Below are 57,671 nucleotides of genomic sequence, written 5' to 3' on the forward strand. Positions count from 1 at the left end.
AGTTGCTTCCCATTTCTTAATTCCGAAAACTTCTTCTGGAATTGTAATTTCCATATCCTGCTTTACTTTTACCTGACAAGATAAACGTGCTCCATGAGCTAATTCTTTTCTAGTAAAGTGAGGAATCTCAGTAGGAAGTGCTTCTCCACCTCCAGATAAAACGTGACATTCACATTGAATACAAGTTCCACCACCACCACATGCAGATGGTAAGAAGATTTTTTGACTACCTAAAGTACTTAATAATGTACCTCCTGAACCAACTTCTATTTCACGCTCACCATTAATCAAAATCTTTACAGGTCCTGAAGGTGATAATTTCTGTTTTACAAATAATAATAGTGCTACTAACAATAATGTTACCAATAAAAAGGCTACAACTGTTGCGACTATAGTTCCGATTGTACTTGCGGCTAATATTATCATATCAATCAATTACTTGTTTGTATTTTCAGCTATTTCTAAGTCAGACTTAACTTTAGCATCTTCTTTTTTAATATCCTCTTTTATAACTTCTATTGCAGCAGAAGTTTCTTCTGGCTTAGCTTCTTCATCACCTCCAGTTAACATACCACCAAAGCTCATAAACCCAATTGCCATTAAACCAGTTATAATAAATGTAATACCTAAACCTCTTAAAGCTGGTGGTACATTACTATATCTAATTTTTTCTCTAATAGCTGCTATTGCTAAAATCGCTAAGAACCATCCAATACCAGAACCAATACCATAATTTAAGGCTAATCCTAATGTTGCTATTTCTCTAGACTGCATAAATAACGAACCACCTAAAATGGCACAGTTTACAGCAATTAAAGGTAAAAATATACCCAATGAGTTATATAATGATGGTGAAAATTTCTCAACTATAATTTCAACTAATTGTACCATAGTAGCAATCGTTGCAATAAACATAATAAAAGACAAGAAGCTTAAATCGTAGCTAGCATATTCTTCACCTAACCAAGATAATGCTCCGGGTTGTAATAAATACTGATCTAACAACCAGTTTAAAGGTACCGTAATTGCTAATACAAATATTACAGCAGCACCAAGACCAACAGCTGTTGATACTTTTTTAGATACAGCTAAGTAAGAACACATTCCTAAGAATGTTGCAAATACCATGTTATCTATAAATATCGATTTGAAAAATAATTCTATATGTTCCATATTTTTAAGTCTTAAGTTTGCAGTATAAAATCTTCAGATAGACATTTACTACAGACTATTGTTAGTCTTCTATTAATGCTTTGTTTCTACTACGTTGTATCCAAATAATAATACCTACAACTATTAATGCCATTGGAGATAATAACATAAAACCGTTATTTTCATAACCGATTGCATACAATCCTGTTTTTTCAATTGGGTCTCCTAAAACTTTAAATCCTAATAATGTACCAGAACCTAAAAGCTCTCTAAAGAATCCTACAATAATAAGTATTAAACCATAACCAGCAGCATTACCAATACCATCTAAAAATGACCTCCAAGGACCATTTCCTAATGCAAAGGCTTCAAAACGTCCCATGATAATACAGTTAGTAATAATCAATCCAACAAAAACCGAAAGTGTTTTACTTAGTTCATAAGCATAAGCTTTTAAAACTTGATCCACTATAATTACTAAAGCAGCAACAACTACAAGTTGCACAATAATTCTAATTTTTGAAGGAATAATATTTCTCATTAAAGAGATGACTACATTTCCTATTCCTAAAACAAATAATACAGAAACTGCCATTACAATAGAAGCTTTAAGCTCTGCTGTAATTGCTAATGCAGAACAGATACCAAGTACTTGAATAGTAATTGGGTTATTATCTGCTAATGGATCTAATATTAAATTGGCGTCTTTTTTTGATAAAAGTCCCATAAATTATTTTTTTAAAGTTTTAAAATAAGGCCAGTATAGCTTCAAATCTTTTTTGATCATTGCTGTAACACCATCACCAGTAATTGTAGCACCTGCAATCGCATCAACCTCGTTATCTGTTTTATCTAAATTTTTAGGATCAGCATTACCTTTTGCAACTGTAATTCCCTTAAAATTACCTGAAGCATCTAATAAATGTTCGCCTATAAAGTCGTCCATAAAAAAACGTTGCTTAATATTTGCTCCCAAACCAGGTGTTTCTCCTTTGTGGTCAAAATAAGCACCTTGTACAACCATGTTTTCATCCATTGCAACATAAGCCCAAATGGCATCCCAAAGACCTTTACCTCTTATTGGTGCGATATAAAATGTTTTACCATCCTTTTCTCCAACAAATAAAGGCAATCTTCTTGTTTCTCCAGATTTTGCTTTTGTTTGCTCCTTTTTTACATCAATTAAATAAGCTTGATTATTTTCTGAAGCACTTCCATTTTCAATTACTAATTGCTTTTGAATGTATTTTGAAAACTCACCAGCAACTTTATCCGTTGAAATAAAATTAGCACTTCCTTCTTCATTATCATTAACTCCCATTGCATACAGAATATTCTGCTGCTTTTCCATACGTTCGTTTTCCGTAATTGTAGGTTTTAAAGAAGCTGCTGTAAACGCTAATAAAGAACCTACGATTAATACCATTGCTATGGCAAAAATTATAGTATATGAATTTTTATCTGTTCTATTTTCCATCGTTATGCAACTTTAGCTTTTAAACGTTTCATTCTTTTCTTTACATTTCCTTGAACCACATAATGGTCAATTGTTGGTGCAAACACATTCATTAATAGAATAGCTAACATTACACCTTCTGGATATGCTGGGTTGAATACACGAATCATAATAGAAATAAATCCTACTAAGAAACCATATATCCACTTTCCTTTTGTTGTTTGAGATGCCGTTACAGGATCCGTTGCCATAAATACAGTACCAAAAGCAAAACCACCAATAAGTAAATGATGCCAAAATTCTGTACTCATTAACCCGTAGAATTTACTAGACTCTGTAATCCAACCTGAGCTCACAACTCCGTTGAAGATTAAACCCATTACTAAAGCACCTACTACAGATGAAAGCATAATTCTCCAACTTCCGATTTTAGTAAAGATTAAGAATAATGCACCTAATAATATTAATAGTGTAGAGGTTTCACCAACTGAACCAGGTATTAATCCGTAAAACATATCCATTACGTCATAGCCTACAGATTTCCCTTGAGCTAAACTACCTAATATTGTTTCTCCAGAAATAGCGTCTACATTTTGTCCTGCTGCAATTAACTGATCTTGTTCTACTGCTCCTTGTACCCAAACTTTATCACCAGACATCCATGTTGGATATGCAAAGAATAAGAAAGCACGGATTGTTAAAGCAGGATTAAGAATATTCATTCCTGTTCCTCCAAAAACTTCTTTACCAATAACAACACCAAAGGCAACTGCTACAGCTAACATCCATAAAGGTGTATCAATTGGTACAATTAATGGCACTAACATACCAGTAACTAAATACCCTTCTTCAACTTCGTGATTATTTTTCATAGCAAATAAAATCTCTATTGCTAATCCTACCACGTAAGATACGATTACTAATGGAATCACTTTCCAGAAACCAACTAAGAAGTTATCTAAAGTCCAGAACTCTGAACTTAAAAAACCACCTGTTGCTTGTTGAATTTCTCCAAAAGCTAAATAATGCTGATAACCAGCATTAAACATACCAAAGATTAAACAAGGAACCATTGCCATGATAACAGTGTTCATTGTACGCTTTAAATCATCGGCTGCTTTAATATGAGTTCCGTTATGAGTGGTCTCATTAGGCAAGAATAAAAAAGTATGAATTGCAGAAAACGCTGGCAACCACTTTTTATCTTTATTCTTCTCTTTAAAATTATGTAAATTTTGTTTTAAACCCATTATCCTATCTCTTTTAGCATTAAGTCTAATCCTTCTCTTATAATTTTTTGATGTGGTTGTTTAGACACACAAACAAATTCTGTTAATGCAAAATCTTCAGGTGCAACTTCGTACATACCTAAAGCTTCCATTTCATCTAAATCTTGATACATACAAGCTTTTAATATCTGCATTGGATATATATCTAATGGAAACACTTCTTCGTACGTTCCTGTTACAACAAATGCTCTATGCTCACCGTTTGTATTGGTAGTTAAATCGTATTTCTTTTTAGGATTTAACCATGAAAAAGTTAACGCTCTAGATGTAGAAATTTTATTAAATACTGGCTTATTCCATCCAAATAATTCGTAATCATTTCCTTCAGGTATCACAGTAATAACATTACTATAATAATCTAAATTACCATCTGGTCTTACTTGCTTCCCAGTTAATACATTTCCCGAAATTATACGGTCGTTACCATCTCTTTCAACACCATTATCATAAACCATAGTTGCAATTTCGGAACCTATCTTAGTTCTAAAATATCTAGGTTTTTTAACTGAAGAACCAGCTAAAGCTACAATACGTTCTGCATTAAACTTACCAGTTAATAATAGTTCTCCTATTATCACTAAGTCTTGTGCATTTACTGTCCAAACTGTTTCTCCTTTATTAACAGGACTCACCTTATTAATTAAAGTACCTACGTTACCAGAAGGATGTGGCCCTGAAATTTTATGAGTTGTTGCGTTATCTAAATTCGCTAAAGGTGAATTGGAGTTTTTACCAACTGAAACATGTACACTACCTTCTGTTAATTTAGATAATGCCGTAACTGCAGCTTGTAATTCTGCTTCTTTACCAGCCAATGTAAAATCTAAATCAGCAGCTAAGGGCGCACTTGCATAACCAGAAACAAAAATAGCTTTTGGATTGCTGTTTGCATTTGCAACAACATCGTAAGGACGTTGTTTTATAAATGACCAACAACCTGAAGCCAATAAATGTGCTTTGGTTTTTTCAGCGTCAGATGCTAAATCAAACTTACCGAAATCAACGTAGGTTTGCTCTTTATCTGCTACAATTTTAATAGCGTCTATGCGACGTCTTGGTCCACGTTGTACCTCTGTAATCTCACCAGAAACGGGTGAAACAAACTTCATAGCCTCATTATCTTTATTGTAAAATAAAGTTTCACCTGCTTTTACACGAGTGCCTTCTTTGGCTACTAATTTCGGAATAATACTGTGGAAGTCTTCAGGTCTTATAGAATAGGAATTACTTATTATAGCATTTTCCGTTGCTTTCTCGGCTTCGCCGATTAGCTTTATATCTAAACCCTTTTTAATTCTGATGTCTTTTGACATATACTAAAGATTAGTTATCTAAAAATCCGTGCAAATTTACGAATTAATGCTGAAAAATGGCTCAAAATATCGCTTCTTTTTTATTTGTAATCATTATAAATAAGCATCGTGTTTTATGGGCATGAATTTTGATTATCTTTACATCTCGCACAATATCTATGATGAAAAAAAATATTTTTAACCTTATTTTACTCATAATTATACCAACAGCAATGCTTTCTCAAGTTGCTAAAGAAGTGAATCCACCAGATTTTATAAAGACAATTACATTTAATAGTAACACAACTCAAGGGCAACTTCCTATATTAAAACTAGGAGAAACATTAGGCTTAGAGTTTGACGCTTTAACTGCAGACGAAGAAGATTTTTATTATGTGATTGAACATTTTGAATTTGACTGGACACCTTCAAGCCTAGTAAAGGCTGAATATCTTAAAGGTCTAGATAACCAAAGAATATTAACATACGAGAATTCGTTTAATACGTATCAAATATACTCTCATTACAACCTAACCATACCAAATACCCATACCCTTGCTTTACTAAAAAGTGGCAACTACATGATTTCTATTTATGATGATTATGATGAATTAATGTTCAGCAGAAAATTTATGATCTATGAAGATATTGCTAATGTTGGCGTAAGTATAAAACGTTCTAGAGACGTTAAATTAATATCAGAAAAGCAATCAGTAGATATGGTTATTTCTACAGACGGGATGAATTTAAATAACCCTTTAGAAACAATAAAAACATTAATTATCCAGAATAACAACCTCAATACCACAATTTCAAATCTAAAGCCGCAATACACTTTAGGCAACGAACTTATATATCGTTATGACACAGAATCTGCTTTTTGGGGAGGTAATGAATATTGGAATTATGAAAACAAAGACGTAAGAGCTGCAAATGTTGGCGTTCAATTTATTGAACTCAAAGACCTTTACAATAATTATCTTTATACTAATATATCTCGAAAAGACAAACCATACACTTATAATCCTGATATTAATGGAAACTTCTTAGTAACCGCAATAGATAGTGAGAACGTAGATGTTGAAGCCGACTACACTATGGTTCATTTTTCATTATTGCAAGACGAAATTAAAAATAAAGACATTCATATTTATGGTAATTTTAATGCTTTCGCTATTGACCCCTTAACTAAAATGGAATACAATTCTGAAAGACAACATTACGAGAAAGTACTACTTTTAAAACAAGGTTTTTATAATTATAAGTATGTTGTTGTAGACAGAGCATCTGGTGCAATTGACGAAGGAGCCATAAGTGGCAACTTTTGGCAAACCGAAAACAACTACAAAGTACTAGTTTACTACAAAGACCTTGGATCTCGTTATGATCGACTAATTGGTTATGGTGAAGCATCTTCAACAAATATTTCTAATTAATTCTGAAAGCTTTTTTAAATAAGCTAGACTATATCACTTCTATAGTCAATATTCTTTAAACGTTTTTTAAAATGCAAAATGACATTACCCTATTCTCTGAATTATGCGACACGCTTTTTGAAGCAGAAACTAATCAGCCAGTTGCTAATCCAATTCCGACTTCAGAGTTGTATCAACAATTAGATTTATCACTAAATAGTAATGGTGTCATTGATGAAGACTTAAAGACTATTTTAAAAGACATCATAAAAAGCACACCTAAGACAGCTTCAAAATCATTTTTTAATCAACTTTTTGGAGGTAGAATCGGTAAGGCAGCATTAGGCGATTTATTGGCCGTAATGTTTAACAATAGCATGTATACCTATAAAGTAGCAGGACCTCATGTTGGTATAGAAAAGCAAGTGATTCATAATATTTGCGAATTAGCAGGTTATTCAATAGACAGTGATGGAACGTTTGCGCCTGGTGGCTCTATGAGTAACATGATGGCATTAATTATGGCCAGAGACTTTAAAAACGCATCAATTAGAGCTGAAGGACTTTCACAATCAATGACATTGTACACGTCTAGAGAATCACATTATTCCATTTCTAAAAATGCAGCATTAACTGGTATTGGTAGAAATCAAGTTAGATTAGTAAATACTAATAACAAAGGTGAAATGCTTGCCGAACATTTAGACAAACTGATTCAGAAAGATTTAATTGACGGACACATACCTTTCTTTGTGAATTCTACTGCTGGCACAACCGTACTTGGAGCATTTGATAATAACGAAGCAATTAGTAAAATCTGTAAAAAACACAATCTTTGGTTACATGTTGATGGTGCTTATTGTGGTGGTGTTATTTTTAGTAAAAAACACAAACACTTAATTAAAGGATTAGAACATTCAGACTCATTTAGTGTTAACGCACATAAAATGTTAGGTACACCTTTAAGTTGTTCCATTATAGTGACACAACATAAAGAACAGCTACATCATTCGTTTTCTAATGAGGCAGATTACTTATACCAAACTGATGGCGATGATTTCAATTTAGGTAAAACCTCACTACAATGTGGACGTAGAAATGATGCTCTTAAAATATGGACACTTTGGAAATCTGTAGGAACTAGCGGTTTAGAAAAAATAGTAAACAAGCAATTTAAAATGGCGCAAATCGCTAGAGACTATATTAACAATCATAAAGACTATACGCTTTACAGTTTTGAAGATTCTATTTCAGTGTGTTTTAATTACAAAAGCATTTCTGCAAATAAGCTTTGCACCACCTTATATAAGAACTCAGAACTGATGGTAGGCTTTGGAAATTTTAACAATCAAGAGTTTATAAGAATGGTAACCATTAATACTTTGATAGAAAAACAAGATGTTTTTCACTTTTTTGATATTTTAGAAGCGTCCGCCGAAGCGATTTGTTAAAAATTGCGACCACTTAACCGAATTATAATGTTTCATTCATAAATTATGTTACTTTAGCATAGATCAATATATTAAAGCTATGGTACAACAAGTTACAAGCGGAATTAAAATATCTGTAGAAACCAATTTTGAAGGTACGTTTTATAAAAACTATAAAGTGCACTTTGCATTTGGCTACAAAGTAACTATTGAAAATCAAAGTAAAGACTCGGTACAATTAAACACCAGGCATTGGAGAGTTCTAGATGCTTTAAACAATGAAGAAATTATTGAAGGTGAAGGTGTTATTGGTAAGAAACCTGTTTTAAAACCAGGAGAATCTCACACTTACAATTCGGGTTGTCTTTTAACATCTCCTTTTGGTGCTATGCAAGGTCATTATAATATGGTTAACTTATCTAAAACTAATAAGTTTAAAGTTTATATTCCTTCTTTTAAATTAAGTGCGCCTTTTGCGCTTAACTAAAATTAATAGTCTTTTACAAAATTGAATCTAAATTGCTTGGAACCTTGCTCTACACAAAAGAACAAGCAATTAGACGGATGCAAAAATTGATACTCGTCGGTTATATCAAAACCTTCTGAATCTATCTGATAAATCCTATCACAATCTATATTGCCATATGGTGAAACGCGTCTAAATCTAAATTCGATTTCATTAGCTAAATCATGCAATTCAAACCAAGCTCCTGCTCCAATACCATCTAACCATTGAGCATGCTTTGCAATTCCACTTACAACTTTAGGTTTTAAATTGCCTATTAAGTTAGGTTCATACCCTTTTAGGCCATCTAAAAAACAACGTCTGTTTTCAGACTTAGAAGTTGATGTAAATTCCATTATATCTCCTAATTCAGATACTTCATAAACCATAGATTCTGTAGCTGCAATTTCTACATTACCAACTGTACTTGGCGTAAAACGTTTAGATTTAATTAATTTCTTCCTTTTCTTTTTATCGTTTATTGAACTGATTAAGGTATCTGTTACAAAACGAGAGCAGTTACTCCCATTCTTTAAGAATGCACCATAACGGACAAACGTTTTCTGCTGTAATTGCATTATAAATGCTTTTGCTAAGTCATAATTTATTACCGAACAAACTGAGGCAACAAGTTTACCATCTCCATGAGTTAACTCTGGATTTGTAGCAAGAAAGCTTAAAATGGCATCTAAATTAGTTATGCTCCCATCACTAATCTTTGCGGTTAATGGAAAATCTAATTCATTATCAGTTCTTTTACCTCTAACGCGACCATAACCTTTTGGAGACGTGTATCTGCCAAAATCAAAATACTCTAAATTACCAGTCTGTTTATCTATGAGCACTAATGCTGCATGACCTGCACGTACATAATTTTCACAACCAATGTTTATATATTTTAAATATGGCACCAACTTTTCATCCGAAATCCTAACAATCGTATCCGGATAAGCAAGTGAAATAATAAAAGCATCGTTTTTAGACATAGACAAAAAGTCGAATTTAAAAGGCGCAACTTACAAAATTTATTATTTCAACCTTCACACAACAATAACCTTTCAAATAAAAAATCTCTTAAAATATCGTACCTTTGCACTTTCAAAATTCAAACTTAAAAAAACAAATATATTATGGGAAAAGGATTCTTTAATGTACCTGTAGCAGTCAATGAGCCTGTAAAGTCTTATGCTCCTGGTTCACCAGAACGCGAAGCTGTTCAAGAAACATATAAAACCATGTTTAACAGCAAAGTTGAAGTCCCTATGTACATCAACGGAAAAGACGTAAAAACTGGAAATACCAGAACAATGTCTCCTCCACATGACCACAAACATATTGTAGGAGAATATCATATAGCGGAACAAAAACATGTTGAAGAAGCTATTTCTACAGCTTTAGAAGCGCGTAAATCTTGGTCGCAAATGCCATGGGAACAGCGTGCTGGAATTTTCTTAAAAGCTGCGGAATTAATTGCTGGTCCTTACAGAGCAAAAATTAATGCTGCAACTATGATTGCACAATCTAAAACAGTTCACCAAGCAGAAATTGATGCCGCTTGTGAGTTTATTGATTTCTTACGTTTTAATGTTCAGTTTATGACTGACATTTACATGGAGCAACCAGAAAGCACAAGTGATGCCTGGAACCGTGTAGAATATAGACCTCTTGAAGGTTTTACATATGCAGTGACACCTTTTAACTTTACAGCTATTGCAGGAAACTTACCAGCTTGTATGGCATTAATGGGTAATGTTGTAGTTTGGAAGCCTAGTGATAGCCAAATATACTCTGCAAAAGTAATCATGGACATTTTTAAAGAAGCTGGTGTTCCAGATGGTGTTATTAATGTTGTTTTTGGTGATCCTGTAATGATTACAAAAACAGTATTATCTAGTCCTGATTTTTCTGGTTTACATTTCACTGGTTCCACTTTCATCTTTAAAGAACTTTGGAAACAAATAGGAAACAATATCCATAACTATAAAACCTACCCAAAAATTGTTGGAGAAACTGGAGGGAAAGATTTTATCGTTGCTCATAAATCTGCAGTACCAAAACAAGTAGCCACTGCAATTTCTCGTGGAGCTTTTGAATTTCAAGGTCAAAAATGTAGTGCTGCTTCTAGAGCTTATATTCCTAGTAATATTTGGGAAGAAGTAAAAAACTATGTAATTGAAGATGTCAACTCTTTTAAACAAGGATCACCAGAAGACATGAGCAACTTTGTTACTGCTGTTATCCATGAAGGTTCTTTTGATAAACTAGCTAAATATATTGATGCAGCCAAAGCTGCTGATGATGCAGAAATCATTGTTGGTGGAGGTTACGATAAATCTAAAGGTTACTTTATAGAACCTACGGTAATCGTTACTACAAATCCAAAATATGATACTATGTCTACAGAATTATTTGGACCTGTTATGACTATTTACGTTTATAATGAAAACGAATTTTCAGAAACTTTAAAATTAGTGGACGAAACAAGCGAATATGCTTTAACAGGTGCTATTTTATCGACTTGTCGTTACGCTGTTGAAGAGGCGACTAAAGCTTTACAAAATTGTGCAGGTAACTTCTACATTAACGATAAACCAACAGGAGCCGTTGTAGGTCAACAACCGTTTGGTGGTGCAAGAGCATCTGGAACTAATGATAAAGCAGGTAGTGCTCAAAACTTATTACGTTGGGTATCTCCAAGATTAATAAAAGAAACTTTTGTAACTCCTGTAGATTACAGATATCCTTTCTTGGGATAATATTTTCTTATATTTTAAATATTAAATCCTTAGAAGTGAAAATTTCTAAGGATTTTTTTATGTTTAAAAATTGGTGAAAATTTTCAAATTGAAACATAGAAAAGCCTGAACAATATTTATTGACCAGGCTTTTCTATTATTTTATTTACAAATGATTATTCGTATGCCTTATCTTCATCAACATGAGCAAACTGCGAATTTTTAGCAGAATTATTAGAATCTACTACAATAGCAGCAATACTTAAATTATCAACAACATAATTAGAAGGCACTGTGATTGTAAACGATGTAATATATTCGGTTAAAGCACCTGTAACAGGAATTTCATCACCTAATACACTAGACAGCGAATTTCTTAAAACTTCATTATGTTCAAAACTAGAAATTACATCTCCCAAATTATAAAAAGGACTTGTACTGTCTTCATTATAATAATTAACCTGACCGTTAATGATTCCATCTTCTAACAAATACACAACAAGTTTATCGCCTAAAATAGAACCTTCTTCGTATACCACATTAACTTGTACTGTTAATTCGCTTCCATCTAATTCAGAATTAATTGCTAAAGCTAAATTAGTCTCTAAACCAGCCATACTCGTAATATCACTATTAGGATGCGGATTTTGCCAATCTGTATTTCTATCTATTCTAGCCGCAGGAAAACCTTCAACATTAAAAGCATCTTTTAAAATTTGAACCTGATCAAAATGCATTGGGTCATCAAAACTGTTTGCTGTTTCATGTATAGCAATAACTGTAATATCATCTGTTTCTTGATGTAAAGAAGTCAATGCCGCAGAAACTCTTGGACAAAAACCACACCATGTACCAGTATAATCTTCTACAACAATTTTACGCTTAGGTATAATAACACTAAAACTTTCAGTATTTGTAGTTACCTCAACACCATCTTCCATGTAAACGCCATAAACTTCAAAATCTCCAATAGCACTAGATGAAAAAGAAGAACCAACTACAGCCTCTCCATCTACATAAAATGTAGCTAAATCAGTTACATCCACTCCTGCCTCATTTAATATTCTAAATGGAATATCTTGATTAATTAACGAAGCCTTTCTTACCAATTTGTCTACACTTATTTGTGCTGTTGGTGTTGTCAAAGGCACATTCTCTTCTGTTTTACTGCAAGAAGCGATAACGATAAAAATTAATAGTAAAAATAACTTTGGCATTTTTTTTGAAATCATAGCAACTGTATTGTTTTCTGCTAAATTAATTAATTTTTAGAACAACTATACATTTGACAAAAATTTAACTAATATTGTGTAACAAAATCTAAAAATTTAATAATGAAAAAACTAATTTTAATTTTTTGCTTAGGTTTATTTAGCTTTAATGCAACAGCTCAGAATGATCTTCCGAATGTAGATTTAACTTCTATGGAAGGTAAAACTTTAAACCTAAAAGACGCAATCAACAAAGATGGTATTACCATTGTTTCGCTTTGGGCAACTTGGTGCGTTCCTTGTTTAAAAGAATTAGATGCGATTAATGATGTTTATGAAGAATGGCAAGACGAAACTGATGTAGAACTTTTAGCCGTATCTGTTGACGATAGTAGAACTGTAAAACGAGTAAAATCTTTAGTAAATGGTAAAGATTGGGATTACACTGTTTTATTAGATACTAATAGTGAATTAAAACGTGCTTTAAATGCATCTAGCATACCATTAACTATTTTAGTGAAAGATGGCAAAATAGTATACGAGCATTCTGGCTACAGTCCTGGTGCCGAATCAGAATTATTTGAAAAAATAAAAGAGCTTTCTAAAGACTAACTACTTATCCCTTACCGCTAATAACCAATTTATGATGAAAAAATTAATCATTCTAGCTACGCTATTTGCAAATCTGTATATAATAAATGCGCAAGAAACAGGCAATTTTTATGGTGGATTAGAATCTAATTCGCAATGGCTACAAACAGACACAGGCATTAACTTCTTAGCACCAGATGATCAATTTAGGGCAAATAATTATGTGTTATTAAATTATAACCTTGGCAACTTTACGGCAGGTGTTCAATTTGAATCTTATTTACCTTCAGCATTATTAGGTTATGACCCTATTTTTGATAATCAAAACGAAGTTGCTACTTACTATTTTAACTATAAAGACGAAAGCCTTGATGTAACAGGTGGATATTTTTATGATCAGTTTGGAAGCGGATTAATTTTAAGATCTTGGGAAGACAGACAACTAGGCCTAAACAATGCCTTAAAAGGATTAAATATAAAATTCAACGCTACTAAAGATTTAAGCCTAAAAGCTGTTTTTGGAAAACAACGTCATGGTTTTGAAGAGTCTGCAGGAACTATACAAGGTATAGATGCAGATTTAAACTTAAGCGGAGCCTTAAATATTGAAGGTATTGACATACAACTTGGAGGAAGCTACGTTGCAAGAAACCAAGACACTAATGGTAACGAAGCTTTACCATCTACAGTAGGTGCTTACGGTGGACGATTAGATTTTATTTTAGATAATTTCTACGCAGGTGTTGAAGCGATTATAAAAGACCCAGACGCTATTGCAAATGAAGGTGTATTATCATCTAATAAACTTTATGACGGAACGGCGCTACAAGTAAATGCTGGCTATGCTAAAAAAGGATTAGGTATTAATGCTACTTTTAGAAGATTAGAAAATTTTAGTTTTTATTCTGATCGTTTTGCAGAAGGTAACGTCTACAATCAACAAGTACTTAATTATGTACCTGGTCTTACCAAGCAGCAAGATTATTTACTAACTAACATTTATGTTTATAATGCACAGCCAAGATTAATCATTGAATCTTTTGATCAACGCTCTGGTGAAGTTGGTACACAATTCGATTTATACTATTCCTTTAAAAAAGGAACAAAATTGGGCGGAAAATATGGTACAAAACTAGCCGCTAATTTCTCATACTGGGGCGGATTAGATGCTGAATATAATATTGAAAACAAGTGGTATAAAGCGAAGTTTATTGGTAAAGGTCATCAACTTTTTAGAGATTTTAATCTAGAAATAAAAAAGAAATGGTCTAAAAAATGGAGTTCTGTACTTACCTATCAAAATGTATTAGTAGATAAAGGCGTTGTAGAAGGCGGTCCATTAGGAAATAAATCTATCCTTGCTAATATTGGAGTGCTTGAATCTACCAGACGATTTGATAACGGAAAAGCATTACGTTTAGTTGCACAACATTTATGGAGTGAAGATGACCGCAAAAATTGGGCAGCTGGTGTTATAGAATATAATTTCTCTACACGATTAGCCGCTTATGCTGCAGACAATTGGAACTATGGAGGTACCAATGAAACACACTATTATAGTATTGGAGGAAGCTATAGCAAAGGCAACACGAGATTAGGTTTAAACTATGGAAGACAACGTGGTGGCTTAATTTGTATTGGAGGTGTTTGTAGATTTGTACCCGAAAATACAGGTCTTAGCGCAAACCTTACCGTGGCTTTTTAGATATAACCCAAAAAAATGTACTTAAACGATATTTAAAAATAAATATCGTTTTTTTTATGCCATAACTTTGTCTTATTTAAGCATTTGGTTATCTTGAAGGATCAATTTTAACAAACCACTAATTAATTCAACGAACTATGATTAAAAAAATTACCCTCACTTTTTTGCTTTGTTTTACTGCTTCTCAGTTAACAATGGCACAAACTTATTTTTCTGATGATTTCTCTTCAGGTGATTTAACTTCATGGACTTTAACAGATTCTGATGGAGACACATTTAATTGGAACATTGCAAACTTAGAAGCTGTACAAGCTGAACATGCTACTTCAGCCTCTTGGGATGGTACTGCAGGACCTTTAAATCCTGACAACTGGATGGTTTCACCAGCAATTGATTTATCTAGTGCTGTAGGGAACGTCTTTCTTCAATGGAAAGCATATGCGCAAGATCAAGATTGGGCTGCAGAGAACTACACAGTTTATGTAGCTACTGCTTCTGACATTGCAACTTTAGGTGCTTCAACAACTTCATTTAATGAAGTCGTAGGAACATCAGCAGCATATGTAGATAGAAACATAAATGTTACATCATACGTTGGTCAAACAATTTATGTTGCTTTCAGACACCATAATGTTTCTGATCAATTTCGTTTAAATATTGACGATGTAACAGTAAGAAGTGTAAACGATGATGATGCTGAATTAGCAAGTATTAATATTCCTCGTTATGGCTTAGTGAGCACTAGTTATCCTTTCGAAATTACAGTAAATAATACAGGAGGAAATAGCATTACATCTTTAGACATTACATGGACAGATGGTACTGAAACTAATTCTGCTACAATTACAACTAATATTGCTGGAGGAGCAACTACAACTATTACGCATCCAGATGCAATTAATTATAGTACAACAGTAGAAAAAAACATTACAGCTACTATTACTATGGTTAACGGAGTTGCAGATTCAAACCCAACTAATAACATGCAAACTGTAATGTTTAATACAATGACCCAATCTGGAACAAAAGCAGTTCTTATTGAAGAATCTACAGGAACATGGTGTGGTTGGTGCCCTAGAGGAACCGTAGGTCTAGACTATATGACTACAACATATCCAGACAACGTCGTTGGTATAGCTGTTCACAATGGTGACCCAATGACTGTTTCGGAATATGATACTGCTTTAGTAAATGTTATTGGAACAGGATGGCCAAATGCTGGAGCTGACAGAAAACTACTAGGCATAGACCCTGGACAATCGTCTTTACAAGCTGGATATGACACTCAAATAACAGAAGTTGTACCCGTAGATTTAACAGTTGGCGCTACACAAACAGGAGACAACTTATCTATTACTGCTAATGCTAATTTTTACACTGCATTTAGTGCTGCCAGCTTTAGATTAGGCGCTATCATTACTGAAGACAACGTTACTGGTACAACTAGTGGCTACAACCAAACCAATTACTATTCTGGTGGAGGTAGTGGAGCAATGGGTGGATATGAAAACTTACCAGAATCTGTGCCAGCAGCACAAATGGTCTACAACCATGTTGGTAGAGCTTTATTAGGAGGATTTGATGGCCAACCAAACTCTGTGCCTGCCGTAATTAATGGTGGAGATACTGCTTCTTATACTTTTAGCTACACAATTCCTGCCACAAGTAATGCTGCTGATTTACATATTGTAGTGGTTTTAATAGACACTACTGATGGTAGTATTGTTAGTGCTAAACAAAGTACGGTTGCTCAAGCTCTAAGTGTTGAGGAAGTTTCAGGAATCGATTCAATTAAACTATACCCTAATCCTGCAACAGATAAAATCAATATTGCATTCCAAGAAGGAAATGGAGATTATAAAGTAACTGTTACAGATATGCTAGGTAGAACTGTTATAATGAACAATTATGAAGGTTTATTTGGTTCTCAAAATATAGAATTACCAATATCTCAGCTAAAATCTGGACACTATATCATGCAAATAATAAATGGCAGTAAGTCTTACAGCTCTAAATTTGTAGTAAATAAGTAAACTAAATAATTTAATAAAAAAGGGAAGTTCTTATTAAAAGACTTCCTTTTTTATACTAAGTTTTAAAACTCGTATCTTTGAAACTGACCATATATTCAAATTAATAAAAAAACTATGAAGAAAAAACTACTTTTTATGAGCCTATTTTTAATCTCTTTTGTTTCATTCGCTCAATTTGAAGTTAGAGACAAAAGTGATGACAGCTTATTAACGGATGGACAAATTGTTTCATTTTCTGAAGCTGGTTGCGAATATGCTGACCCTTGCAATTTTAAGTTTAAAGTAATTAACACCTCTAGTGAAGATTTCTATATGAAAATTTTTGTCGATAATCTTACAGGTACAGATGGATCAGATTTTCAGTTATGTTTTGCTACTGTTTGCTTAAATAGTGTTGAACTTAATAGTGGATACCCAAGTACGGCTGCATTAATTTCTGCAGGATCAACTAATAGTATAGGTAATAATTTTTGGAATCAAAATGATAGCGCTACAACAACACCTATGAGTTGGACTTTTAGATTTCAACAATTAGATGCAAGTGGAAACAATACAGGAACACCATTAAGTGTTACTTATAATTTTAACCCTTCATTAAGCATTGATAACTCTGAGTTATCATCTTTAGAGGTTTATCCGACAAGCGTTAAGAATGAATTAAATGTTTCTTCTAACGAAGATTTATCCGTTGAAATTTATGACTTATTAGGAAGAAGTGTAAAGCAAACAAATATTATTTCTGGAGGTGACACCATTGACATTTCAGATTTATCTGCTCAACCTTACATCATAAGATTTACTAATGAGTTTGGTGATACTATTACTAAAAAGATTGTAAAAAAATAACTAGATTATTTTTTATAAAAAAACCGTTTGATTAATTTCAAACGGTTTTTTTATGTCCAATTTTTAATATAGAGATTGAGGCGTTAGGTTATTTATATACAGGCCTAATTTTTCTATATACTTACTACTATAATTGCCACCATCCAAATTTTCTTCAGCAAAGAGTATTGTTTCGTCCTTATGTCCTTTTATAGTAACTGATAATTTATCTATTTCTTTATTTAAGATAATGTAAGATACTCGCTGATCATAAGTACTTTTCCCAGAAATAAAAACAACACCAGATTCTAATTTATTATTTTTAAATATTGCTTTATGCTGTTCTTTGCCACTCTCATCATATCTAATAACTTTTCCATTAATATAATAATTATCAACCGTATACTTTAATCGTTTTTTGTCTGAATCTTTATGATATGCAATAGTTTCTATCTTTTTGCCATTTTCAAACGTAGAAACACGTTTTCCTGTTTCATCAAAAGAAACTCTTTGCGTTAAAAGACCATTACTATAAGTTTCTTCAGTTGGCTTACTATTATAACCAGCAGCTATTATTTTTACGCCTTCGAAGGGTAAATCATTTTTGTAAATTAAAGTTGAAGTTTCATTTCCTTCCTTATCAAAATACACAGCTTTTCCGTTCAATACATCGTTTTGATATGTTTGAGAATATTTTAGTTGACCTAAATAATTGTAAGTTTTAAAAACACCCTCTCTTTTATCATTAACGTATTGACCTTCTTCAAAAACTTTATCTTGGTTATAATCAAACTTTTGATAAATTCCATTACGTTTTCCTTCTTTAATAGTATACTTTAGATGTGAATTATAATCATAAACGGTTCCATCCCAAGGATGACCATCTTTATAGATTGCCTTAGCAAAAACTTCTCCATTTCTTAAATAAGATGTTGCACAACAATTAACATCGGTCTCTTCAATTAGAACAGGATTAATTTCGTCATAAGATCTATTTAATCCATAATCATATTTTTTAGACTTAATTAAAGTTCCATTATTTACCTCTTTAACTAACTGCACAATATTAGACTCATAAAAAAACTCATACATTATACCAGTCTTCTTAACATAATCATAGGTACCAATAAGTTCGCTTTTTTCATTAAAGAATTTTCCGAGCTTTTTATCATAGCCATTATATTGAATATCGCTCTGTTTAGAACCATTACTATAGTAAATAATCTCTCTATATTTATTATAACTACCACTTTTAAAATACTCAGTATGTTTAAACTTTATTTTTTCATTTTCCTTTTTCTTTTTAATTCTAAAAACAGTTCTTTCTATAACATAACCATCTTCATAGGTTTCAATACTAGAAATATCTGTATCATAGCCTGAATAAAAACGCATACCATTCATAGGTTTACCATATTGGTTGACAAACTCTAATTCTAAACTCCCTAAGATGTTTCCTTCTTTATCAAAATAGGTTTCTTCTTCTTTTGTCTTTTCACTAAAAACGAGTTTTGTTTTAGGATAATAATTAACCTCTTTTATTAGTTCACCTTCTTTATAAGTTGCCTTTCTATCTCCAACAATTTCAGTTCCAGTTAATGGGTAATAATCATTATAAGTCATACGAGCAATTTCCTTACCAGATTCGTTATAACTTATTTGAATTTCTTTTTTATTATCAATATATGTATTTATCGATTTTACTTTACCATTTTCATAGTAAAGCTCTTCCTTTTGCAATTTTCCGTCTTTGTAGGTTCTTATTGAAGTAATAGTAACCGGAGATCCACTATAATCATAAGAAAAATTATATTCTGAACCATTCTCTGCCTTTAAATAGTTGTTTTGCATAGTATAGGTAACACTTCCTAATTCATCACCTTCAATTGTGTAATATGTATTTTTAATCTCTGGCTCTAACTCAAACTTTGTTCTAATTTGACCATTATCATAGAAAAAAGTTTCTCCAAGCATATAGTCATAAGGATAATATCTAATTTGTTTTACGCGCATTGGGTTATAGTAATAATACACCTCTACACCTTTATTATAACCATTTCCAACTCGTTCTAGCTTGCCTAATAGCTCTCCTTTATCGTTATAGTATTTAGAGAGAAAACGACTGCCATTTATAACACTATAATTTTCGTAACGCACACCATTAATATCGCCATCATATACAATATCTTTTAGTGTATCGTTTTTAATTTCGGTATAATATTTATTTCTACCTTGACCTCTATTCATTGCACCTTCTTTAAAATAGCCGTCTTTATAAATCGCAACTAATTTTTTGTCATTAAGAAAGGAAATAAACTCACCTTCTATTCTATTATTTTTATAATTTCCACTTTGATACAATTTACCATCTTCGTTATACCAACTCACAACACCATGCCAAATCGCCTTATCTGAACTTTTAGACAATCCACTCATTTGTAATTGACCAGAAGCATAATAATCCTCAATGCGAAATAAATCACCTTCTTTTTTAATTGGTGTACGATAAAAAGCAGCACTATCCTTCACTGTTTCCTTCCAATCTATATTATAGTATATTGTGTCTTGTTGTGCACTTAGAGTTAATGACTGTAGAGCAACAACGAAAAGTAACATGAAGGATTGCAAAGTTTTTTTAGAAAATAGAATCATAATAAAATTATTATTTAAATAAAACAAACACTTCAAAAAAACAGTATTAACTAGTATTATATCTTACTATAATGTACTGTTTTTCAAAGTATAAATCTCGTAATAAGTTGCACTATAAACTACCCTGTTTTCAGGGTTTTTGAATATGCCGTAAACGACCTAAACTGAATACATAAATTATTAGGCCTTATGTTTTAGAGGAAGGTGAATCACTTTTTTAGTTTCAAAAAATGGTTCTTCAAAATAATCAGATAACAAAAATGCCTTTACGGTTTTGTATTGCTTTAACTCTTCAGTTAAATCACCTCCTTTTAAGTAAAGTATCCCGTTTTTTAATTCATTTTTCTGAGTTTTGGCCACTTTTCCTTTTACCCAAGTCGTAAACTCTGGCATTGTTGTAACAGCTCTACTTACAATAAAATCGAATGTTTCATCAATAGCTTCGACTCTACTATGTGTCGTTTTTACATTAGTAAGTTCAATGGCCTCAGCAACAGCATTAATTACTTTTAGTTTTTTATTTATACTATCTACCAAATGAAATTTACATTCTGGAAAAAGAATAGCCAATGGCACTCCAGGAAATCCACCACCTGTACCAACGTCTAGAATAGACGAACCGTCTGCGAAATTCATAACTTTAGCTATCCCTAAAGAATGCAAAACATGCCTTAGATAAAGCTCATCTATATCTTTTCTAGAAATCACATTTATTTTGCTATTCCAGTCTTTATACAACGCTTCTAATGCTGTAAATTGTTGAATTTGAGTTTCGGTTAGATTTGGGAAATATTTTAGGATGAACTCCATAACTTTATTTTTTTTCAAAAATACTCAAATTTAAACAGTATTATTTATTGTATTCTCTCATGTTGCGTTTTAATTATTAACTATCTTTGTTACGTTATAATGATTTCAAATCCCTTACGTTATAACTATAATAAACAATAAACTAATGGCACAACAAACAGTAAAATTCTCTAGAACAGATTCAGCAAAGTTCTTTAGAACCCTTAACAAACGCGTTAACAATTACTTCAAAGAAAATAATATAAAAAAAACAGGAAACTGGAAACTTTACTTAAAGGCTGTAATAATGTTTACCTTATTACTTGGCCCTTTGATTGTATTGTTAACCGTAGACAATATACCTGGATGGTTACAAATTATATCTATGATGGTCATAGGTATCGGAATGGCAGGTGTTGGAATGAATGTAATGCATGATGCTAACCATGGCTCATTTTCTAGTAAAAAATGGGTAAACAAACTTATGGGTAGCAGCATACATATTTTGGCTGGTAACGATTACAACTGGAAAGTACAACACAACGTATTACACCATACTTATACTAATATCCAAGGTCATGATGAAGATATTGATGCAGGTAGAATTATTCGTTTTTCTAAACATGCTAAATGGTTAAAAATCCACAAATACCAAAAGTATTATGCCTTTTTGTTATACGGATTACTAACTGTAAACTGGGCTATTACAACAGATTTTAAACAAACGTACCAATACCTTAAGAGAAAATTATCTTATGGTGACTTTCCTAATCCTGCGACGCAATGGACAAAATTAATTATTGGTAAAATAATATACTATTCTATCTGGGTGGTTTTACCTTTAGTTTTAGGTTACACTTGGTGGCAAGTATTAATTGGTTTTCTAATTATGCATTATACAGCCGGAATGATTTTAAGTGTTGTATTTCAATTAGCGCATGTAATGCCAAATACAGAAATGCCGTTACCAGATGAAGATGGAAACATGAAAAACACTTGGGCAATTCACCAACTGTTTACAACCTCAAATTTCTCACCTAAAAGCTGGATTGTAGAGTTTTACACAGGTGGTTTAAACAGACAAGTTGAGCACCATCTATTCTCAAACATAAGCCACGTTCATTATAAAAACATAGCAAAAATAGTAAGAGAAACTGCTCATGAATTTAGTTTACCTTACAACGAATACAACTCTATGTGGACGGCTATTACAGAGCATTACCATCAACTAAAACAATTAGGTAAAAAGCCAAATATGGCTTAATACAATTCGCAGAATAAAACCAACACAATAACATGAACCAACTTTCGGATAGAATTAACAACCTAGCCACATCAGCAACGCTTGCCATGGCAGCAAAAGCTAGAGAATTACGCGCAGAAGGAAAAGATATCATTGGATTAAGTCTAGGTGAGCCAGACTTTAATACCCCTGATTTTATTAAGACTGCAGCAATAGAAGCCATAAACCAAAACTATAACAGTTATACACCTGTTGATGGTTATGTAGATTTAAAACAAGCTATTATTACAAAATTTAAACGTGATAATAACCTCAACTATACCTTACCACAAATCGTAGTTTCTACAGGTGCAAAACAGGCTTTAGCCAATATTGCGTCAGTAATGTTAAATGCTGGAGACGAAGTTATTTTACCTTGTCCTTATTGGGTAAGTTATAGTGATATTATAAAATTATGTGATGGTGTTCCAGTAGAAGTGCAAACTTCTATTGAAAACGATTTTAAAATGACAGCCGAACAATTGGAAGCTGCCATTACACCAAAAACAAAAATGATTTGGTATAGCTCTCCTTGTAACCCAAGTGGTTCTGTTTATAGTAAAGAAGAGTTAAGAGCGTTAGCAGATGTATTACAAAAGTATCCTAATATCTATGTGGTTTCAGATGAAATCTACGAACATATTAATTTTGTAGGAGGTCATTTTAGTATCGCTGAGTTTGATGACATGTACGATAGAACAATTACTGTAAATGGCGTTTCTAAAGCTTTCGCTATGACAGGTTGGAGAATCGGTTATATTGGTGCACCAGACTGGATTGCTAGGGCTTGTAACAAAATGCAAGGACAAATTACTAGTGGAGCAAATTGTATAGCACAGCGTGCTGTAATAACAGCTTTGGAAGCTGATCCATCTAGCATCAAATATATGGTGGATGAATTTAAGGAAAGACGTAAACTTATCTTGAATTTATTAAGCGATATTGAAGGGTTTAAAACTAATGAGCCAGAAGGCGCTTTTTATGTTTTCCCTAATATTTCTGCTTATTTCGGAAAGACAATTAAAGGTAAAACAATTAAAAATGCTTCAGACTTTTCTCTATTTTTATTAGAAGAAGCTTTAGTTGCAACCGTTACAGGTGAAGCTTTTGGAAATCCAGAGTGTATTAGAATCTCTTATGCAGCATCTCAAGAACAAATTACAGAAGCTATTAAACGTATCAAAACTGCTTTGAGTTAAAATCGCGTTTTTAAAAGACCTTTCTATTTAAAGAAAGGTCTTTTTTATTTTATGGTTATCCAAACCAAAAACGATAGAATAAGTAAAGTTAAAACTATGACCTTTAGCCATAATATTTGGTTATTCTTTTTCATCTTTTTTCTTATCTCATTTAATATCTCTGGTGTTGCTTCAGGGAAGTCATATTCTGGTTTTTCTATAGAGATATTTCTACCATATCTCTTCTTAAACTTTTGCCTTTTAGAACGCAAATTGTCATTGTTCCTTAAAGTAGTTATCATAGTCTGTACTACACCAAAACTCATAAGTTTAAATTTTTAACGATTATATAGTAATCAGTTCAATAATTCCATCCGTAGCATAAAAAAAGCCACACAGAATTAATATAAATAAAATAACAGAAAGCAATATCACTTTGAGCATTCTGATTTTACGTTCTTCTTTTAAACGATTTCTTAAATCCTTTAATTGCTTAGTTGTAGCTTTAGGTAAGTTATATTCTGTTTTTCTCTCAGGATTATATCCACCAAGTCTATTCTTTAACTTATCGCGTTTAGAAAGCAAATTCAGATTATTTCTAACGCTAATGTTCATTGCACCTGCTGACATAATTTCTAAGATTTAAAAAGTTAAGAAAATAAACGAAGTATTTACAACAACATATTTTAAACATGCTGCTACAGAAATAAAAGGCACATATAAATGTGCCAGTTGAAAGTTCGAAATAATCTGTTATTTGTTTTTAGAAAATAGCAATTAATACCATGGCAAATACAGATAATTTTAAGATAGCTGCTGTATGGTCTACCATTTTAAATTGAGAAGACTTTAAACGTTGTCTAATCCCAAAGATTGATTTTTTAGTTGACTTTCTAAAATTTTGCTTTACAATAGATTTGTAATTAGAATTTAATAAGCCATGCGATGTAAATGAAGTTACCTCAATGGGTTCTGGCACTGATTCTAATGTTGTGTTTAATACTAATTCCATGATTGATGATTTTAATTGGTTATACAAGTAAGACGTACAATTAACTAAAATGTTACACCATGCATCTCAACTATAGTAAAGAACACAAGCTTATCACACATTAAAACACCACTATTAATATAGGCTAGCTGTAATTTAAAAAAGAATAAAAAAAAATTGAAATTTTATCTATTTCTCCAAAAGAAAGGTGTCAATAATATTAAAACTGTAAACAATTCTAATCGACCAATAAGCATTAAAAAGGAAGCCCACCATTTTCCTAAAGCTGGTAATGCAGAATAATTATTTACAGGTCCAAAATCTCCCAAAGCCGGTCCAACGTTCCCTAAACTTGAAGCTGAAAGTCCTATTGCAGATTCAAAATCCATTTGAAACATAGAAAACACCAATGCACCAACAATAAAAGATAACATATAAAGAATAAAGAAACCTAAAACATTAAATACAATATCTTTAGAAACAGATTTCCCGTTATATCTTACAGGTATAATAGCATTTGGATGAAGAGCTCTTTTAAATTCTAGAAAACTATTCTTAATTAAAATTAACTGACGCATTACTTTAACACCACCAGATGTGCTACCTGCAGAACCTCCTAAAAACATTAAACCAAAAAAGAAAACTGTTAAAAATGGTGTCCACAAGGTATAATCAGCAGAAACAAAACCAGTGGTTGTAATAACAGTTAAAACTTGAAACAATGCATGTCTTATAGCACTTTCTGCTTCACCTAAAACCATTGGATGATCAATTGAAGACAAGGACACATCTGCTCTAAAATATATTAACACAGCTGCAATAGCAGTAAATACAATAATAAAGGTAGAGTATAATTTAAACTCTTCATCCTTCAGTATTTTACCAACTTTACCTTTAAATAAGTAATAACTCAATACAAAGTTAGTACCAGCCAAAAACATAAAGAATATAATAATGTATTGTATTGCCGGATTATCGTTCCAATAGGCAACACTCGCGTTTTTAGTAGAGAATCCTCCTGTAGATAACGTACTCAAAGCATGGTTAATAGCATCAAAGAAAGACATACCTGCTATTTGCAATAAAATGGTTTCTGCCGCTGTATAACCAAAGTATATTAACCATAAACGTTTTGCTGTATCTGTAATCCTTGGATGTAATTTATCAGCACTAGGACCAGGCGCTTCAGCCGCAAACAATTGCATACCTCCAACACCTAACAAAGGCAAAATAGCAATAGCCAAAACTATAATTCCCATCCCACCAATCCAATGAGTTATACTTCTCCAAAATAAAACACCTTTTGGTACAATTTCAATATCATTTAAAATACTTGCACCTGTTGTGGTATAACCAGACATGGTTTCGAAAAAAGCATCTGTAAATGAAGGAATCGCCTCTGTAACTATATAAGGTAATGTACCTGACAAGGACATAACAATCCAACCAAAAGCAACTACTATATAACCCTCGCGCTTATTCATTTCCTTACGATGGTCTCTTGTTCTATACATCGTAACAGCACCAATACCTAATGTTGTAAGACCTGCTGTTAAGAGCTGAAGGGTTACACCATCTTCATAAATAAGACTGATTAATGTTGAAATTAACATAAAACCACCATTAAATAATAATAGTAATCCTAAAAAGTGAAAGATGATTTTATAATTGAGTTTTATACGAGACATAGTGTTATCAATTAAGCGAAAAATGTTTCTACTTTAGAAATAGAACGCGGTAAACAACAAACTACAACACGATCACCTACATCTATTTTGAAATTACCTAATGGAATTACCCCTTTACCGTCTCTAATAACGCCTCCAAAAATGGCGGATTTAGGAAAATTTAAATCCTTAATCAGTTTATTAGTAATTTTAGAATGCGGTTTTACTACAAACTCTAATAATTCAGCATTCATGTTAGTAAGCTTAGTCATCGCAACAACCTCACCTTTTCTAATATATCTAAAAATGTTATTTGCAGCCAGTAACTTTTTATTAATCAATGTATCAATACCTATAGATTGCGATAGTTGATAATAATCCATATTTTCTACCAAAGCAATCGTCTTTTTCACACCTTTAGACTTAGCTAAAAGGCAAGACATAATGTTGGTTTCAGAATTACCTGTTACGGCAATAAAAGCATCCATATCAGAAATATTTTCCTCTTCTAATATTTCAACATTTCTTCCATCTCCACAAATCACTAATGCGTTTGGTAATTCTTCTGCTAAATCTTCCGCAACACTTCTTTTGCTTTCTACAATCTTAACATTAAACTTACTTGCGCAAAGGTCCTTGGCCGTTTTATAACCAATTTGACTTCCGCCAAGAATCATAATATTTTTAATTTCCACCTTTACCTTTCCAGATAGTTCAAATAATTCTTCATCACCACCTTCTGAAGTCATGAAAACAACTTTATCACCTTCTTTAAAAATGGTATCTCCTCTAGGAATAATAGTGTATTGTGTTCCTAAACGTTGAATAGCAATAGGTATAAAGTGTAATTCGGAATATAATTCTGCCGCTTGTTTTACGGTCTTATCTACAAACGTTGCTGTTCTAGAAATACGCAAACCTAACATTGTTAGTGCACCTCCTTCAAATTCATAAGTATCATTAAAACCATATTGATTTAGAAGTAATTCAATTTCTGAGGCTGCTAAAGATTCTGGTGAAATTAACTCATCAATTCCTATTTTAGAAAACCCAACAGTCTCCTTATGTTCTATAAATTCTGTATTAGAGATACGAGCAATAGTACGCCTTGCACCCAATTGTTTGGCTAATACACAAGCTGTAATATTTGTAGTTTCTGAGGATGTTACTGCAATAAACAAACCTGCAGTTTCAATACGAGCATCTCGTAAAACTTCAATGGAAGTTGCATCACCTTTTATAGTTCTAATATCCAGGTGATTCCCTGCATATCCTAAACTATCCTTTTTTGTATCGATTAAAGTGATTTCTTGTGATTCGTAAGAAAGGAGTTTCGCCAAATGAAATCCTACTTCACCTGCACCTGCGATAATTATTTTCATTGTATCTCGTTGAAATAAGCATGCAAATATACTTATAAGTTACAAGTTAATAACTGCCAAGACTATTTAAAGTTATGAGGTCTAACTAAAAGTTCTAAAATATTAAAGGATTTAAATAAATCTCTAATAAGGCTAGAGTTAAATTTGACGAGAACGCTATTCTATTCAATTTTTAATTTAGAAATCGTAATATTTTATTCTAAACTTTAAATACCTACTACTTTAGCTACTTGTAACTAATCCGTATATTTGCCAAAAATTTTTATGGCCGAAAAAATAAATCCATATAAGGACAGTGACCAATCTAAAAAGGTTCAGGTTACTAAAATGTTCGATACTATATCTAAAGAATACGATGGTTTAAATCGTGTAATTTCCTTTGGAATAGATGTAAAATGGAGAAAAAAGGTTGTTGACCTTGTTGCTAAAAATAACCCTAAAAACATCTTAGACATTGCTACCGGAACAGGAGATTTAGCTATTAATCTTGCCTTTACAAATGCTAAAGAAATTGTAGGTTTAGATATTAGCGATGGCATGCTAGAAGTTGGAAGACAAAAAATTAAAGATAAAAACCTAGATAACATTATCTCAATGGTTATTGGTGACTCTGAAGATTTACCTTTTGAAGACAATACCTTTGATGCTATAACAGTTTCTTTTGGTGTACGTAATTTTGAAAATTTAGAAAAAGGTTTAGCTGAAATTTTAAGAGTCCTTAAACCAAATGGCATTTTTGTTATTCTTGAAACTTCTGTACCTACAAACCCTATTTACAAATTTGGCTATAAAGCATATTCCAAACTTATTTTACCAACTATAGGAAAGCTCTTTTCTAAAGACCGTGTTGCTTATAAATATCTTAGCGAATCTGCTTCTGTTTTTCCTTACGGAAAAGCTTTAAACAATATTTTATCTAAAATTGGGTTTATAAATGTGGAGCACAAACCACAAACAATGGGAGTTGCCACAATTTACTCAGCATCTAAAGCATAATATGAAGCGTATTGTATTTTTAATAGCCATTTTATTCGCCTTTCAAAATTTGTCTGCACAAATGTTTTCGAAAGAACGCGTAGCAAATACCGTAGATAATATTGATCAAAAATTTTTAACTTGGGGTTATTTTATTGGTTATAATCAGTACGACTTTAATTTTGATTATAACGAAAACCTAAAAGATATTCAAGTTGAAACAACAGGTGGTTTTCATTTGGGTCTTATAGGTGACATGCGTATTAATGATTATCTAAATTTAAGGTTAGAACCGGGTGTTTTCTTTACCACTAGAAATTTACAATATGACGAAAGTTATTTTGAAGGTATTGATCATAACGATTCTGATTTAATAAGAGAAGTAAAATCTACGTACGTACATATTCCTTTATTATTAAAGGTTTCCACAAAACGAATTAATAATTTTAAACCTTTTATTGTTGGTGGGTTTTCTACTGCTTTAAACTTATCGAGTAATCAAGACAATCCTAACGACAACAGTTCTGGAGAATTTAGAATGACCAAAAACTCCTATTTTTATGAAATTGGTTTTGGTATAGATATGTATTTACTCTATTTTAAATTCACGCCTTCTATACGCGGTATTTTTGCAATTAATGATGAAAACATTAGAGATGCAGACCCAAATAGTCCTTGGACAAGTAATATTGCAAAAATGCAGTCTAGAGGCGTTTTTATAAACTTCACTTTTCAATAGTCCGTCGTTTAAACTCGCTTAGCACTATTGCAGCTGCATTTGCTACGTTTAAACTTTCGGTTGCTTTTAAAACTCCAAATTGAGGAATAGTTAATTTCCTATTTACTTTAGTTTTTATATTTTCAGAAATACCATTGGCTTCATTTCCTAAAACTATAATACCCTTTTGAGGTAAATCTGCTGTGTAGATATTTTCACCTTCTAATAAAGTACCAAATATGGAGACCTTTGTTGATTCTAAATAGGCGTTTAAATCTAAATATTGAATGTTAACTCTAGTTAATGACCCCATTGTAGCTTGCACCACTTTAGCGTTGTAACAATCAACGGTATTAAAACTGCAAACCAAATCTTTAATGCCATACCAATCGCAAAGTCTTATTATAGTGCCTAAGTTCCCAGGATCCCTAACATCATCTAATACCACTGTTAATCCATTTTCTTGAGATGCAATTTGCTCCGGAATTTCAAAAATTGCTAAAGCTGTATTTGGATTTTTAAGTGATGTTATCTTTTTTAATTCTGCTTCTGTGATTTCGTAAATAAGGTCTTCATCAGCTTCAAAAATAGGTTTTGTAGTGAAAAGGTTTTTCAAAACAAAATCAGACTTTAAAAATTCTGAAATTCCTTTAATACCTTCAACTATAAACAAACCATTTTGCTGCCTGTTCTTTTTTAAACTTAAACTTTTAATTAACTTTATTTGATTCTTTGATAACATTAAAATGTCTTTACATTTGTTAGACGAAACATCTAGCTTACAAAGTAAACCTTTTTTTTGAGTTTATGTCGTTTCAAAATTAAAGTGACTATACTGTTTCTAAAAGCGAAATGGTATTATTTTTGTTATTAAATCATCATTACTAAAAAAAGCACACAAAGTTAGAAGTTGTACCAAAGTCATTCCATATTAAATCCTAAATATAAATTACTAGCGCAACTTGTGTTGGTAACGGTATTCTTGCTATTTCTTAGTTCTTGTAATGTTGTAAAACGCGTAAAAGATGGTGACCATCTTATTACAGATAATACGATTGTTGAGGATGGTAATACCGTAATGACAGAGCGTATTAACAATATTGTTATTCAGAAAACTAATTCTGGAATGCGAAAATTCTTTGGTCTACCTCTAAAATTGCATATTTACAATCTGGCCAGACCTAACATCGATTCTATTTTAGAAGCCAATGTTTTAAGTGACTCGCTTAAAGTAAAACGAAGAATTGCGTTATTTTCTGAGAAACAATTTAATAAGCAATTAGAATCGCGACGAAATTTTAATGCATGGCTAAAACGCACTGGTGAAGCACCTGTAATTTACAACGAAGATAAAACAGAAAAAACAGCAAACAACCTCAGAAAATATTATTATAGTAAAGGTTGGTTTAATAACGAAGTTAATTACCAAGTAGAAAAGGATAGTAATAAATTAGCGCAAGTAACTTATAACGTTATAAAACATACACCTTATGTTTTAGATTCTATAAATCCATATATAAGTAGCCCTAAAATAGACTCGCTTTATCCCAAATTTATTTCAAACTCTTTACTTAAGAAAGGAGAACAATACGATGATGACAATTTTATTAATGAGCGCGAACGCATCAATACATTTTTAAGAAATGCTGGTTTTTATCATTTTGGACAAGATTATATTAGGTTTGAGATTGATACAATAAGCACCAACCACAAAGTTCATACTGATTTAAAAATAGCAAATCGAGTTATTAGAGGTGAAGATTCTGTAACTATCGTTCCATTTAAAATCTATAAAATAAAGGAAGTTAATATTTTTACGGACAGTAATTTTGAAAATAGATTTTTACCAATTACTGATACTACAACACATAGAAACTATAATCTTTACAGTAAGAATAAATTAAAGTACAGACCCAAAGCTTTAACGGATGCTATTTTTATTAATAAAGGTGATACTTATAGCGACATCGCTAGATCGAGAACACAGCGTTATCTCAACGATTTACAAATGTTTAGATATCCAGACATAGAGTTTGTTGAAAACGAAGAAGACACCACACTTACCGCAAACATAAGATTAGAACCTAAAAAGAAATATAGCTTAAGTTTTGAACCAGAAATTAATACCAGTAACATTCAAAAAATTGGCTTTTCATTTAGTACAGGTTTAAAAATTAGAAATGTTTTTAGAGGTGCAGAAACTTTAGAAATATCTGGTGTAGCTGCAATTGGAGCTTCTCAGGATCCAGCTGCAGGAGAAAGTAGATTTTTTGATATTAATGAATTTGGTGGTAATATAAGACTTACAATTCCGAGATTATTTAGTCCTTTTAAAACCACTAAGATTATTCCTAAATTTATGTCGCCAAGCACATCGATGTCTCTTTCTGCAACGAGTCAACAAAATATTGGTTTAGATAAACAATCCTTATCTGGTTTATTTAGTTATAATTGGTATCCATCTAAAACGGTTACAAATACCTTAGACTTATTCAATGTCAATTTTATTAAAAACTTAAATACTAGTAATTATTTTGGGGTTTACACTAATTCTTTTAATAGCTTAAATTCTATTGCAGAAGACATAGGTTATATCGCAGAAGATGAAGAATTATATGACGACACGTTGTCAACCCCTTATTCACCTGCCGACGTTTTTATATCAGATGTTTTAACAAACAATACCAGTTTAACATCAGATGATGACGATTATTCAACGGTACAGAATATAGAGGAACGAAAAGAACGACTTACTGAAGATAACCTTATTTTTTCAACCAGTTTTGATTATAAAAAAGATAAGCGAAAAAATATTTTTGACAATGATTTTTCAGTTTTTAAATGGCGAATAGAATCGGCTGGTAATTTATTATCTGCTATTTCTAATCTTACAGGCGCAGCAAAAAATGATGCTGGCAACTATGAGGTTTTTGATGTTGCATTTTCTCAATACATTAAAACCGAAATTGATTATATAAAGTATATTGATTTAGGAAGGCAAAACGTTTTAGCCTTTAGGAGTTATGCAGGTATTGCTATACCTTACGGAAACTCTAATAGTATACCGTTTGCAGAAAGTTTCTTTGCTGGTGGACCAAATGATAACAGAGCTTGGTCTGCTTATAATTTAGGGCCAGGAAGCTCAAATTCTACAAATGAGTTTAATGAAGCTAACTTTAAGCTTCATTTGAGTGCAGAGCAGCGTTTTAATATTTTTGGACAATGGCATGGAGCATTATTTGTTGATGCTGGTAACATTTGGAATGTACTCGATAACGTTACAGATGAAGCCTCTACATTTACAAGTTTCAGCTCTTTAAAAGATATTGCCATTGGTTCTGGTTTTGGTCTACGTTACGACTTTGACTTCTTTGTTGTTCGTCTAGATACAGGCTTTAAAACCTACGACCCTTCTCAAACTACAAGTAACCGTTGGTTTAGAAATTACAACTTTACAAATGCGGTGTATAACATAGGTATTAATTATCCTTTCTAAGATGCCTTCTTTAACAGATTTCTTTTTGTTTCCATATCTATAAAACGATTAAAACTTAAAAATTGTTCAGTATAAACTATAAGATTATAACAGACTAAGTACTACATCGTTTTCGGTATTTTATAACCTCTCAAAGTAGATAAATACTCAAATTTTATGTATTTTTGATTACTAAATTTTCAATACATTAATTATGAGTCATAATATTAAACCTGGCGTTGCTACAGGTAAAGAAGTTCAGAATATTTTCAATTATGCTAAAGAGAAAGGCTTTGCCTTACCAGCAGTAAACGTTATCGGTTCTAACACAATTAACGGTGTTTTAGAAACTGCAAGAGATTTAAATGCTCCAGTAATTATTCAATTTTCAAATGGTGGTGCTCAATTTAATGCAGGTAAAGGATTAAGTAACGAAGGTCAAAAAGCAGCTATCGCAGGATCTATTGCAGGTGCAAAACATGTTCACCAAATGGCTGAAGCTTATGGTGTGCCAGTAATTTTACATACAGACCACTGTGCTAAAAAATTATTACCGTGGATTGATGGTTTATTAGATGCTAGTGAATTACACTTTAAAGAAACAGGGAAACCGCTTTATAGTTCTCACATGATTGATTTATCTGAAGAGCCAATTGAAGAAAATATAGAAATCTGTAAAAAATATCTAGAGCGTATGAGCAAAATGGGTATGACTTTAGAGATTGAATTAGGTATTACTGGTGGTGAAGAAGATGGTGTAGACAACTCAGATGTTGACGATTCTAAATTATACACACAACCAGAAGAAGTTGCTTATGCTTACGAAGAATTAAGTAAAGTAAGTGACCAGTTTACAATTGCTGCAGCTTTTGGTAACGTACACGGTGTTTATAAGCCAGGTAACGTAAAGTTAACTCCAAAAATTTTAAAAAATTCTCAAGATTATATTTCTAAAAAATATAATGTAGAACATAACCATATCGATTTTGTATTCCATGGTGGATCTGGTTCTACCGTAGAAGAAATCAGAGAAGGAATTAGCTATGGTGTAATTAAAATGAACATTGATACAGATATGCAATATGCATTTTTAAGTGGTGTTAGAGATTACGTACTAGATAAAAAAGACTATTTACAAGCACAAATCGGAAATCCAGACGGAGCAGATTTACCTAACAAAAAGTACTATGACCCACGTGTTTGGTTACGTAAAGGTGAAAACTCTTTTGTAGAAAGACTTAAAAAAGCATTCGAAGACCTAAATAACGTTAATACGTTATAAGATTTATTAAGTATTATTTCAAAACCCATTAGAGCTGTATATCAGAGTTTTAGTGGGTTTTTATTTGCTTATAATAATTCATTTTTCGAGATACTTTTCGCAATTTTTGAGTTATATTTAATAAAATAGTAAGTTTGTACCCTTTACAAATGCAAACTATAACTAACTAAACAAACAAGATTATGAATTTTATAGGTCATAATCATAAACCTGTCCTGAGCATAGTCGAAGGATTAAAATCGTAACCTAAATATGGCTTGGTTTAAAAGAAAAGATAAAGGTATACATACCTCAACTGAAGAAAAAAAAGACACTCCTAAAGGTCTTTGGTATAAATCTCCAACAGGAAAAATAATTGATACCAAAGAATTAGAACAAAATTTTTATGTGAGCCCAGAAGATGGTTATCACGTAAGAATTGGAAGTAATGAGTATTTTCAAATTCTATTTGATGATAATAAATACACAGAATTAGATGCTAATTTAACATCTAAGGATCCTCTTAAGTTTGAAGACACTAAAAAATATCCGGATCGTTTAAAAGCAGCCCAAGCAAAAACGAATCTTAAGGATGCTGTGCGTACAGCTGTAGGTAAATCTAATGGTGAAGATTTGGTTATTGCCTGTATGGATTTTAGCTTTATTGGCGGATCTATGGGAAGTGTTGTTGGTGAAAAAATTGCAAGAGCAGCAGATTATGCCTTAAAAAAGAAAACACCATTAATGATTATTAGTAAATCTGGTGGTGCACGTATGATGGAAGCCGCATTATCTTTAATGCAATTAGCTAAAACTTCTGTAAAACTAGCACAATTGGCAGATGCAGGAATTCCATATATTTCACTTTGTACAGATCCGACAACAGGAGGAACAACTGCTTCTTTTGCTATGTTAGGTGATATTAATATTGCAGAACCTGGAGCACTAATTGGTTTTGCTGGTCCAAGAATTGTAAGAGATACCACTGGTAAAGAATTACCTGAAGGCTTTCAAACTTCAGAATTCTTATTAGAACATGGTTTTTTAGATTTTATAACACATAGAAAAGATTTAAAAACAAATGTGAATTTATATATAGACTTAATTAAAAATCAACCTATACGAGCGTAGATTTATAGTTAAAAATATAATAAGAACAAAAAAAAATAGACCTAATAGTCTCTTTTTTAGTGTTTTAATTCCAAAATTAATATATTGCGCTCTAACCATGTTCTCTTTATAAGTATTTAACCGCACTTTTAAGAAACAAAAAAACTAAAAAATGAAAATTACTACAAAAGTTGGTGTATTATTATTACTAATGGTAACTGCATTTTCTTGCGATGACCTAGATGAATTAACCGAATTTGATGTTACCGAAGATTTCTCAACAACGTTTAATGTTTCTATTACTGAAGATTCTGAAGGTGAACCACAGAGTTTTACTCAAACGTCAACATTAGATATTACTGTTAACCAAGTGATTCAAGATAATTTAGATTTAATTCAAGATATTTCTTTAAATGAATTAACTTATGAAATCACTAATTTTTCTGGTGCCGAAGACGCTACTTTAAGCGATGGCGTTATAACCTTTGGTACTTCTACCGTTTCAATTGCTAATATTAATCTTCAGCAATCTGATATAGATAATACAATTTACACCATTAATGACACTAGTGTATTTAATGCTATCGCAGATGAATTAGAGAATAATTCGATGATTAGTGTTACTGTATCAGGTACAGTAAGTGAAACACCTGTAGTATTCGATGTGTTAGTAAATGCAGACATTACAGCTACAATTGATGTTTTATAGAGTACAACTTTATTGATAAAACAAAGGAGCCTTTCAAACCTATTTTGAAAGGCTCTTTTAATAACTTATTAGCTGGCTTTTTTTAGGTAAACAGAAAACTCAGTCCCAACCCCCACTTCACTCACTATTTCTACTCTTCCACCTAAAGATTCAATATGGTTTTTTGTAATAAAAAGCCCTATACCAATAGCATCTTCGTTGTGATGGAAGGTTTTATACATTTGAAAAACAGTATCTCCAAATTTTTTCAAATCAATTCCGAGACCATTATCTTTTATTTTAAGTACAACAAAGTCTGCTTCTACATACGAGCTCAACTCAATAATAGGATTTCTACCCTCTGCTCTGTACTTAATTGCATTGGTAAGAAAGTTCAATATTATACTATCTAAATATGCAGCCTTTCCTTTAACGCAAAGATCTTCCTCAATTTCATTATAAATTACTGCTTCTGCGTTTTGAGCTAAAGCAATAATATTATAGGTTGCCTTTTCTGCAAAGTCATATAAATTGAGATGTTCCATTTTAGAATCTTCAATCTCTCTAATTTTAGCAACTTGTGTTAAGTGATCCACAGTTTCTTGTAAATTAGAAATAGCGTTATTCAATAATTGAAAATTCTCATTAGATTTTAAGCTCGAAACATCTTCTTCTAAAAATTCGGTAAGTAAAGATAAATTACCAGAATGTGACCTAAGGTTATGCGTAACAATATTCGCAAATGATTTTAAGCGTTCATTTTGCTCCTCTGCAACACTCAACATCAACTTTAACTTGTCTTGGTTTCTTTGTCTATTTGTAATATCAGTAAACTGCCATATCATATGCGCTCGTCCTTCTTTAAAATAGACTAGGGACACATATATTAAAATCCAAAGAATAGAACCATCTTTATGGAAATAGCGCTGTTTTACACGGTATTTATCAATAGTTCCATCAATGAGTTGTTCGTATTTCTTTTCATGGACACCAAGATCTTGAGCATAAACTATATTATGAGTATCCATGTTGAAGAGTTCCCATCTGGTATAACCAAATATATCACAGACACTTTCGTTAACTTTTAACCAATTTCCGTCTAAGTTTACGATGGCAATACCATTGTAGGTATTATTAAATGTGCGATCTAATACGTCGTAGGCATTAGAAAAATTTCGCAGGTGATTTGAGACTTTCATATGTTAAGTTTAAAATGGATTAATCTTATTGAAAGTTATTAGTTAGCAAGGGTTAACTAGGTGTAATCATTATTTATAGCGTATTTAACATCAAAAAGTTACGAAAAAAAACCCAAATCACAAAAAAATAGTATATTTGCCGCTCGAAAGAAAGGCTTTCGTGTACATAAAAATCATTTACAATAATATTAGCATGTATTTATCAAAAGAAGCAAAACAAGAAATGTTTGCAAAGCACGGTAAAGATAAGAACGATACCGGTTCTGCAGAAGGACAAATTGCGTTATTCACGCAAAGAATTAATCACTTAACAGAACACTTAAAACAAAATCGTAAAGATTTTAACACAGAACGTTCATTAGTAAAGTTAGTAGGTAAAAGAAGAAGCTTACTAGATTACTTAACTAAGAAAGATGTCTTAAGATATCGTGCAATAGTGAAAGAATTAGGATTAAGAAAATAATCTCAATATAAAGACCACGCCTAACAGCGTGGTTTTTTGATATAAGACAACTCGGTTTTAGACGAGTATAAAACCTAAAATTGAAGAAGCTTTTTATAGTTTTTCATTGGTCCAAACAACAACGACAACTACAACAACACAACGACCATTGTTTAACAATTATTCTAGCGAGCGATAATGCGTTAGAATGTAGAATTAAAAAAATTATGATTCCAAAGGTATTTAGAGAGGTCATTGACCTTGGTGACGGTAGAGAAATTTCTATCGAAACCGGAAAATTAGCAAAACAAGCTCATGGTAGCGTTGTGGTGCAATCAGGAAAATGTATGTTGTTATGTACAGTTGTTTCCAATTACGAACAAAAAGATGTTAACTTTTTACCATTAACAGTAGACTACAGAGAAAAGTTTGCTGCTGCAGGTCGTTATCCTGGAGGTTTCTTTAAAAGAGAAGCAAGACCAAGTGATGGTGAAGTATTAACAATGCGTTTAGTAGACAGAGTTTTACGTCCATTATTCCCAAAGGATTACCATTCTGAAACTCAGGTGATGATTCAATTAATGTCTCATGACCCAGAAGTTATGCCAGATGCAATGGCAGGATTAGCCGCTTCTGCAGCTATTCAATTATCAGATTTCCCTTTTGAATGTGCTATCTCTGAAGCTAGAGTTGGACGTATCAATGGCGAATTCATTATCAACCCAACATTTGCTCAATTAGAAGAGTCTGACATCGATATGATGATTGGTGCTTCTGCTGATTCTGTAATGATGGTTGAAGGTGAAATGGATGAGATTTCTGAAGAAGAAATGGCAGATGCAATTAAATTTGCGCACGAAGCTATTAAAGTACAATGTGCTGCTCAAGTAAAATTAGCAGAAGCATTTGGAAAGAAAGCTACGCGTGAATACGAACCAGAAAGAGAAGATAAAGATTTAGAGAAGAAAGTGCATGACATGGCATACGATAAAGTATATGCTATAGCAAAAGCTGGATCATCTAAACATGAAAGAAGTGCTGCTTTTCAACAAATAAAAGAAGATATTAAAGCTACTTTTTCTGAAGAAGAATTAGCTGATTATGGTGGTTTAGTTTCTGACTATTACCGTAAAGCTGAAAAAGCTGCAATTAGAGACTTAACCTTAGATGAAGGTTTACGTTTAGATGGTAGAAAAACAGATGAGATTAGACCAATTTGGTGTGAAGTAGATTACTTACCATCTACACATGGTTCTGCAATTTTTACACGTGGAGAAACTCAAGCATTAGCTACAGTAACTTTAGGTACTTCTAGAGATGCAAACCAAATAGATATGCCATCTCAAGAAGGTGAAGAGCGTTTCTATTTACACTATAACTTCCCTCCTTTTTGTACAGGTGAAGCAAGACCTATCCGTGGAACATCTCGTAGAGAAGTTGGACATGGTAACTTGGCACAACGTGCATTAAAAGGAATGGTACCAGATGAAAGCCCTTATACAGTAAGAGTTGTATCTGAAGTTTTAGAATCTAACGGTTCTTCTTCTATGGCAACTGTTTGTGCAGGTACAATGGCACTTATGGATGCTGGAGTACAAATGACAAAACCAGTTTCGGGTATTGCAATGGGATTAATTTCTGATGCAGATTCTGGAAAATATGCTGTATTATCTGATATCTTAGGTGATGAAGATCATTTAGGAGATATGGATTTTAAAGTTACTGGTACTGCAGATGGTATCACAGCTTGTCAAATGGATATTAAAGTAAAAGGTCTGTCTTACGAAATTCTTGTAAATGCTTTACAACAAGCTCGTGCTGGTCGTTTACATATCTTAGGAAAACTAACAGATACTATCGCTACACCAAATAAAGAAGTTAAAGAACACGCGCCTACAATGGTAACAAGACGTGTACCTAACGAATTTATTGGAGCCTTAATTGGACCTGGTGGAAAAGTGATACAAGAAATGCAAAAAGAAACTGAGACGACTATCGTTATAAACGAAGATCCAGTGACTGAAGAAGGTATTGTTGAAATCTTAGGTGTAGGGAAAAAGGGTATTGATGCTGTTATGGCAAAAATAGATTCTATTTTATTTAAGCCAACTGTTGGTAGTGTATACGAAGTAAAAGTTATCAAAATGTTAGATTTTGGAGCTGTAGTTGAGTATATGGATGCACCAGGAAACGAAGTTTTATTGCACGTATCTGAGTTAGCTTGGGAACGTACAGAAAACGTAACCGATGTTGTAAACATGGGAGACGTTTTTGATGTAAAATATTTTGGACAAGACCCAAGAACGCGTAAAGAGAAAGTATCTCGTAAAGCATTGTTACCTAAACCAGAAGGTTATGTAGCAAGACCACCAAGAGATGATAAACGTTCTGGTGGACGTGATAACAGAGGAAGAGATAATCGCGGACGTGATAACAGACGTGATGATCGTAAGCCTAGAGAAGATAAGAAGGAAGATTAATTTCTTTTTAAATCTTAATAAATTTGAAAGCCCAACAGTGATGTTGGGCTTTTTGTTTTATTTATTAAAAAGATTTCTTTTATATTTTTTTCCGAATACAAATCCAAGATGTAGCCCATAAACTCGCAATTCTTTATTAAAATTCATAAATGGCGAAACACTTAAAACAGTATTAGTATTCATTGAATAAAGTAAACTTGCTTTTACATTTAATCCTATAATTATTAGTTTTGATTCGGATGCTTTTCCCCAAAAACTATAAGGTACACTTCCACTAAAAGAAGCAAAACCTGGGTCATATTTATACTTATATTTACTTATATTAAAAACATTAATTGATGGCCCAATCTGAAAATCAGTAATTAACTGTCTACTCAAACTAAACCCTTTAGAAACATGAAACGTAAATACGCTTAAATGGTCTTTAGTGCTACCATCAATGTATGAACGTACAAAAGGTGGATCTGTCTGCGGATCGTAGTTTTCAATTTCATCTAATGACGGATTTCGATTTAGATTTGGAGCATTATATGTGACTGAATTTAAAAACACACCAAATCCGAGAAGCGCATTATTTTTAAATTCTAGCCCTAAGCTTATTCCAAAATCATCTTTAGGTTTAAACATTGTGCCTGCAGATAAGTTAGTCCCAAATATTAATTTTTTTTCTATATTTATAGTTGCTAGAGTATCCTGTGCTTGCGATAACATTCCATAAAATAACGTGAGTAATATTATTATTTTTTTCATAATTGAATGAATTTAGTTTTTACTTAATAAATATTAAAATAGTCTTGTTCATAGATTCAAATCTACTTGTAAAAATCAAGTGTTATTCATTAAAAAAATCGAATTCCACTAAAATAAATTGCAATATTCACAAATAATAGATAAATTACAATTAAATAAAGTGATAAATGCAAAAACAATTCATTCAATATTTAAAAGAGAAAAGTTCAAAAACTACATCGTTTGTCGATGAGATAGCCACTGTTTTAAATATTGGATATGATGCCGCTTACAGAAGAATTAATCTTAAAACTAATTTAACCTTAGAAGAAAGCATTAAGCTTGCTAAGCACTATAAAATTTCACTAAATAAACTCTTTGAAGTAGGAAGTCAAAATACCATTATTGCTGAGATATCTCCAGTTATTACTAATGAAATACATTTAGAGGATTATTTTTCAAAATCTATTGAAAATTTAATGCCTTTAACTAAACTAAAGAGTGCTTCCATTCTGTATTCTGCTAAGGACATTCCACTATTTTACACATTAAAAGATTCATACCTTACGAGATACAAAATATATGTATGGTTAAAACTCACTAATAAGGAAATGACCAAAAACAAAATTTCTTTTGATGAGTTTATAAAAACTATACCTAATTCCTTATTAGAAAAAGCATTTGAATTAGGACAAACCTATAACTACATAAACATTACAGAGTTTTGGAATGATAATACCATAAACGGAACACTTCAACAAATTATATATTTCTTTGAGTCTCAATTATTGTCTAAAGAAATGGCTTTAAAAATTTGCGATGATTTAGAAGACATTGTTAATCATGTCGAGAAGCAAACTATTCAACAGAGTATTATTAATTCAAAAAACAACGCATCTTACAATCTATACAAAAGTGATTTGCTTACTATGAGTAATATCATTATGGTTAAGACAACTCATAAAAAAGCCTTTTTTGTACCTTATACTGTTTTAGAATATTTAAAAATTGAACATCAAGAGACCTGTAATATTATGGACGATTTTTTCTCTCGACAGATGTCTAACTCAAAATTATTAGTCCATTCTGGTGAAAAGGACAGAGTTTTATTCTTTAATAAAATGATGCATAAAATTAATAGGTTAAAAGAGTTAATTAATGTTGGTAACTCTTATGAATTTGAATAAGTTCTTTAATGTTAAATATATCTCAAAAACAATCTAAAGTTTAATAGTAAACGTATATCTATTTTAATTAATCAATCTAATAATTAAGATTTATGTCCGTAAAAAAATACACCTCAAAGACAATATTTAAATCAACAAAAAGTAAAACAAAAAAACTATCAAACGATTTCAGTTTATTCTTAAATAGTAAATCTAAAATAGAAAGCCCTTATAATAAGATTGTTTTATTTAGTTCCTTTTTACTTCTCATAATAGGCATTTATTTCTTGTCTGTTTTTCATAATGATTTCGAACAATTTAGTGCTAACAGAGCAAGTTCAACTTTAGGCTACACATTTATTGTGATAGCAATAGGTTTATTTATATTTAAAGCTGCCTTTTTGGTATTTAAAGCTTATAATTATATTAAATACAAGCCTATTGAAACAGTTTCGAATAAAGAATTACCTACAGTTACTGTAATTGTACCTGCTTACAATGAAGGTAAGCAAGTTTGGGATACACTGATGAGTTTAGACAATAGCAATTATCCACAACATAAGATTCAAATCATATCTATTGATGATGGTAGTAAGGATGATACTTGGGCTTGGATGTTAGATGCTAAAGACAAACTAGGGGATCGATTAGAAATTTATCAACAACCAGAAAACCAAGGAAAACGTCACGCACTTTATCGTGGTTTTAATTTAGGTACAGGCGATATCTACGTTACTGTAGATAGTGACTCTATTGTAACTGAAGATACGCTCAGAAATTTAGTAAGTCCTTTTATAAAAGACGAAAAGTGTGGCGCTGTAGCTGGTAATATTAGAGTTTTAAATAATAAAAAAGAAATGTTACCAAAAATGCTAGATGTAAGTTTTGTAATGAGCTTTGAGTTTGTTCGTTCTGCAGAAAGCAACTTAAATTCTGTATTATGTACACCTGGTGCTTTAGCAGCTTATAGAAGTACTGCTGTACACCAATGTCTACCACAATGGATTAATCAAACTTTTATGGGTAAGGCCTCAGATATTGGTGAAGATAGAGCAATGACTAACATGATTTTAAAGCAAGGGAAGCATGTTTTATTTCAAAAAAATGCAGTAGCCTACACTAATGTTCCTGAGGAATATTTAGGGTTATATAAAATGTTTATTCGTTGGGGAAGAAGTAATGTACGTGAGAATCTTGAAATGGCTAAATACGTTTTTACTAATTTTAGAAGTCAAGGTAAATCTGGAACACGTATTTTATTTATAAGTCAGTTTTTAAAAATAGTAATGAGTTACCCATTACTAATTTCAATGTTGTTTTTTGTAATGGTTCATCCTTTGTTATTTTTAGGTTCTACTTTAGTTAGTATCTTAATTGTTTCGACATTTTCGGTACTATTTTTTACTAGTCAATATAAAACCACACAAGGTATATGGGCTTATTCTTATAGTATTATGTACACTTTTGCATTGTTCTGGATTACACCTTATGCTATTGCAACAGCAAGCAGAAGAGGGTGGCTTACGCGAGAATTGACTGTGACAAAATAAGATTTTGATAAGAGAGCACAAAAAAAATTAATTTAAACAAAAATCTAAAGAAATTCACAAACAGAATTGTTCACTAAATTAAATTTAAAGCGCTAAACCACTAAAAAAACATTTTTTTTCAACGGTTTTGTAACATTTTTATGCATTTTTACGTATAATTAAGAGTAACATTGTGTTGCGAATCATTGCACAAATCTTAAATTAAATGAGACAGCTTAAAATTACCAAGCAGGTAACCAATAGGGAAACTGCATCGTTAGATAAATATTTGCAAGAAATTGGTAAGGTAGATCTTATAACAGCAGACGAAGAGGTAGAATTAGCTCAACGTATTAAAGCTGGTGATCATCTTGCTTTAGAGAAGTTAACAAAAGCCAACTTACGTTTTGTTGTGTCTGTAGCTAAACAATATCAAAACCAAGGATTAACTTTACCAGATTTAATTAATGAAGGAAATTTAGGTTTAATAAAAGCGGCTCAACGATTTGATGAAACGCGTGGTTTTAAATTTATTTCTTATGCTGTTTGGTGGATTAGACAATCAATTTTACAAGCATTAGCAGAGCAATCTCGTATAGTTCGCTTACCTTTGAATAAAATTGGTTCTATTAATAAAATAAATAAGACATTTGCTTTTTTAGAGCAAAGTCATGAGCGACCACCTTCTCCGGAAGAAATCGCAAAGGAGTTAGACATGACTATTAACGATGTTAAGGAGTCATTGAAAAATTCTGGTCGTCACGTAAGTATGGATGCGCCTTTAGTAGAAGGAGAAGATTCTAATTTATATGATGTATTAAGAAGTGGAGAATCACCAAATCCAGATAGAGATTTATTACACGAATCTTTAAGAACTGAGATTGAACGTGCTTTAGAAACCTTAACACCTCGTGAAGCAGATGTTGTGCGTTTATACTTTGGTTTAGGTAATGAACACCCAATGACACTTGAAGAAATTGGAGAGACATTTGATTTAACGCGGGAACGTGTAAGACAAATTAAAGAAAAAGCTATTAGACGATTAAAACATACGTCTAGAAGTAAAATATTAAAGACATATTTAGGTTAGTTTTTTATATAATTATCGACTAACTTAAGGAAGACAACAACAGTTACAAACATAACTGTTCGTTTTTTGATTGATGAAAGAACCCACGGCTGATTACCGTGGGTTCACTTTTTATAATCTATTCTAATGTTAAAACTAATCCATATTAGATTACATATCCAAGCAAAGACTTTAACTACTAACCACTTCTTTTTCTACTCAATTTATTTACCTTTGTCTAAATCTAAATAGATTATCATAAAATGGCTACAAAATTAATTGCTCCTTCTATGCTAGCTGCCGATTTCGGCAACCTTCAACGTGATACAGAAATGGTTAACAATAGTGATGCTGATTGGTTTCATATTGACGTAATGGATGGACACTTTGTACCAAATATATCCTATGGTATGCCAGTAATTGCTGCAATTAAAAAACACGCTACAAAACCATTAGATGTACATTTAATGATTGAAAAGCCTGAACGCTATATAGAAGAATTCGCAAAAGTTGGTGCAGATATTATAACGGTTCATTATGAATCTACTGTTCACTTACATCGTACACTTAGACAAATTAAAGATGCTGGTTGTAAAGCAGGCATTGTTCTTAATATAACTACACCTCTAAACGTTTTAGAAGATATACTACCTGAGTGTTATATGATTTTATTAATGTCTATAAATCCTGGCTTTGGTGGTCAAAAATTTGAAGACATCACATACAAACGCATTAAGAATCTTCGCAAAATGATTAATGAGCAAGGTCTTGATACTCGAATAGAAGTTGATGGTGGTGTTACAGACAAAAACATAAAGCAATTAATAGAAGCTGGCGCAGACACTTTTGTTGCAGGTAGTCATGTTTTTAAAAGTGACAATCCAACAGCAACTATTAAAAACTTAAAAGATTTAGCTAATTCATAGCATCATTTTTACGTTAATATTTTTAGAGTTGCTTTATCAAGTAGTTAATTAAATCCGTTGTGGTCACAATACCGACTAATAAGCCATTATCTACAACTGGTAGTGCGTGAAATTCTTTTTTTGATAAAATCTCCGCAACTTCCTTAATGGTATTATCAGAAGAAACAGTAACTACGTTCTTAGCCATTACCTGATCTATAGTAAACATATTATAAACTAATGTATCTACTTCGGTTTCTGTTTCATCTACAGCATCTGCAAAGCTAATCCTTAACAAATCGGTGTAACTCAACATTCCTATTACAACCTCTTCCTTAACAACAGGAATATGTCTAATATTATTTCGTTTAAATAATAATTCTGCACTTTCTAAATCATCCTCTCTAGTAAGAGCAATGATATCTCTAGACATTATTGTAGAAATTGGTTCGCTATTTTTCATAATCTTAGGTTTTATAATTCATTATTAAAAATAGATTATAAAAGCTTAAAAAATTATGATAATTATCACCTAATTATAAGTGAATTACTCTTTATTTCCATAGCCATAATTATAACCATAATTATAACCATAACCATAAGACTTATTGGTATCTACACTATTTAGAACGTAAGCAATATTCTTTAGTTTACCAGACTCATATAAATCTTTAGAATAATTTAATAAGTTTTTCTCTGTATAGTTAGCTCGTACAAGATAAATAGTAGCATCTGCTAATTTAGAGATTAGCATGGTATCTGTTACTAAAATTGTTGGTGCGGTATCAACTACTATGTAATCGTACTCTTCCCTTGCTTCTTCTAATAATTTCTCAAAACGTCCATTGGTCAATAAATGAGCCGGATTTGGAGGAATACTACCTGATAAAATAATATCATGGTTAGGATGCTTTTCAAAACCTTTAATTAAGGCGTCTCTCCAATCGTAGTTTGCATCATGCAAATAATTAGATAATCCTGGCTTATGTTTTTCTTCTGAAATGTGCGTGTGAATTTGTGGGTTTCGTAAATCTGCACCAATTAATAGAACCTTTCTATTTATACTTGATAGGGACAATGATAAATTGATACTTACATAAGTTTTACCTTCACCTTTGATTGTCGATGTACAAAAAATGACACGACCTTTATTATCTGATTTTACAGGTAATATATAGTCTACATTAGAACTTAATATTCTAAATGCTTCGGCTTGTACTGAATTATCTTCCGGATTAGTAAAAATTAACTGATCACTTTTTACTTTAGGTAATTCACCTACAATAGGTATTTTAGGATTTCTTTCAAGTACATCTTCTCTTCCTTTTACCTTAGTATTTAGTAACTGAATTACATATAGAATTCCAAATGGAATTAATAAACCAGATAAAAGAGCCATTAGATATATACTTCGAGGATTAGGAGAAATTGGAGAACCTCCAGAAATTGCATATTCAACAACCTTAATTGATGGCTCAGTAATAGCCAAATTAATAGCTGCTTCTTCTCTCTTTTGCAGAAGAAATAAATACAAACTTTGTTTAATTTCTCGTTGTCTATTAATATCCGTCATTGCCTTTTCTTTCGCAGGTAAACTATAAACTTGCGATGAAAACTTTCTATTCTTACGCATAATCTGCGCTTTTGATGCTTTCAATTGCTTCGAATAAGAATCAATTGAAACGAATATATTAGATTCTACTCCTTTTAATTTAGAATCTAAAGCGATTACACTCGGATTACTTTCACCTCCACTTACCATTAAATTTTCACGTTCAAAAACAAGTGCATTATAATTATCTACTAAACCAGCGATACTTGAGTTACTAATTCCAATATTTGCAGGCAATAATCCTGATTTAACATCCGGTTTCTCTACTGTTTCTTTCAGTAGGTCTGTAATCATCAGTTGTCTTTCAACCTCAAATAATTCACGTTCTGACAAAGTACGCTGTGAAATTCCCAATTCTGCGTCAGACTCTAGTGTTATGAGGTTATTCTTTTGTTTATAATCTTTAATATCTATCTCTATAGAATCTAATTCATTAGCCAATAAGGCATAGCGTTCATCTATAAAATTAATTGTACGCCGCGATATCTCCTGACGGTCATTAATACCATCCTCATTAAAAACATCTATAAGTGTATTTAATACACGTTCATTTTTAGATTTACTCTGACTCGTATAATGTAATTCAAGTAAATCACTATTTGCTCCAAGAACTCCAACTTCGACCCTATTCTTTAAACTTGCAGTTACAGCAGGTACTGAAGACAATCCAACAATATAAGTTTTACCAACAAAATTATTAATATCTTTTAGAGTATCTAAACTTAATTCAAAAGGTAGGTTATGATTTGATTTAGTCGTTTCGAAATTTTGAAACAACAAAGTTTGCCCAGTACTTGATGGCGTCACCTCAAATGCTTTCGGTTTTACTACTATTTTATAAGAAGAGCTTGTAAATATACTATCATTCCCAACCGTTTTTAAAATATTAAAAGGCAATTGGCTTATCTCAGTAGTTAACACATTCCCTTCTTCATAATAACGCATTGTTAAATTAAGCCGATCCACTACATTCTCTATTATTCTATAGGATTTTAGTATTTCAATTTCGTTTTCAAGATTAATATTAGACCTATTAAATACAAACGCAGAAGATGGTAACTCTAAACCTTTTGTTTTATTTAGTATTTTAATTTTTGCACTAGATTTATATACTTTAGGGGTATATCTCAAGTATATTACTGCGGCCACAAATGCTAATACGATTCCTAAAACGAACCAGTACCAATAATGTAAGTATTTTCGGATTTCTCGTTTAATAGTCTCACCTTGATCATGACCATTCTGATAATTACTTTCTTGAAGTTGACTCATTTTATTTTGTAATTAAAACAATTGTAGTGAAAAGAATTGATACTACAGAAATTAAAGTGCCTACATTACCAACAAAACCAGCGCTTTTAACTTTAGGATTATTAGGATCAACAATAATAGTGTCATTAGGCTTAACAAAATTAAATGGTCCGTTTAACCAATCAGCAGACGTTAAGTCGATATGAGCTATTTGTTGTATTCCATTTTCATACCTTATTATTTTAACATCTTCGCGTTTACCATTAATCGTTAAATCACCAGCATAACCTAAAGCTTGTAATAAAGTAACATTCTGCTCTGTAAAACTAAAAGTACCAGGTTGGTTAACTTGTCCTAGCACTGTAACTTTAGCATTAACTAATCTTACATCTACCGTTGGATTTTTTAAGTGACCACCATCTACTAATAATGCCTTTAAATAAATAGCAAATTGCTGTGTGGTCTTATCTGCAACCGATAACACACCTAATATTGGGAAATTAATCGTTAAATCCTCTGACACCAAATACCCATCTAACTGCATTAATTCAACACTGTTTCCTACACCACCTGTTTTTTTATTATATGGAATAGCAGAATCTGGTATTAATGCACTAACGTTAATCCTTAAAACATCATTAGGTTGCATTAGAGAATTAGTATAGGCAATTTCTTGGTTAGAATATTGATCCGCATCTTGTAAATAAAGAATTTCTTTCTTACTTGTACATGAAAAAACAAGCATAAAGCAAAATAAAAAACAAAAGTACTTTAACATTAGTAAGTATTTAATATAGCGGCAAATATAAGCGCAATAATACTTTTGACAAAGTATTAGTTAATCTAGCTTATAAAATAGATTAGATTCAATAAAGCCCTATTTATTTTTTATCCAATTGAAAATAAAGTATAAAGAATAAAGTATAGTACCCGAAACTAGTAATAATACCAGTTGCCAATTTATATCAAAATTTCTTGAGAAATAGGTCACAAATATTAACACAATATTTGTTAACACAATTGTTGTAGTCGTTTGTTTATGTGTAAACCCACAACTTAAAAAGCGATGATGCAAATGATTATTATCAGCAGTAAAAGGACTCTTTTTATGAACTACAATTCTTATAAAAAAGATTCTTAACGTATCAAGTAAGGGAAAAAATAATATTGACAACGTTAACACAGGTGAAGAAGAACTAAATAAACTCGTATTTGAACTTTCTGAAGTATCTATAAATCGTACGGCAAAAACAGCAATAATAAATCCTAAAATCATGGATCCAGAATCTCCCATGAACATTTTTCTTCGTTTCGAAAAATTAAAATACAAAAAAGAAATAAGCGCTCCTATAGCAGAAGCGGCCAGTACAACCATGCTAATATCGTCGTATAAATAAAATAGAATTCCAAAAGCAATACAAGCCATCAATGCTAAGGATCCAGCTAATCCATCTACACCATCAATTAGATTAAAAGCATTAATAACCAAAAGATAAACAAAAAGTGTAAACCCAACAGAAATCCAGTACGGCATAATAGTAATACCTAATATTCCTGAAAAACCATAAATCCTTGTATCTGTAAAAATAATTAAAAGAAATGCTGCCAATAATTGACCAATAAATTTCTTTCTAGGTGATAATATTAAGATATCATCTTTTAATCCCAAAAAGAACAGTACTGTAATGCCTCCTAATATTAAAAACAAACTCTTGGTCTCTAAAGGTGCACCTGTAATAGTAAGAGCAACTACAATACTTAAGTAGATACCAATGCCTCCTAAGTTTGGCACTGTACCAGAATGACTACTTCTATGACCTGATTTATCTAACAAATTCTTTTTTAAGGCCACTAAAATAATTGCAGGATAACTAGCAAAAGACACCGCTAAGGCTATAAAAATAGCAATAAGAACTAACCAACCAACGTAATCTATTGGGTTAAAATTTTCAAGTAATTCTTTTACCATGATTTAAACAATAATTTTTAAAGATTTAGGGACACAAAGTTGCGATAAATATATGATTTCAATCTAGATAATAAAAACTTAAAATATAAAATAAAACCTATGATACAAACTGCTTTAGTTTAGACACGTTTTTTATGAAAATTGTCACCCAACCTCCTACATCATTTACTTTAATAGCCCTATAATCTTCCTTTGTTTTCTGCATAATATTTTTCAAACTTCTATTACTCGCTCCTCCTACTCGCATTTTCACAACTGTTTTAGGAAGAAAATAAAACTTTAAATCATCTTGCTTAAATATACGCAAAATAAAGTCATAATCTGCAGCTATTTTATAAGACAAATCAAAACCACCATGTTTATCGTAAAGTTCTTTCTTTAAATATAGTGTTGGATGGGCTGGCATCCAACCTTGCTTTAAAAGTTTAGATCGAAATGGTTCACTTACCCAATTTCGTATAACCTTATCTGTGTTTTCTAATGCTATATAATGTAGGTTACCATAAACACCATCAACATTTTCACTTTTAAAAGCATTTACAATATCCTCAATAATAAAAGTTTCTGCTAAAAAATCATCAGAATGTACAAAACCAACAACGTCACCTGTAGCTTTCATTATTCCTTTATTCAAAGCATCATAAATACCCTTATCTGGCTCAGAATTAAAAACAATTTCTGGGTGTTCTGCCGCTTTTTCTTCTATATAACTTAACGTTTCATCTTTAGAACCACCATCTACAATAATATACTCAATATCACGATAGGTTTGATTCAGAACAGAGTCCATACAAGTCTTAATTGTACTTGCACTATTATAAGTTGCAGTAATTATAGAAACTTTCATTTACTAATTATCAATTTTTCTGGTTTTTACTTTAACCGCAGGATTACCACTATAAATCCCATAGGCTTCTAAATTACAAGTTGCCACTGAACCTAAACTAAGAACCGCATGACTTTCAAAAATAACACCTGGAGCTACACTACCTTTAGCACCTACCCAACTCCCTTCTTTTAAGTGAATTGGAGCGACAAACAAATCGAAACTTGAGATTTTGTAATTATGGTTTCCACAAAGTAAAAGTGCGCCTTGAGAAATACAAACATTGTCTCCTAACGTAACTTGATCTAGGTTATCTATCCAAACGGATTCTCCGACCCAACAGTTATTACCAATACTAAGTTTCCATGGGTATTTAATAGTAACTTTTGGTTTAATTACAACACCATCACCTATTTTAGCTCCAAATTGTTTTAACAAAAACAATTTTAAACCTGAAGAGATATTCCAACCGCCTTCAAAAAAAAACCAACTTACAAAATACCATAGAAGTCGTTTTATTTTTGAACCTGGATTATACCAACTATTATCATATTTAGACAAGTCTGTTTTCAAAATACTGGGACCGCTTTAAGCTTTATTAGATTTAATTAACCCATCAAAATAATTAATCGTTTTCCCTAAACCTTCTCTAAGATGAATCTTTGGTTCCCAGTCATTTAACTCTTTTTTAGCCAAATCTATTACTGGTTGACGTTGCATAGGATCATCTTGAGGCAATGGTAAATGAATGATTTTTGATTTTGAATTAGTCAATTCTATAACCATTTCTGCCAATTCTAACATTGTAAATTCTACTGGATTACCTATATTAACAGGTCCGACAAAACCATCTCTACTATTCATCATACGTATTGTTCCTTCTACAAGGTCGTCAACATATTGAAAGCTACGTGTTTGTGTACCTTCTCCAAATATGGTTATATCATCTCCTTTTAAAGCTTGCATTATAAAATTAGAAACAACGCGTCCATCTTGAGGATGCATTCTCGGACCATAGGTATTAAATATTCTAATAATTTTAATCGCTACTTCGTTTTGTGTGTGATAATCCATAAATAGGGTTTCTGCACAACGCTTACCTTCATCATAACAAGATCGCAAACCTATAGGATTCACATTTCCCCAATAACTCTCTGGTTGTGGGTGCACAGATGGATCTCCATAAACTTCACTAGTAGAAGCTTGCAAAATTTTTGCACCTACACGTTTAGCCAGACCTAACATATTTATAGCTCCCATTACAGAAGTCTTTATCGTTTTAATAGGATTATATTGATAATGAACTGGTGATGCAGGACAAGCCATATTATAAATTTCATCAACCTCAATCATATAAGGGTTAATAATATCATGACGTACCAATTCAAAATAATGGTGATCCATTAAATGCTCTATATTATTCTTAGAACCTGTAAAATAGTTATCTAAACAAATCACTTCGTTTCCTTCATTAAGTAAACGTTCGCATAAATGTGAGCCTACAAAACCCGCACCTCCAGTAACTAAAATTCTTTTCATTTATAATAATTATTTAATGTGTTCAAAAATAAGGCTTTATTTTGTTCTATGAGCTCTGGGTTTTCAGTAAATTTCTTCGAAAAGTTAACAGATGCATTAGACCATGTATGATATTCATCTTTGTTCATAGCGCAAAATAATTCTATTGCTGCTATAAACTCATTCTTCTTCGTTAACGGAATATTAAACCCTAGTTTATCTTTTTCTAGGCCTTGCCATGGTGTTTGGTCTGAAATAACCACTGGACAACCATTTTGCCATGATTCCATAATAACATGACCAAAATTCTCATGTTGTGTTGGCAATAATAATATGTGCTGATTAATTAATTTTTTTGAAATGTCTTGATGCGGAATAGCTCCTAAATATTTTACCGAAATATTTTTGGGGAGTTGTTTTATTTTAATCTCACAATCTTGCCAATATTCCATTTCATCTTTTGGTCCAATAATACTAAAGCTAACGTTATATAAGTTCTTTATTTCAGCCAAATAATTAATAGCTTCTCCCAAATTCTTCTTAACCGCAATACGAGATAAAAAAAACACATTAAGCTCGTTTACTCTCTTCTCTTTTGGCTCAATTTTTTGTTTCGCTTTAGCTGATAAATTTGGAGCTAACAATACATTACATCCTTTCCCAAAATGTGTATATACCTCAAAGGCTTCACTTTCTGCAGTAACATGCCAAACTACTTTTTTTTGCAACCCTAAAACCTTAAAAAGGGTTAGGAATATTTTTTTCTTTAATGGCTTAATTTCTAAAGCTCCCTTACCCAACATTCCTCTAGGTGCCAAAACCTTACGAATGTTTAAATTCTTAAAAAGCATTAACGGTAATAAAGTAAACTTTTGAGAAAATAGTGAATTAAAATACACCACATCAAAAGCTTCTTTAATAAATAATTGTTTATAATACTTTAAGGTTTGATGAGCTGGATCTAAGTAAACAACTTTAAACCCGTCTTTCTCACTCCATACATTTAATGCCTCTTCAGGTAAACTTAATGGACTGTCCAAATCTGAGTTAGAGGTCGCAATATAATAATCAAATTCAGTCTTGGTGTGATTTACTAGATTAGCTATGGATTGAATAGGGCCACCAGCTTTATAAGCAGGTAAAAACCAATCGATGCATATTAATACTTTCTGTTTCTCCATTATTGCGTAAACTTCTATTTTGTTTATAAATAAAATTAATTACTATTTTTTACAGAGTTTATTTGAGCAGTCCATCGCTTTAAATTTATAGTTGAAGCCAAAAACTTACTATTTTTAGACATCTTAAAATAATCAGTTTCATCTTGTTCAACTAGCTTTTTTATAATTTGAATCAAAGCCTTTTTATCTGTTGCATCATATGAATATCCATTAAATCCATCAATCAGCAATTCTGTTGCAGCACCACATTGATATGTAGACACAATTGGCAAACCTGCTAAAGCGGCTTCATGCACAACAACTCCCCAAGCCTCATATAGACTTGGCAAAATAAAAGTTCCTGCATTAGTTAACAAACTAGGTATCTCCTCAGGATTCACAAAAGGTGTGTGAATAACATTTGAATGTTTGGGTATTAAATGCTCTAATGGCCCACTTCCTATAACGTGTAATTTTAAATTACAATCTTTAGATTTCAATAATTCTTCAACAGCCTCAAATAAAATTTCTACACCTTTATGATCTACTATTCTACCAACAAAAATTAATTGCTTTTGATGCTTCGTTTGGTTAACACTTTCAAAAATAGATTCATCAGCACAGTATAAGCCCGTTAAAATATGTTGAGATTTAAAACCTAATTTACGTGCATAATAATATTGTGGCTTTCCGGCAACCCATATATGAGTTACATATTTACGAATAAGAAAATTACTAAATAAGGATGCCACATATTGTTTTATGGTGCCTAACCATTGATTATCCATGCCTGTTATTACAGGTACACCTTTCGTTTTATAAGTTTTTGCAATTTTTAAATATTGCTTATTCGTCCAACCTGCAATATATATTAAACTGGGTTTAAACTCATTAACTTCAGCTTGCATAGCACTAAATGCGCCCTCAGAATAATCGCAAATAGTAATCCCTGGCTCACTTTCTATCTTAAAAGGCGCATCTTTACTTGGTTTCGTTCTGTAGACCAAATATTTATTATTGTTTAAGGCAACATCCTTTCGCATACAAGCCATCCAATAGCCCGTTAAACGCGTGTAGAGCACTAAAATATTCATAAAACTTTTGAGTTATATTTAGGTTGATAGATTTGTAAGCCCCAACATGTAAACACCAATGGCATAAAAGCATTCATAGATGCTGCCATCCAAGATTCTGAGATTGCTGAAAATAAACACATCATTAAAAAAGCAAATCTAACAATTTTCATTTTACTTAAAGTATACATTTTATACCAAAAAAAAGAAAACGCCATTAAACCAATAATACCTACATTAAGTAGTAAACTTAAATACGAATTCCAAATACCATACCAATGTCTGGCTCTAAATTCCCCCAAAAAACGATCTCCATATAGTTTTATAAAATAATTATCATAGAGCATGCCTTTACCTAACCAAGGTTGGTTATATATTTCTGCAATGGCTACTACCCAAACCTCCGTTCTGCCACTTGCGTCATCAAGCGTATCGGTTCTTAAAAAATCTGACAAACCCAACGATGATATAACAGCACTAGGACTCAGGGTTGCACTAATTCCATATACATAGACCACAAATAACAAGGCAATAATTAATAATATTTTATGCTTTAATAGTCGTATACTCATTTCGTAAGCCATAATTGCAAATATAGATGTACGAGAACCCGATAATAATACTAACACAATTAGAACAATTTTAAATACCTTAAAAAACCGTTTATCAAAGGTACTTTGTTTTTTTCTCCAAATGATATCTACAACAGCATATGAAAACATAGCCGCCATACCTAAACCATTTGGGTTTGCCATTACACCAGCATAACGTCCTTTAATATACTTTACATCAATAAATGGTATAAAATTTAAAATTAAATTCAAAAAAAAGTAGAACGCCAATACGGTTATAACTAAATTATAAAAACGTTTCGCATCATATTCGACTAACAATTGCACACATTTAAAGATTACTAATGCTACTAAAAAATAACTTAGACCTCTTGCTGTAGCCTCTATACCTAAAGGCGACAAACTATATGTTATTAATGTTGCCACAATACTGAAGGGCAAAATATTAAAGGCGACATTACGATTAGTAAGTTGAAAACCTATTAAAATAAGTAAGCCAATACCCAGTATAACAAATCTTAAATTTTGTGCAAAGCTAAAAACTCCAGAAAAATTATCACCCAAAAAGTATATAACAATGAAAAACACAAATAAGGTTTCGACTTTTTGATTAGCTTTTGATATAGTAAATAAAGACAAGCAAACCGCACTAGCTAGAACAACACCACCAATCATACCTCCTAATATTAGTGCTAAAAGCCATAATAAGGTCATTTTATGATTACGAATGATATTAATATATTTTGACACTATTTTGGATTTAAGATATTATTTAATTTCTTTTAAAAAAATTATAGAAAAAAATATTTTATTGAATTACACCTATTTATTCTTTATAGACTATTCTAAAAATCTTAAAAAATAAAGAATTCAACCACAATAGTGGCCAAAGTACTAGACTTAAGTCTTTTCTTATGTAATACATTCTTTCCCAAACAGCCCTTTTTTCTTTATTATATGAACCCAATCCATATTTATAAAAACAAAAACTAAGTCTCTTAAAATAAAGAAACTTAAGACTGCTTGACACGAGTTTTTTATCTTCTAGCTTTTTATAAATACTAAAAAGTGCGTCTTCAATACTTTTTAATTTATCCGTCGACAAATTAAGACCTATTCTATCATAATCGTGACTTCTGTATAATGAATTTACTTCATTAAGAAATACAATTTTATCTGTTTGAATAACATGTTGCATTGAAAACTCCCAATCCTGATGCATCTTCAAATCTTCATTCCAAACTATATTATTAGAAATTAAATAATTTCGTCTATATAAAGCACACATAGTTTGCCAAGGGAACTCAAAATAATCTATATATTCCCCAGTTAATTCTCTTCCCCAAAACTTTTCAACGAGACAGTCTCTATTATTTAAAAAAACTTGAGTCTTAGAATAAACGATATCTATATTTTTATTAAATATAGAAATTTGATGCTCTAACTTATTTGGCAATAATAAATCATCAGAATCAAAAAACTGAACATATTCTCCATGAGCTTCAAATAATCCTTTATTTCTTGCTTTAGGCGCGCCTGAATTTTTTTGTTGAAATAATCTTATATCAAATATATCTTTAACAGAATTCTCCTTAATATATTTTTTAATCAATGATATACTATTATCCGTAGAACCATCATCCACAAGAATAACTTCAATTGGCCTATAAGTTTGTTTTAGAATAGATTCCAAACATTCATATATAAAATTTTCTCTATTAAATACTGGTATTATAACTGAAACCAAACTATTCATCCTATATCTATTTTAAGCTATCAATAACTTGAGCATAATTAGGAAATGAATTTAAATACGCATTAATTTCTTTAGTTGCCAGTTCTCCTTTTTCTAATAAAGAATCCTTTTCTAACCATAAATGTTCCATCGCTTTATCTATGGCAGAAAAATTTACACCATATGAAAAGAAACCCAATTTTTCTGGTAATATTTCAATTGCTCCACCAACGTCGGTAGACATAGCGGTTCTACCACATAGCATTGCCTCTACCAGAGCTAATGGTAAACCTTCAAAATAGGATGGCATTACTAAAACTTGGTTTTTTTCCCAAATATCTTTACGTATATCATCAACATGACCATTAAAATGAACCTTACTCTCTAAATTCCAATTTTTGCATAAATATTTTAGTAAAACTTCATCTGGGCCTTTTCCATAAATATTTAAATTCCAATTACGCTGTTTCCATTTATCTTGAGCAAGTACTTGTAACAATAAAGACTGTCCTTTAACTTTTGTATTAAGACGACCAACACAAGCCATGTTTAAAACTGTTTTATCTCCTTTATATACGACCTTAGAAAAAGACGTCATATTTACTGGGTTGTTTATAATTTTACCATTC

Annotated in this window: 52 protein-coding genes (2 of these 52 only partly in view); 22 read left to right on the forward strand and 30 right to left on the reverse strand. The window is 31.7% G+C overall.

Annotated features, from left to right (window positions below; translation table 11 throughout):
- The 6 genes from nqrF to Q0807_RS03805 form a co-directional block, all read right to left on the reverse strand.
- Positions 1 to 423, reverse strand: partial view of an NADH:ubiquinone reductase (Na(+)-transporting) subunit F gene (nqrF, locus tag Q0807_RS03780; RefSeq protein WP_299106980.1) — the 5' end (the start) only. 891 nt of this gene lie to the left of the window's left edge; the window shows 423 of its 1,314 coding nt (coding positions 1-423); its start codon is at positions 421 to 423; its stop codon lies beyond the left edge, outside the window.
- A 12-nt stretch (positions 424 to 435) separates the two neighbouring features.
- Positions 436 to 1,173 (reverse strand): NADH:ubiquinone reductase (Na(+)-transporting) subunit E, encoded by a 738-nt coding sequence (gene nqrE, locus Q0807_RS03785; protein ID WP_299106563.1) that lies wholly within the window; start codon positions 1,171 to 1,173, stop codon positions 436 to 438.
- A 61-nt stretch (positions 1,174 to 1,234) separates the two neighbouring features.
- Entirely contained in the window at positions 1,235 to 1,879 is a 645-nt protein-coding gene (locus tag Q0807_RS03790) for an NADH:ubiquinone reductase (Na(+)-transporting) subunit D (protein WP_157362827.1), read from the reverse strand.
- A gap of 3 nt (positions 1,880 to 1,882) precedes the next feature.
- Entirely contained in the window at positions 1,883 to 2,629 is a 747-nt protein-coding gene (locus Q0807_RS03795; protein WP_299106570.1) for a Na(+)-translocating NADH-quinone reductase subunit C, read from the reverse strand.
- Between the two features lie 2 nt (positions 2,630 to 2,631).
- A complete protein-coding gene (locus Q0807_RS03800) occupies positions 2,632 to 3,858 on the reverse strand; it encodes an NADH:ubiquinone reductase (Na(+)-transporting) subunit B (protein ID WP_299106573.1) in 1,227 nt (408 codons plus the stop codon).
- Positions 3,858 to 5,210, reverse strand: a complete 1,353-nt coding sequence (locus Q0807_RS03805) for a Na(+)-translocating NADH-quinone reductase subunit A (RefSeq protein WP_299106575.1) — start codon at positions 5,208 to 5,210, stop codon at positions 3,858 to 3,860. The genes Q0807_RS03800 and Q0807_RS03805 overlap by 1 nt, the downstream gene beginning before the upstream one ends.
- 161 nt (positions 5,211 to 5,371) lie before the next feature.
- Between Q0807_RS03805 and Q0807_RS03810 the strand changes: the two genes are divergently transcribed.
- From Q0807_RS03810 to apaG, 3 genes are all read left to right on the forward strand, one after another.
- Complete coding sequence (locus Q0807_RS03810; protein ID WP_299106577.1) at positions 5,372 to 6,625, forward strand: DUF5103 domain-containing protein; 1,254 nt, start codon at positions 5,372 to 5,374, stop codon at positions 6,623 to 6,625.
- Positions 6,626 to 6,696: 71 nt separating this feature from the next.
- Positions 6,697 to 8,055, forward strand: a complete 1,359-nt coding sequence (locus Q0807_RS03815; protein ID WP_299106579.1) for a pyridoxal-dependent decarboxylase — start codon at positions 6,697 to 6,699, stop codon at positions 8,053 to 8,055.
- Positions 8,056 to 8,134: 79 nt separating this feature from the next.
- Positions 8,135 to 8,521, forward strand: a complete 387-nt coding sequence (apaG, locus tag Q0807_RS03820; protein ID WP_299106582.1) for a Co2+/Mg2+ efflux protein ApaG — start codon at positions 8,135 to 8,137, stop codon at positions 8,519 to 8,521.
- Between the two features lie 2 nt (positions 8,522 to 8,523).
- On the opposite strand, the gene Q0807_RS03825 is transcribed toward apaG, so the two are convergent.
- Positions 8,524 to 9,525, reverse strand: a complete 1,002-nt coding sequence (locus Q0807_RS03825) for a DUF6695 family protein (RefSeq protein WP_299106585.1) — start codon at positions 9,523 to 9,525, stop codon at positions 8,524 to 8,526.
- Positions 9,526 to 9,669: 144 nt separating this feature from the next.
- Between Q0807_RS03825 and pruA the strand changes: the two genes are divergently transcribed.
- Positions 9,670 to 11,295: an L-glutamate gamma-semialdehyde dehydrogenase gene (gene pruA / locus Q0807_RS03830; protein WP_299106588.1), complete on the forward strand. Its 1,626-nt coding sequence runs from the start codon at positions 9,670 to 9,672 to the stop codon at positions 11,293 to 11,295.
- Between the two features lie 155 nt (positions 11,296 to 11,450).
- Here the strand turns inward: pruA and Q0807_RS03835 are convergent, their stop codons facing one another.
- Positions 11,451 to 12,506: an Omp28-related outer membrane protein gene (locus tag Q0807_RS03835; RefSeq protein ID WP_299106590.1), complete on the reverse strand. Its 1,056-nt coding sequence runs from the start codon at positions 12,504 to 12,506 to the stop codon at positions 11,451 to 11,453.
- Positions 12,507 to 12,608: 102 nt separating this feature from the next.
- Between Q0807_RS03835 and Q0807_RS03840 the strand changes: the two genes are divergently transcribed.
- The 4 genes from Q0807_RS03840 to Q0807_RS03855 all read left to right on the forward strand — a co-directional run bounded on the left by Q0807_RS03840 (position 12,609) and on the right by Q0807_RS03855 (position 17,660).
- Complete coding sequence (locus tag Q0807_RS03840) at positions 12,609 to 13,097, forward strand: TlpA disulfide reductase family protein (protein ID WP_299106592.1); 489 nt, start codon at positions 12,609 to 12,611, stop codon at positions 13,095 to 13,097.
- A gap of 31 nt (positions 13,098 to 13,128) precedes the next feature.
- Positions 13,129 to 14,781: a DUF6029 family protein gene (locus tag Q0807_RS03845; RefSeq protein ID WP_299106594.1), complete on the forward strand. Its 1,653-nt coding sequence runs from the start codon at positions 13,129 to 13,131 to the stop codon at positions 14,779 to 14,781.
- 194 nt (positions 14,782 to 14,975) lie between these two features.
- Positions 14,976 to 16,814, forward strand: coding sequence for a choice-of-anchor J domain-containing protein (locus Q0807_RS03850; protein ID WP_299106596.1), 1,839 nt, complete (start codon positions 14,976 to 14,978; stop codon positions 16,812 to 16,814).
- A gap of 114 nt (positions 16,815 to 16,928) precedes the next feature.
- Positions 16,929 to 17,660 carry a T9SS type A sorting domain-containing protein gene (locus Q0807_RS03855; protein WP_299106598.1) on the forward strand — a complete coding sequence of 244 codons (732 nt, stop codon included), beginning with the start codon at positions 16,929 to 16,931 and terminating at the stop codon, positions 17,658 to 17,660.
- A 63-nt stretch (positions 17,661 to 17,723) separates the two neighbouring features.
- On the opposite strand, the gene Q0807_RS03860 is transcribed toward Q0807_RS03855, so the two are convergent.
- A complete protein-coding gene (locus Q0807_RS03860; RefSeq protein WP_299106600.1) occupies positions 17,724 to 20,255 on the reverse strand; it encodes a toxin-antitoxin system YwqK family antitoxin in 2,532 nt (843 codons plus the stop codon).
- A 216-nt stretch (positions 20,256 to 20,471) separates the two neighbouring features.
- Positions 20,472 to 21,101, reverse strand: a complete 630-nt coding sequence (gene rsmG / locus Q0807_RS03865) for a 16S rRNA (guanine(527)-N(7))-methyltransferase RsmG (protein ID WP_299106982.1) — start codon at positions 21,099 to 21,101, stop codon at positions 20,472 to 20,474.
- A 145-nt stretch (positions 21,102 to 21,246) separates the two neighbouring features.
- On the opposite strand from rsmG, the gene Q0807_RS03870 reads away from it, so the two are divergent.
- Both Q0807_RS03870 and Q0807_RS03875 read left to right on the forward strand, forming a co-directional pair.
- A complete protein-coding gene (locus Q0807_RS03870) occupies positions 21,247 to 22,344 on the forward strand; it encodes an acyl-CoA desaturase (protein WP_299106603.1) in 1,098 nt (365 codons plus the stop codon).
- A 32-nt stretch (positions 22,345 to 22,376) separates the two neighbouring features.
- Positions 22,377 to 23,561, forward strand: a complete 1,185-nt coding sequence (locus Q0807_RS03875; protein WP_299106605.1) for a pyridoxal phosphate-dependent aminotransferase — start codon at positions 22,377 to 22,379, stop codon at positions 23,559 to 23,561.
- A gap of 44 nt (positions 23,562 to 23,605) precedes the next feature.
- On the opposite strand, the gene Q0807_RS03880 is transcribed toward Q0807_RS03875, so the two are convergent.
- The 5 genes from Q0807_RS03880 to trkA all read right to left on the reverse strand — a co-directional run bounded on the left by Q0807_RS03880 (position 23,606) and on the right by trkA (position 27,580).
- Positions 23,606 to 23,866, reverse strand: coding sequence for a hypothetical protein (locus tag Q0807_RS03880; protein ID WP_299106607.1), 261 nt, complete (start codon positions 23,864 to 23,866; stop codon positions 23,606 to 23,608).
- Positions 23,867 to 23,885: 19 nt separating this feature from the next.
- Positions 23,886 to 24,170 carry a hypothetical protein gene (locus Q0807_RS03885; RefSeq protein WP_299106609.1) on the reverse strand — a complete coding sequence of 95 codons (285 nt, stop codon included), beginning with the start codon at positions 24,168 to 24,170 and terminating at the stop codon, positions 23,886 to 23,888.
- Positions 24,171 to 24,303: 133 nt separating this feature from the next.
- Positions 24,304 to 24,552 (reverse strand): hypothetical protein, encoded by a 249-nt coding sequence (locus tag Q0807_RS03890; RefSeq protein ID WP_299106612.1) that lies wholly within the window; start codon positions 24,550 to 24,552, stop codon positions 24,304 to 24,306.
- Positions 24,553 to 24,716: 164 nt separating this feature from the next.
- Positions 24,717 to 26,219, reverse strand: a complete 1,503-nt coding sequence (locus Q0807_RS03895) for a TrkH family potassium uptake protein (RefSeq protein ID WP_299106614.1) — start codon at positions 26,217 to 26,219, stop codon at positions 24,717 to 24,719.
- A gap of 11 nt (positions 26,220 to 26,230) precedes the next feature.
- Positions 26,231 to 27,580 carry a Trk system potassium transporter TrkA gene (trkA, locus tag Q0807_RS03900; protein ID WP_299106617.1) on the reverse strand — a complete coding sequence of 450 codons (1,350 nt, stop codon included), beginning with the start codon at positions 27,578 to 27,580 and terminating at the stop codon, positions 26,231 to 26,233.
- Positions 27,581 to 27,844: 264 nt separating this feature from the next.
- Here trkA and ubiE point away from each other — a divergent pair, with 264 nt between their 5' ends.
- Entirely contained in the window at positions 27,845 to 28,576 is a 732-nt protein-coding gene (ubiE, locus tag Q0807_RS03905; protein WP_299106619.1) for a bifunctional demethylmenaquinone methyltransferase/2-methoxy-6-polyprenyl-1,4-benzoquinol methylase UbiE, read from the forward strand.
- A gap of 1 nt (position 28,577) precedes the next feature.
- A complete protein-coding gene (locus tag Q0807_RS03910) occupies positions 28,578 to 29,294 on the forward strand; it encodes a porin family protein (RefSeq protein ID WP_299106621.1) in 717 nt (238 codons plus the stop codon).
- On the opposite strand, the gene Q0807_RS03915 is transcribed toward Q0807_RS03910, so the two are convergent.
- Complete coding sequence (locus Q0807_RS03915; RefSeq protein WP_299106623.1) at positions 29,281 to 30,015, reverse strand: RNA methyltransferase; 735 nt, start codon at positions 30,013 to 30,015, stop codon at positions 29,281 to 29,283. The two genes, Q0807_RS03910 and Q0807_RS03915, sit on opposite strands and share 14 nt — an antisense overlap.
- Positions 30,016 to 30,183: 168 nt before the next feature.
- Here Q0807_RS03915 and Q0807_RS03920 point away from each other — a divergent pair, with 168 nt between their 5' ends.
- From Q0807_RS03920 to Q0807_RS03935, 4 genes are all read left to right on the forward strand, one after another.
- The gene (locus Q0807_RS03920) at positions 30,184 to 32,769 is read left to right on the forward strand and encodes a BamA/TamA family outer membrane protein (protein ID WP_299106625.1); all 2,586 of its coding nucleotides are present in this window, start codon (positions 30,184 to 30,186) and stop codon (positions 32,767 to 32,769) included.
- A gap of 193 nt (positions 32,770 to 32,962) precedes the next feature.
- Positions 32,963 to 34,030, forward strand: a complete 1,068-nt coding sequence (gene fbaA, locus Q0807_RS03925) for a class II fructose-bisphosphate aldolase (protein WP_299106627.1) — start codon at positions 32,963 to 32,965, stop codon at positions 34,028 to 34,030.
- Positions 34,031 to 34,282: 252 nt separating this feature from the next.
- Positions 34,283 to 35,140, forward strand: coding sequence for an acetyl-CoA carboxylase, carboxyltransferase subunit beta (gene accD / locus Q0807_RS03930; protein ID WP_299106629.1), 858 nt, complete (start codon positions 34,283 to 34,285; stop codon positions 35,138 to 35,140).
- Between the two features lie 151 nt (positions 35,141 to 35,291).
- A complete protein-coding gene (locus Q0807_RS03935; RefSeq protein ID WP_299106631.1) occupies positions 35,292 to 35,828 on the forward strand; it encodes a hypothetical protein in 537 nt (178 codons plus the stop codon).
- 68 nt (positions 35,829 to 35,896) lie between these two features.
- Here Q0807_RS03935 and Q0807_RS03940 read toward each other — a convergent pair whose 3' ends face one another.
- Positions 35,897 to 37,006 carry a PAS domain S-box protein gene (locus Q0807_RS03940; protein WP_299106633.1) on the reverse strand — a complete coding sequence of 370 codons (1,110 nt, stop codon included), beginning with the start codon at positions 37,004 to 37,006 and terminating at the stop codon, positions 35,897 to 35,899.
- A gap of 193 nt (positions 37,007 to 37,199) precedes the next feature.
- Here Q0807_RS03940 and rpsO point away from each other — a divergent pair, with 193 nt between their 5' ends.
- Both rpsO and Q0807_RS03950 read left to right on the forward strand, forming a co-directional pair.
- On the forward strand, positions 37,200 to 37,469 hold the full coding sequence (gene rpsO / locus Q0807_RS03945; protein ID WP_299106984.1) for a 30S ribosomal protein S15: 270 nt from the start codon (positions 37,200 to 37,202) through the stop codon (positions 37,467 to 37,469).
- A 206-nt stretch (positions 37,470 to 37,675) separates the two neighbouring features.
- On the forward strand, positions 37,676 to 39,928 hold the full coding sequence (locus tag Q0807_RS03950) for a polyribonucleotide nucleotidyltransferase (protein ID WP_299106635.1): 2,253 nt from the start codon (positions 37,676 to 37,678) through the stop codon (positions 39,926 to 39,928).
- 57 nt (positions 39,929 to 39,985) lie between these two features.
- Here Q0807_RS03950 and Q0807_RS03955 read toward each other — a convergent pair whose 3' ends face one another.
- The gene (locus tag Q0807_RS03955; RefSeq protein ID WP_299106636.1) at positions 39,986 to 40,678 is read right to left on the reverse strand and encodes a hypothetical protein; all 693 of its coding nucleotides are present in this window, start codon (positions 40,676 to 40,678) and stop codon (positions 39,986 to 39,988) included.
- Positions 40,679 to 40,845: 167 nt separating this feature from the next.
- Here Q0807_RS03955 and Q0807_RS03960 point away from each other — a divergent pair, with 167 nt between their 5' ends.
- The 4 genes from Q0807_RS03960 to rpe all read left to right on the forward strand — a co-directional run bounded on the left by Q0807_RS03960 (position 40,846) and on the right by rpe (position 45,347).
- Positions 40,846 to 41,844, forward strand: a complete 999-nt coding sequence (locus Q0807_RS03960; RefSeq protein ID WP_299106638.1) for a hypothetical protein — start codon at positions 40,846 to 40,848, stop codon at positions 41,842 to 41,844.
- A gap of 92 nt (positions 41,845 to 41,936) precedes the next feature.
- Positions 41,937 to 43,373: a glycosyltransferase family 2 protein gene (locus tag Q0807_RS03965; protein WP_299106640.1), complete on the forward strand. Its 1,437-nt coding sequence runs from the start codon at positions 41,937 to 41,939 to the stop codon at positions 43,371 to 43,373.
- A gap of 205 nt (positions 43,374 to 43,578) precedes the next feature.
- Positions 43,579 to 44,442, forward strand: a complete 864-nt coding sequence (locus Q0807_RS03970; protein WP_299106642.1) for a sigma-70 family RNA polymerase sigma factor — start codon at positions 43,579 to 43,581, stop codon at positions 44,440 to 44,442.
- A 242-nt stretch (positions 44,443 to 44,684) separates the two neighbouring features.
- The gene (rpe, locus tag Q0807_RS03975; protein WP_299106644.1) at positions 44,685 to 45,347 is read left to right on the forward strand and encodes a ribulose-phosphate 3-epimerase; all 663 of its coding nucleotides are present in this window, start codon (positions 44,685 to 44,687) and stop codon (positions 45,345 to 45,347) included.
- A 22-nt stretch (positions 45,348 to 45,369) separates the two neighbouring features.
- Here the strand turns inward: rpe and Q0807_RS03980 are convergent, their stop codons facing one another.
- The 12 genes from Q0807_RS03980 to Q0807_RS04035 all read right to left on the reverse strand — a co-directional run.
- Positions 45,370 to 45,789: a CBS domain-containing protein gene (locus tag Q0807_RS03980; RefSeq protein WP_299106646.1), complete on the reverse strand. Its 420-nt coding sequence runs from the start codon at positions 45,787 to 45,789 to the stop codon at positions 45,370 to 45,372.
- An 84-nt stretch (positions 45,790 to 45,873) separates the two neighbouring features.
- Entirely contained in the window at positions 45,874 to 48,210 is a 2,337-nt protein-coding gene (locus Q0807_RS03985) for a polysaccharide biosynthesis tyrosine autokinase (RefSeq protein WP_299106648.1), read from the reverse strand.
- Position 48,211: 1 nt separating this feature from the next.
- Positions 48,212 to 48,934, reverse strand: a complete 723-nt coding sequence (locus tag Q0807_RS03990) for a polysaccharide biosynthesis/export family protein (protein WP_299106650.1) — start codon at positions 48,932 to 48,934, stop codon at positions 48,212 to 48,214.
- Positions 48,935 to 49,066: 132 nt separating this feature from the next.
- The gene (locus Q0807_RS03995) at positions 49,067 to 50,158 is read right to left on the reverse strand and encodes a glycosyltransferase family 4 protein (protein WP_299106652.1); all 1,092 of its coding nucleotides are present in this window, start codon (positions 50,156 to 50,158) and stop codon (positions 49,067 to 49,069) included.
- Between the two features lie 97 nt (positions 50,159 to 50,255).
- Positions 50,256 to 51,005, reverse strand: coding sequence for a glycosyltransferase family 2 protein (locus Q0807_RS04000; protein WP_299106654.1), 750 nt, complete (start codon positions 51,003 to 51,005; stop codon positions 50,256 to 50,258).
- A 3-nt stretch (positions 51,006 to 51,008) separates the two neighbouring features.
- Entirely contained in the window at positions 51,009 to 51,557 is a 549-nt protein-coding gene (locus tag Q0807_RS04005) for a WcaF family extracellular polysaccharide biosynthesis acetyltransferase (RefSeq protein WP_299106656.1), read from the reverse strand.
- A 15-nt stretch (positions 51,558 to 51,572) separates the two neighbouring features.
- Positions 51,573 to 52,523 (reverse strand): UDP-glucuronic acid decarboxylase family protein, encoded by a 951-nt coding sequence (locus Q0807_RS04010; RefSeq protein ID WP_299106658.1) that lies wholly within the window; start codon positions 52,521 to 52,523, stop codon positions 51,573 to 51,575.
- Entirely contained in the window at positions 52,520 to 53,683 is a 1,164-nt protein-coding gene (locus tag Q0807_RS04015) for a glycosyltransferase (protein ID WP_299106660.1), read from the reverse strand. Before Q0807_RS04015 ends, Q0807_RS04010 begins: the two co-directional genes overlap by 4 nt.
- Positions 53,684 to 53,718: 35 nt before the next feature.
- Entirely contained in the window at positions 53,719 to 54,756 is a 1,038-nt protein-coding gene (locus tag Q0807_RS04020; protein WP_299106662.1) for a glycosyltransferase, read from the reverse strand.
- Entirely contained in the window at positions 54,753 to 56,057 is a 1,305-nt protein-coding gene (locus Q0807_RS04025) for an O-antigen ligase (protein WP_299106664.1), read from the reverse strand. The genes Q0807_RS04020 and Q0807_RS04025 overlap by 4 nt, the downstream gene beginning before the upstream one ends.
- Before the next feature lie 76 nt (positions 56,058 to 56,133).
- Positions 56,134 to 57,063, reverse strand: coding sequence for a glycosyltransferase family A protein (locus tag Q0807_RS04030; RefSeq protein WP_299106666.1), 930 nt, complete (start codon positions 57,061 to 57,063; stop codon positions 56,134 to 56,136).
- A 7-nt stretch (positions 57,064 to 57,070) separates the two neighbouring features.
- A protein-coding gene (locus Q0807_RS04035; RefSeq protein ID WP_299106668.1) for a glycosyltransferase crosses the window boundary here: on the reverse strand, positions 57,071 to 57,671 show its 3' portion. It continues 530 nt past the right edge of the window; 601 of the gene's 1,131 nt are visible here — the last part of the coding sequence; its start codon lies off the right edge, out of view; its stop codon occupies positions 57,071 to 57,073.

The organism is uncultured Winogradskyella sp. (assembly GCF_947495255.1).
Lineage (GTDB): Bacteria > Bacteroidota > Bacteroidia > Flavobacteriales > Flavobacteriaceae > Winogradskyella.

Bases quoted from the DNA above. Each gene is read 5' to 3' on its own strand.
- Q0807_RS04020 (WP_299106662.1), bottom strand. From the start codon at position 54,756: ATGAATATTTTAGTGCTCTACACGCGTTTAACGGGCTATTGGATGGCT.
- Q0807_RS03850 (WP_299106596.1), top strand. From the start codon at position 14,976: ATGGCACAAACTTATTTTTCTGATGATTTCTCTTCAGGTGATTTAACT.
- Q0807_RS03955 (WP_299106636.1), bottom strand. From the start codon at position 40,678: ATGAAAAAAATAATAATATTACTCACGTTATTTTATGGAATGTTATCG.
- Q0807_RS03815 (WP_299106579.1), top strand. From the start codon at position 6,697: ATGCAAAATGACATTACCCTATTCTCTGAATTATGCGACACGCTTTTT.
- Q0807_RS03915 (WP_299106623.1), bottom strand. From the start codon at position 30,015: ATGTTATCAAAGAATCAAATAAAGTTAATTAAAAGTTTAAGTTTAAAA.
- Q0807_RS03965 (WP_299106640.1), top strand. From the start codon at position 41,937: ATGTCCGTAAAAAAATACACCTCAAAGACAATATTTAAATCAACAAAA.
- Q0807_RS03880 (WP_299106607.1), bottom strand. From the start codon at position 23,866: ATGAGTTTTGGTGTAGTACAGACTATGATAACTACTTTAAGGAACAAT.
- Q0807_RS03795 (WP_299106570.1), bottom strand. From the start codon at position 2,629: ATGGAAAATAGAACAGATAAAAATTCATATACTATAATTTTTGCCATA.
- Q0807_RS03990 (WP_299106650.1), bottom strand. From the start codon at position 48,934: ATGCTTGTTTTTTCATGTACAAGTAAGAAAGAAATTCTTTATTTACAA.
- Q0807_RS03910 (WP_299106621.1), top strand. From the start codon at position 28,578: ATGAAGCGTATTGTATTTTTAATAGCCATTTTATTCGCCTTTCAAAAT.
- Q0807_RS04000 (WP_299106654.1), bottom strand. From the start codon at position 51,005: ATGAAAGTTTCTATAATTACTGCAACTTATAATAGTGCAAGTACAATT.
- Q0807_RS03835 (WP_299106590.1), bottom strand. From the start codon at position 12,506: ATGATTTCAAAAAAAATGCCAAAGTTATTTTTACTATTAATTTTTATC.
- Q0807_RS03790 (WP_157362827.1), bottom strand. From the start codon at position 1,879: ATGGGACTTTTATCAAAAAAAGACGCCAATTTAATATTAGATCCATTA.
- Q0807_RS03855 (WP_299106598.1), top strand. From the start codon at position 16,929: ATGAAGAAAAAACTACTTTTTATGAGCCTATTTTTAATCTCTTTTGTT.
- apaG (WP_299106582.1), top strand. From the start codon at position 8,135: ATGGTACAACAAGTTACAAGCGGAATTAAAATATCTGTAGAAACCAAT.
- Q0807_RS03870 (WP_299106603.1), top strand. From the start codon at position 21,247: ATGGCACAACAAACAGTAAAATTCTCTAGAACAGATTCAGCAAAGTTC.
- rpsO (WP_299106984.1), top strand. From the start codon at position 37,200: ATGTATTTATCAAAAGAAGCAAAACAAGAAATGTTTGCAAAGCACGGT.
- fbaA (WP_299106627.1), top strand. From the start codon at position 32,963: ATGAGTCATAATATTAAACCTGGCGTTGCTACAGGTAAAGAAGTTCAG.
- nqrE (WP_299106563.1), bottom strand. From the start codon at position 1,173: ATGGAACATATAGAATTATTTTTCAAATCGATATTTATAGATAACATG.
- Q0807_RS04010 (WP_299106658.1), bottom strand. From the start codon at position 52,523: ATGAAAAGAATTTTAGTTACTGGAGGTGCGGGTTTTGTAGGCTCACAT.
- Q0807_RS03805 (WP_299106575.1), bottom strand. From the start codon at position 5,210: ATGTCAAAAGACATCAGAATTAAAAAGGGTTTAGATATAAAGCTAATC.
- Q0807_RS03940 (WP_299106633.1), bottom strand. From the start codon at position 37,006: ATGAAAGTCTCAAATCACCTGCGAAATTTTTCTAATGCCTACGACGTA.
- rpe (WP_299106644.1), top strand. From the start codon at position 44,685: ATGGCTACAAAATTAATTGCTCCTTCTATGCTAGCTGCCGATTTCGGC.
- Q0807_RS03980 (WP_299106646.1), bottom strand. From the start codon at position 45,789: ATGAAAAATAGCGAACCAATTTCTACAATAATGTCTAGAGATATCATT.
- Q0807_RS03995 (WP_299106652.1), bottom strand. From the start codon at position 50,158: ATGGTAAAAGAATTACTTGAAAATTTTAACCCAATAGATTACGTTGGT.
- Q0807_RS03885 (WP_299106609.1), bottom strand. From the start codon at position 24,170: ATGTCAGCAGGTGCAATGAACATTAGCGTTAGAAATAATCTGAATTTG.
- Q0807_RS03960 (WP_299106638.1), top strand. From the start codon at position 40,846: ATGCAAAAACAATTCATTCAATATTTAAAAGAGAAAAGTTCAAAAACT.
- Q0807_RS03935 (WP_299106631.1), top strand. From the start codon at position 35,292: ATGAAAATTACTACAAAAGTTGGTGTATTATTATTACTAATGGTAACT.
- rsmG (WP_299106982.1), bottom strand. From the start codon at position 21,101: ATGGAGTTCATCCTAAAATATTTCCCAAATCTAACCGAAACTCAAATT.
- Q0807_RS03825 (WP_299106585.1), bottom strand. From the start codon at position 9,525: ATGTCTAAAAACGATGCTTTTATTATTTCACTTGCTTATCCGGATACG.
- Q0807_RS03970 (WP_299106642.1), top strand. From the start codon at position 43,579: ATGAGACAGCTTAAAATTACCAAGCAGGTAACCAATAGGGAAACTGCA.
- Q0807_RS04015 (WP_299106660.1), bottom strand. From the start codon at position 53,683: ATGGAGAAACAGAAAGTATTAATATGCATCGATTGGTTTTTACCTGCT.
- Q0807_RS03840 (WP_299106592.1), top strand. From the start codon at position 12,609: ATGAAAAAACTAATTTTAATTTTTTGCTTAGGTTTATTTAGCTTTAAT.
- Q0807_RS03810 (WP_299106577.1), top strand. From the start codon at position 5,372: ATGAAAAAAAATATTTTTAACCTTATTTTACTCATAATTATACCAACA.
- trkA (WP_299106617.1), bottom strand. From the start codon at position 27,580: ATGAAAATAATTATCGCAGGTGCAGGTGAAGTAGGATTTCATTTGGCG.
- Q0807_RS03985 (WP_299106648.1), bottom strand. From the start codon at position 48,210: ATGAGTCAACTTCAAGAAAGTAATTATCAGAATGGTCATGATCAAGGT.
- Q0807_RS03860 (WP_299106600.1), bottom strand. From the start codon at position 20,255: ATGTTACTTTTCGTTGTTGCTCTACAGTCATTAACTCTAAGTGCACAA.
- Q0807_RS03875 (WP_299106605.1), top strand. From the start codon at position 22,377: ATGAACCAACTTTCGGATAGAATTAACAACCTAGCCACATCAGCAACG.
- accD (WP_299106629.1), top strand. From the start codon at position 34,283: ATGGCTTGGTTTAAAAGAAAAGATAAAGGTATACATACCTCAACTGAA.
- Q0807_RS04030 (WP_299106666.1), bottom strand. From the start codon at position 57,063: ATGAATAGTTTGGTTTCAGTTATAATACCAGTATTTAATAGAGAAAAT.
- Q0807_RS03895 (WP_299106614.1), bottom strand. From the start codon at position 26,219: ATGTCTCGTATAAAACTCAATTATAAAATCATCTTTCACTTTTTAGGA.
- ubiE (WP_299106619.1), top strand. From the start codon at position 27,845: ATGGCCGAAAAAATAAATCCATATAAGGACAGTGACCAATCTAAAAAG.
- Q0807_RS03845 (WP_299106594.1), top strand. From the start codon at position 13,129: ATGATGAAAAAATTAATCATTCTAGCTACGCTATTTGCAAATCTGTAT.
- pruA (WP_299106588.1), top strand. From the start codon at position 9,670: ATGGGAAAAGGATTCTTTAATGTACCTGTAGCAGTCAATGAGCCTGTA.
- Q0807_RS03950 (WP_299106635.1), top strand. From the start codon at position 37,676: ATGATTCCAAAGGTATTTAGAGAGGTCATTGACCTTGGTGACGGTAGA.
- Q0807_RS03800 (WP_299106573.1), bottom strand. From the start codon at position 3,858: ATGGGTTTAAAACAAAATTTACATAATTTTAAAGAGAAGAATAAAGAT.
- Q0807_RS03890 (WP_299106612.1), bottom strand. From the start codon at position 24,552: ATGGAATTAGTATTAAACACAACATTAGAATCAGTGCCAGAACCCATT.